We start from the raw sequence: 57,671 nt of genomic DNA, 5'->3' as shown, positions 1-57,671 counted from the left end.
CCTCACCCATCGGATTGGATACGGGGGGGTGCTGGTGCAGAATCTTCAGGTTCAGCTGATTCGGCCACCATTCCCGGTTGGAGGTGCCGCCGCCCGCTGTCGGGCTGCCGCCCCGCCCCGTCACCGGACACTTCCCCGCGCCGTCCTTGTTCTGGTTGCTCATAACATCTCCTCTATTTCAAGCCATACTCCTGAGTCCGTTCTCACGTGCGGAGGGCCGCATCGCCCGCGGGCCCAAAAAAGGAATCACCCTCTCTTCCGCCGTCCCCGCAGGATCACCTGGCACTCGACGATCTCGAATTCCCTGAGTCGCTCCGTCCCTCTGACCTCGAGCTGTTCCCACGGGATGTCATAGATTTCCCCCGTGTCGTTGTCAACAAAGTGATGGTGCCGCTCCACGTTGGGGTCAAAAACAACCGCGCCTTCCCTGATCGTCTGCATGCCGAGAAGCCCCTTCTCGACCAGCAGGTGGAGCGTGTTGTAGACCGTCGCCCGCGAGACCGTCGGGCACTTCTTCCGCGCATAGCTCAGGACATCCTCCGCCGATGGGTGTGTTCTGCACTTCAGTACGTATTCCACCACGGCAATTCTCTGGGGGGTGGGTTGGATATCGCACTCCCGCAAAATGACGAGGGCGTCCTTCATGGAATTAGATTATGTATCGTTTTAGACAGTGTCAAGAACAAAGTGCGGGGCCCAGCCGAAATATGCCCGTTCCGAACCCAGGGACGAGAAGATCGCGACTCGAGCTCCGAAAAATCGGGGTGCCGTCCCGGCCCGGCTTGCGCGTTGGAATGGATTGGCGGCCAGCGACTTTCAGTCGATTGGACGCGGCCCGTGGGAACACTGCGAGAGGTAGGCAGCACCGGGTATGGGAGTGTGAAGTCCGGGCCGGGGTCGGCGCCGCCTCCCGACAAATGTTGCCATCGAGAGGCAGCCGGGAGTCGCGTCGTATTACACTGCAGATGACCGACGACTGTGGCCTCGCTCCCCGCCGACATCATCCCCCGCCGAGTGCCGGGCCTCGTGCGATTATCCAGGACTGCCGGAACGTGATCGGAGGCATTCCTCCGCCAGGGCCACCAGCTCCGCGCATCCCCACTCACCCTGGTCGTGCAGCAAGACGGCGAGGCGGCGCGGAAGGGCCTCGATTCCGAGGTAGGCCCCGCTGATCGCTCGCCTCCCCCGCGCACTCTGGCGCTCGTCCTCGCCCGCAGTCGCAGCTCTCAGCCAACAGCTCGTCGTCGCCGGCCGCAAGATCAAGCTTGCCGGAGCCCGGCGCTTTGGTCGTTATTTCCGAAGTGAGGAGGTCACAACATGTCCGAATTCCGACAGAACAAAGCCACCAAAGAGTGGGTGGTCGTCGCTCCGGGACGGGGACGGCGGCCCTCCGACTTCGCCAAAGAAACCGCCGCGCCGCGGCCGCTTCCGGAATATAGGGATGATTGCCCGTTCTGCCCCGGGCACGAGGATCAGACTCCGGCCACCGTTCTGCAATTGCCGCCGCATGGTCCATGGCGCGTACGGGTCGCCCCCAACAAGTTCGCCGCGCTCTCCCCGTCGCTGCCGGCCGCTCGGACGGCGGTGGGCTCGTTTCTTTCGGCCAACGGCTTCGGCATCGCGGAGGTGATCGTCGAGAGCCCCCGCCACAACCAGACGCTGGCCACGATGTCGGTGGCGGAGGTGACCGAAGTGCTCACCGCGTATCGCGAGCGCCAGCGCGCCGCCTCGCGCAATCCCCACGTCAACCTGGTGACCGTCTTCCGCAATCACGGCCGGCGGGCCGGCACTTCGCTGGAACATCCCCACTCCCAGCTCATCGCCACGCCCATTGTCCCCCCCCACGTCCGCGATCCTCTTCGCCAGGCTGTCCTCCACTACGACAGCTACGGCACGTGCGTCTACTGCGACATGGTTGCCGAAGAGATCCGGCAGGAAGAACGCCTCCTTGACCAGACCCCCGGCTTTGTCGCCTTCTGCCCCTTCGCCGCCCGCTCCCCCTTTGAGGCGCGCATTTACCCGAAGGGCCACGCCGCCAGCTTCACGGCCATCGGCGACGACGCCATCGCGGAGCTTGCCGCTGTGCTGCGGTCCACCCTCCGCCGGCTCTACTTCCTGCTCGGAAACCCCGACTACAATTACATCATCCGCTCCTCCCCGGTCGGCGATGAGGACACCCGCCACCTGCACTGGTACATTGTCATTATCCCGAAAATCTCCACGCCGGCGGGATTCGAGATCGGCTCCGGCATCTACATCAATTCGGTCGCCCCCGAGAGCGCCGCCCGGGCGCTGCGCGAGGTAGACATCGACGGCGCGCGGGAGGAGCCGGCGTGAGCGCCGCCCCCGCCGGGCCGCCCGAGAGCGCCGCGCCCTACCGCCGGACAGCCGAAGAGGTGCTGGCCGAGCTCGGTGTGGACGCGCGGAGCGGACTGGCCGAGAGCGAGGCGGGCGCGCGATTGGCGCGCTGGGGCCGCAACGAACTGGCCGCCGAAGGACCCGTGCCCGGGTGGCGGAAGTTCTTCGCCCAGTTCCAGGATCCCCTGGTCATCCTCCTGCTCATCGCCACCGCCGTCTCGGCCGCCCTGTGGCTCTCGGAGGGGGATACCGCGCTGCCGTACGAAGCGATTGCGATCTTCGCGGTCGTCCTGCTCAACGCCGTCATGGGCTACGTCCAGCAGGCGCGCGCGGAAAACGCCGTCGCCGCCCTCCGCCGGATGGCGGCGGCCCGGGCGACCGTGGTGCGCGGCGGCGAACGCCGCATCATCCCGGTCGAGGAACTCGTCCCGGGCGACATCATCATCCTCGAGGAGGGGGACACGGTGCCCGCCGACGCCCGGCTGATCCAGGAGGCCGCGCTGCAGACGGCCGAGGCAGCGCTCACCGGCGAGAGCCTCCCGGTCGCCAAAGACGTCCTCCCTCTCGCGCAGGACGTCGGTCTCGGCGATCGCACGAACATGGTCTTCAGCGGCACCGCCGTCGCCTCCGGGCACGGTCGGGCGGTCGTCGTCGCCACCGGCATGCAGACGCAGATGGGCCGTATCGCCGGCCTCCTCCGAGCCGCTCCCGCCGAGACCACCCCCTTCCAGCGCGAGCTCGACCGCATCGGGCGGCTGCTCGGTCTGATCGTCCTCGCCATTGCCGTCATCATGGTCGCCACCATTGTCATCGTCGAGGACGTGCGCAGACTCTCCGCCCTGTTTGACGTCCTCATCCTGGGCGTCGCGCTCGCCGTGGCCGCGGTGCCGGAAGGCCTGCCCGCCGTCATGACCGCCGTTCTTTCGCTCGGCGTCCAGCGCATGGCGGCGCGCAATGCCGTCGTCCGCCGTCTCGCCGCCGTCGAAACACTCGGCTCGGCCGATGTCATCGCGTCCGACAAGACCGGCACGCTCACCCGGAACGAAATGACCGTGCGGGTCGTGGTGACCGCCAGCGGCCGGGCGCACTTCGACGGCACCGGGTACGCGCCCGAGGGCGAACTGCGGCTGGAACCAACCGCGCCGTCCGACTCCGGGGCGCCCGCGGCCGCTTTGCGCTCCGAACTGGTGCGCGCACTCGCTGCCGCCGACCGCGCCAACAACGCCGTGCTGCTCGAGCGCGCGGGGCGCTGGACTGTGCAGGGCGACCCAACCGAGGGCGCCCTCATCGTCGCCGCCCGCAAGGCCGGCCTCGAAGACGAGGTTCTCGATGCCCGGCTGGAGCGCATCGGCGAAGTCCCGTTCTCCTCCGAACGCAAACTGATGTCCACCATCCACACCGACGCTGAACAGCGGGACTTCCTGCTCGTCTTCACCAAGGGTGCGCCGGATGTGCTCCTCGCCCGCTGTCTGAGCGAACTGGCCGGCGACATGCCCCGGCCCCTCACCCCCGAGCGGCGCGCCGGAATCACCGCCGCCAACGAGGAACTCGCGGGCGGCGCGCTCCGCACTCTCGGGGTGGCCGTGCGGACGCTGCCCAAGGACGCCCTCCTGCAGGACGAGCCCGATGAGCGCCTGGAGCGGGAACTCATTTTCCTCGGCCTCATCGGGATGATCGACCCGCCGCGCGCGGAGGCGCAGGAGGCGGTCGCGCGGGCCGTGGGCGCCGGCATCCGCCCCATCATGATCACCGGCGACCACCCCAGAACCGCCGCCGTGATCGCCCGCGAGCTCGGCATCGCGTGCGACGGCCGCGCCGTCACGGGCGCCGAAATCGAGAGCACCGAGGACGCGGCTTTCGACCGCCTCGTTCAGGAAGTCTCCGTCTATGCCCGCGTCAACCCCGAACACAAGCTGCGCATTGTCCGGGCCCTCCAGCGCGGCGGCGCCACCGTGGCCATGACCGGCGACGGCGTCAACGATGCCCCCGCTCTCAAAACCGCCGACATCGGCGTCGCCATGGGCATTACCGGCACCGACGTCTCGAAAGAAGCCGCCGACATGGTGCTGGCCGACGACAACTTCGCCACCATCGTCGCCGCGGTCGAGGAGGGCCGCGCCATCTTCTCCAACATCCGCAAATTCCTCCGCTACCTCCTGTCGTCGAATATCGGCGAAGTCATGACCATGTTCCTCGGCGTGGTGGGCGCCGACCTCCTCGGCCTCAGGTCGGACGGCGGCGGCGCGATCGTGCTGCCCCTGCTGGCCACGCAGATCCTGTGGGTCAACCTGGTTACCGACGGCGCGCCCGCTCTCGCCCTCGGCGTCGATCCGGCGAGCCGCGGCCTCATGAACCGTCCGCCCCGCCCCCGCCGCGAGCGGGTCATCACCCGCCGCATGTGGTCAGGGATCCTCTTCGTTGGCGCCGTCATCGCCGTCGGCACGCTCTTCGCCGTCGACGCCTGCCTCCCCGGCGGGCTGGTCGAAGGCGCCGGCAGTCTCCGCTACGCTCAGACCATGGCCTTCACCACCCTCGTCCTCTTCTCGCTGTTCAACGTCTTCAACGCCCGGTCGGACGAGCGCAGCGCCTTCCGCGGGCTGTTTGCCAACCGCTGGCTCTGGGGGTCGGTCCTGCTGTCGCTCGCCCTGCAGGCAGCCGTTATCTACCTGCCTTTTCTGCAGCAGACCTTCTCGACCGTGCCGTTGTCGCTGGGCGACTGGCTCTTCTGCGCCGCGGTCGCCAGTTCCGTGCTGTGGCTGCGCGAACTGACCAAGGCTGCCGTGCGCGGCCGCCGGCGGCCTGCGAATCGCCCTTGACACCGCGTCCGCCCGGCCCTACTCTGGACGGAGACAAATCACTCTTTGTTCGGACACCGGAACCATGCTGATGGACACCCTTCGCTTAACCGCCCGCTGGGCGTTGCCGGCGCTCGCCGTGATCGTCGCCGGCTGCAGCAAATCTGTCGACGTTGAAGACGAGGAAACAGACGGCACGCCGCCGCTCGCCGTGGCCAATTTGGCCGTGATGGCGTCGACCTCCCAGAGCGCCGTGCTCCGCTGGACGACGCCGGCGGACCGCCGCGACGATCAGTCGCCCGGCGCTATCGCCGCGTACGATCTCCGCTTCTCTTTCGACAGCATCACCGACGAGAACTTCGCGGCCGCGGTTCCGGTCGAGCCGGTGCCGGCGCCGCTCCCGGCCGGACACGTTCAGCAGTGGACTGTCTTCGGCCTGACCCCCGACAGCGGCCATTATTTCGCCCTGAAGTCGCGCGACCGCCGCGGCAACTGGAGCGCCGTGTCCAACTGCCCGTGGGTGCACTGCGCCGCTGTCCGCCCGGCGGCCTTCGCCGATGGCGCGCTCGAGCAGGCGGTCCGCTCCCACATCCACAAACCTTCCGGCGATATCCTGACGTCCGACATCGATACCATCGGCCAGCTCGTCGTCCGGGACGCCGGCATCGCCTCGCTCGCGGGTCTGGAGGACTGCCGGTCTCTGGCGGCCGTGGACTTCGCCCGCAATGATATCACCAGCCTGGCGCCGCTCTCCGGCCTTCCTCTGCTGAGCGGCCTCTATCTCGCCGAAAACAACGTCAGCGATCTCAACCCCCTGGCGGGTATGGCAAGCCTCCGCCAGATTCAGCTTCAGGATAACCCCGTCAGCGACCTGGGCCCGCTGGCGACCATTGACTCCCTCCAGCAGCTCATCCTCTGGGGGACCCCGGTGACTGATTTCTCCGCTCTCTACGAACTCCGTTTTCTCAGCGACGTCGGCTTCGACCGCATGAACCTTGCCGACATCAGCTTCATGAGCCACCTGAAGCGGCCGCAGATCTGCGGGCTCGCTTTCAACAACATCACCTCCCTCGAACCGCTCCGCCCGCTGTACATGCTCGAGTCGCTGAACCTCATGCAGAATCACATCACCGATCTCGCCGGGTTGACGCCCCTGACCGGCCTGCGGGAACTCAATCTCGCCAATAACCAGATCGTTGATCTGTTGCCCCTGATCTACAACACCGGCCTTGATTCGGGCGACGTCATCCGGCTGGAGGGAAACCCGCTCTCCGACTATGCGCGAGCGATCCAGATACCGACCCTCCGGTTGCGGAAAGTGACTGTCATTTTCTGAATCGTGCGGTCGGCCTTTCGGAGCGGATCGCGGCCGGCAAACACTCCAAAAAAATACCGGCCGGGCTGCAGCCCGGCCGGCATCATTGTCATACCGACCGCCCTTGCGGCCAAGGTCACGCCCGCGGCATGCCGAGCTTCACCTGCGCATCGTGCAGCTTGATCCGCCGCGCGACAATGTCTTTCTGGCGGGAAGCCAGCTTCTGCGTCACGCCCGCCTGTTCCTGCTGCAGCTTCAGCAGCTTCACTTCAATTTCTCCGAGCACCTGTTGCGCCGCCGTCTGCGAAAGCGGGCTGGCGCCTGCCGTGCTCAGCGAATCGTACTCGATCCGTTTCCGCTGGAGCTCGGCCTCCAGTTGGAGGACGCCGATACGGCGCTCCGCCAACTCCCCCTCCACCTGCGCCTGCTCGATCTCCGCCTTCCGCAAATCCTTCAGCCGCTTGAGCAGGTCGATCGCCTGCTGTTCGACTTTTTTCTCGATATCGAGGGCAATCACCTCGGACTGCCGCTGCCCCTTCTTGGCCTCTCCCTTGCGCCGGTCGACGTCCTTGAGCGCCGTCTGTTTCTGCTCGATCGTGAGCTCGATCTCTTTCAGACGCCCTTCGGCCTGCGCCTTCTGGGCGGCCGCCATTTCCTTCACCATCGTGGCGTTGTCGATGTCGGCCGTCACTTCCGCCACACTGCGCATGGGAATGACGACCATGCGCGAATCCACTGCGCCCGACCGAGCCGGCTCCTGCGCGGAGCCGGTGGCCGCCGCCAGGATCACCACACCCAGTGCGAGAAGTCCCTTCTTCAGCTTCATGTAAACAACCTCCGGCCGGCCTCGACCGGCCCGTTTGAGAACATACCTCCGGGGCCGCCGTAACATAAGGCCCGCGCCGCCGGTGTCAACGGCCTTTATACCGAATTCCTGTCTTCGCGGACGGCCTGGTCCGACGGCGGCTGTCAGCGGGGGATTTTTCTTTGTCGATCCCCGGCAGCATTGTATACTGCCGTGCGAGGCGAAGGAGGTACGCATGGATGCTCTTTTGATTGCGAAAGCCGGCCGCGATCTGCACCTGTTGCCGCGCATGGCGAATCGCCACGGCATGATCGCGGGCGCCACCGGGACCGGCAAGACCGTCACCCTCCAAGTCATGGCCGAGCAGTTCAGCCGCCTCGGCGTGCCCGTTTTTCTCGCCGATGTCAAGGGGGACCTCGCCGGTCTCAGTCAGCCCGGCGGAGGCAACGCCCGGGTCGACGAACGCCTGAAGGCGCTCGGCGTCAACGACTGGATCTGGCAGGGTTGCCCGGTGCGATTCTGGGATGTCTACGGCGAGCAGGGCCATCCCGTCCGCACTACCGTCTCCGACATGGGCCCTCTGTTGCTGAGCCGCCTCCTCGACCTCAACGACACCCAGGCCGGGGTGCTCAGCCTCGTGTTTCGCCTCGCCGACGACAACGGCCTGCTGCTCGTGGACATGAAGGATCTCCGCGCCATGCTCCAGTACGCCGCCGACAATAGCCGGCGCATTCAGACTGCGTACGGCAACATCTCCCCCGCCTCGGTCGGCGCCATTCAGCGCGCTCTGCTCGCGCTGGAGGAGCAGGGAGGCGACCGGCTTCTGGGCGAACCGGCGCTCGACATCGATGATCTCCGGCAGACCGACGGCGACGGCCGCGGGGTGGTCAACATCCTCGCCGCCGACCGGCTCCTGCAGACCCCCCGCGTCTATACCACCTTTCTCCTTTGGCTGCTCTCCGAGTTGTTCGAGCAGCTCCCCGAGGCCGGCGACCTGGACAAGCCGAAACTGGTCTTCTTCTTCGACGAGGCGCACTTGCTCTTCGACGAAGCGCCCAAAGTGCTGGTGGAGAAAATCGAGCAGGTCGTGCGGCTCATCCGCTCCCGGGGGGTGGGCGTCTACTTCATCAGCCAGAACCCGCTGGATGTGCCGGACGACGTCCTCGGACAGCTCGGCAACCGGGTCCAGCACGCGCTGCGCGCCTTCACCCCCAAAGACCAGAAAGCGGTGCGCTCGGCCGCCGAGACTTTCCGCGCCAACCCGGCCCTGGATGTAGAGCGAGCGATCACCGAACTGGCCACGGGCGAGGCGCTCGTGTCGCTGCTGGACGCCCAGGGCAGCCCATCGCCGGTCGAGCGGGCGCTGATCTATCCGCCCCACAGCCGCATCGGCGCCATCGCGCCGGAGACCCGCCGCGACCTCATCGGGCAATCGCCGCTGCGGGGCCGCTACGAGACCCTCCTCGACCGCGAGTCTGCTTACGAAATGCTCAGAGCGCGCGCCGATCGGGCGGCCGCGGACGGCGCCTCTCCCTCCCCGCGGCCGGGCCGGCCGTCGTCCGGGGCGTCGGGCAACGCCGCCAAAATCGCCACTTCCATCGCGCGCTCGGCCGGCAGCCAGCTCGGTCGCGAATTGGTGCGCGGGGTGCTCGGGTCGCTCTTCGGCCGCCGCCGACGCTAGTAGAGCGCGGGTGGACTCCGCCCTCCGTAGCCGGGGCGCGCCCTCCTCGCCGCCCGCTCAGCCGGAGAACCGCACTTCGCGGTACGCGTCCAATCTTTTAACTTGCCCCATCATCGACAGGTGGGTTCATTATTCAGTAGGGGCGACTTTCATTTACCGCGTCTGTGCCGGAGTGGAGCACAGATGCACTCACTGCCCGAGCCCCAACTGTGGTCGAAGTGAAAGGAGCAACGACATGGGAAACCTCTTATCAATCATTATCCAGCTCATCTGCGGCGCCGTCGGCGGCAACGTCGCCGGGTCGCTGATGAAAAAATCTTCGTTGGGCACGATCGGAAATTCCATCGCCGGCATTCTGGGCGGCGGCATCGGCGGCCAGATTCTCGGCGCGCTCGGCGTCGGCGCGGCAGGGGGCGGGACGGATGTCGGGAGCATTGTCGGCAGCATCCTCGGCGGCGGTGTCGGCGGCGGCCTGCTCATGGCCATCGTCGGTGTGATCAAGAAAGCGATGTCGGGCCAGAAATCCTAAACACGCGCCCGCCGGCCGGGCCCTGACGCTCGGAGACTTCCTGCACCACGGCAGCCCCGCTAACGGCTGCCGTTGTGCGTATTGAAGACTGGCAGCCGGGGGCGCCTCTCCTCCGCTCTGCGCTCGATCGCATTCCTGCAAGCTGCCCCTCGTGACCCATGCATTCCACCCCGCACCCGGTGTACGCCTGACCCTGCCTGCGTGCGCCGCCGTTGCCGTTGGCACGATCTCTTCAACTCTCCGTCTTCAGCTAAAGAAACGCCGCGCTCCGACTGCCCCCTCCCCCTTAACCCTATGTTGCGCCTTAAGATAGACTGTTTGCGCCTTCGGCTGACTTGACTGCTTGCCGTTCAGCCAGGATTCAATAATACTATCACCAGCGGCAAAAACCTGCGAACGAAGGTGATAACCCCGATGAGCGAGCTGATCGACAACGCCAAGGCCCGTCAGGCGGTCCTCAAACACCTGATCCTCCAACTCCACGAGGGAAAAGCCCCGCAGGAGGTCAAACCTCAATTGCTCCGGCTCCTCGGCCGGGTCCCTTACCACGAAGTCGTCGCCGTCGAACAGGAACTCATCAAGGACGGCGTCCCGGTGGAGGACATCCTGCGGCTGTGCGACCTGCACTCGGCCGCCATGAAGGGAGCGCTCGATTCATCGGGACCGCCCGAGCTTCCGCCCGGCCATCCGGTCGACACTTTCCGGAAGGAGAACCAGGCCCTCATCGGCGAGCTGGAACTCGCGGACAGGCTCTTCGCCGAAATCGAGGCGCTCCCCGAGGAGGCCGATGCGGAGGAACCTCTCGGGCACCTCCGGGTCCGTTTCAGCCGTCTGGCCGATGTCGGCAAGCACTATAGCCGCAAGGAAAACCTCGTCTTCCCCTATCTCGAACAGAAAGGCATCACCGGACCGCCGACCGTGATGTGGGGGAAGGACGACGAGGTCCGCGCCGCCGTGAAGGGCGCTCTCGAAGCGCTCGCCTACTCCGGCCGGGTGTCCGTCGGCGACGCGAAAGGGGTGATCGATCTGGTCCTCCGTCCGGCGGTCGAGGCGATCAGGGAGATGATCTTCAAGGAAGAGGAGATCCTCTTTCCCATGTGCCTGGAGAAACTCACCGATGCCGAGTGGTACGCCATCGCCCGCCAGAGCCCCGCGATCGGCTTCTGCATCTATGATCCGGTCGAGGACTGGCAGCCGGAGGGTCCGGCCGCGGAAACCGAGACGGCGTCTCCGGCCGCGCCCGACCGCCTCCAGTTCCCCAGCGGCAGCCTGAGCCCGGTCGAGATCCAAACCATCCTCAACACCATCCCCTTCGATCTCACCTTCGTCGGCGCCGATGACACGGTCAGGTATTTCACCCAAGGTCGGGAACGCATCTTCGAGCGCAACCGCGCGATCATCGGCCGGAAAGTGCAGATGTGCCACCCGCCGGGCAGCGTGCATATCGTGCAGAGGATCATCGACGACTTCAAAGCCGGCCGCGCCGATCGCGCGCCCTTCTGGATCGAGCTCCACGGCAAGTTCATTCACATTGAATACTTCGCCGTCCGCGACGAGCACGGAACCTACCTCGGCACGCTCGAGGTGAGCCAGGACCTGACCGGCAAGCGCGCCCTGACCGGCCAGAAACGGCTCCTCTCCTACGAGTAGGCGGGCGCCATGGCCGAGACGCCCCGACCGCTCATCACGCCGCAGACCAAAGTCGGCGATTTGCTCGATGCTTACCCGGAGCTGGAACCGCTGCTGATCGAAATCGCGCTACCTTTCCGGAAGCTCCGCAACCCGGTCCTGCGCCGCACGGTCGCGCGGGTGACCAGCCTCGCGCAGGCCGCCCGCGTCGGTAACGTCTCTGTCGTCGAATTGGTGCGCCGCCTGCGCCGGGCCGCCGGCCAACCCGATTTCGTCGCCGACGTCTCCACCGCTCCGGCGGCTTCTCCCGGCTCCGCGCCGCCGTTCTGGATGGATCCGTCGGCGGTCATCGAGACGCTCGATGCGCGGCCGATGATTGACGCCGGCGAGCAGCCGCTGGGCGCGGTGATGCGGGCCCTCGCCCGGCTCCAAGCCGGACAGATCTGCGAGGTGATCACCCCCTTCGAACCGGCGCCGCTGATCGACAAAGCTGCCGCCCGCGGCTACCGGGTGTGGACCGCCGCGCCCGCCGCCGGCGAATTCCGCACCTATTTCACCCCCGAATGACCGCACCGAGGCCGCGGCCGGTCAGTGCGCCGCCCGGCTCCCGTCGGCCCGGCCGAGCGCGGCCGGCGTCTCCGCGGTTTCCCTGGGCCGCGCGCCGCGCCGCAGATGGATCGCCAGTCCCGCCAGCGAGACGATGAGGACCGCCCCGCCCGCGGCCGCGATCAGGTGCGCCGGCTGCGTCCCGCGGGCGTACTCGTGAAACGCCCGCGGCGCCCCCTGCGCTCCGACGACGGCCAGCGGGAGGAAAGTCAGGAGCAGCCCCGCTGTCATGCCGTAGATCCACCGCGCCGCCGCCCGCCCGGCGCACCGCGGGTCGCCGCTCCGGCTGCGCGCGTGAATCGTCCCGGCGACAAACGCCATCACCCCGATCCCCAGCGCGCCGAAATGGAGGTGCCCCACGGTCGCATATGTGTCCTGCAGATGCACGCCGAGTCCCGGCGCCGCCAGCGCGCTCCCGCTCGCCGCCAGCGCCGCAAAAGCGGCCGCCTGTCCGAACAGCGCGGCGTTGAGCGCCGGTTCCGCGAGCCTCGCCCTCAGCCACGCCCGCAGGAGGAGCCCGAATATCACCGTGGCCGGCACGATCGCCAGAAGGCCGTAGAGACTCCCGGCCGCCGCCATCCGCGAACCCTCGGCCGCCGTGAGCAGGTGCTGCCCCCACGAGACGAGACTGAGCAGCGCCACCGCCATGCCGGCCGTGATCAGGGTGCGCCGGGGCAGACGCACCGGCCGGCCGGCGCCGCCGAGTAGATCGAGAGCAATCCCGGCCGCCGGCAGCACCACCGCGAGGATCGCCGGGTTCGCGTACATCCAGAACAGCGTCTGCTGAAACGACACCGGGTCCGCCGCCCCGAACCACGCGGCGGCCGATTCCGCCAGTCCGGCGCTGCTTTGAAGGAGAAGAAAGAACAGCCGAATCGGAACCACCGCCGTCTGGACCAGCGACCCCAACAGAAAGAACCAGGCCAAAAGCGGCATCTCCGCCATTGGCACGGTCCGGTGCCGCCGGCTGAGAATCGTCCACGCCAGCGCCACATTCACCAGCGTGGTCGCTATCGCCGCCGCGGCCAGCCCGGCCGCCAGCACACCGTAAGCTCGCTCGGTCCCCACTTCCGGCGGCAGGATCATTCTCCATCCCCCCTGGTACCCGCTCAGTTCCGCTCCCGCAATCACTCCCGCCGCCCCCAGCACATATGCACCCCACCCGGCCAGAGTCAGGCGGGGCAGCGCCGTCTGCGCCGCTCCCACGGCCTGCGGCACGAGCAGATTGCCGATCACGGCGGGCAGCATCGGGATCAGCACGAGAAACACCATCACCGTCCCGTGCAGCGTGAGGACCGCTCCGAACCGCGTGTTGTCGAGCAGATCGGGCCGCGGCGTGGCCAGCTCCGCCAGCAGCGCCGCCGCCGCCGCCAGCCCGATCGCAAACGCGATGCCGATGCCGGCGGCGTAGAGGCGGGCAATCCCCGCCGCCCGCGCCGCCGCGTAGACCCGGCGCGGGCGCAGGCGATCGATTCTCCCGCGAAAGACCTCACGCATGCTCAAAAATCCTTCCGGGCGAAGCGGCGGATTCCATACCACACGGGCGCCGCCGCCCAGAGCGTCAGCACCGCCGCCGCCAGCCCCAGCCCGCTCGCGCGGTCGAAAAAGCGCATGAACACCGCCCCCGTGTACCCCATCAGCGCCGCCATATCCGAATGAATGAGCAGCAGCACGCGGGCGAGATCGACCGGGTTGCCCAGCGCGGCCGCCAAAAGAGGCGTCTCCAGCGGATAGGCCGCGAAAGCAGTCGCCGCCGCCAGCACCGCTCCGTCGTAGCCGATCGCCGCCGTCAGCCAGATTCCCAGGACCACCGCCAGCCCCTTGCCGCGGTCGTCGAAGCGCACGGCCGCCACCAGCGCCAGCCCCGTGAAGATCGCGCCGAGCGCCGTGCCGACCAACAGCACCGCCGCCAGCGCTGTCATCCCCGCCGCGTTCACACCCCCCAGGACGAGGTAGGGCACGCCGATCCCCAGGGCGAACCCGAGCCAGAGCGAGGCGAATATCCCGGCGAACAGCCCGAGATACACCGCGCGCCGGCCCACCGGCTGGGTGAGGATCAGCTCCACGAACTCCCGCGCGCTGTAGTAGTACATCGCCGGGTAGAGCAGACTGATCAGCGGCACAAACACCAGACAGAGACTGCTCAGACTTACGGCCGCTTTCCCGGCGTCCGCCTGGAGATAGAACAGCCCCGCCGTGGCCGCGGCGAAAAAGAGCGTGTTCACAAGGCTCCAGCGGCTCCGGACAATATCTTTCACCACGAACCAGGTGACGTTCCGCAGCGCCGTCATGCCGCCCCCCGCGCCAGCATCTGCGCCACCGCCGCCTCCAGGTACGGACTCCCCGTGGCCAGCTTCAACTCCCGCACCGATCCGGCAAACTGCACCGCGCCGTCGAGCAGCAGCACCACGTCGTCCGCAAGTTCCTCGAGGTCGCCGATGATGTGGGTCGTCAGCAGCACCGCCCGGCCCTCCCCTTTTCGCTCGAGGACATGCTCCTTGAGCACCCGGCTGGCTCCCGGATCGAGACCGGCCGTCGGTTCATCCAGAATGAGCACCGCCGGATCATACAGGGCGGCCACCGCCGCGCTCAGCTTCTGCCGGGTCCCGCCCGAGAGCGTCCGCACCCGCTTGTCGAGGTGGGCGTGCAGGCCGAACCGCTCGAGGAGCGCGCCGCCGGATGCCGGCCGCTCCCCGCGGAGGCGCACCACCAGGTCAATCACCTCGCGCCCCGTCAGATCCTGGGGAAAGGTCGCCGCCTGCGGCATGTACCCGATCCGCCTCCGGTACTGCCCGGCCGCGTCCGGCAGCCGTCCGTCGTAGAGAATCACTCCCTCGCTCGGCCGCGCCAGTCCGACCAGGCACTTGATCAGCGTCGACTTCCCCGACCCGTTCGGCCCGATCACCCCCGTGATCCGGCCGGGAGTTACGTCGAACGACACGTCGCGCAGCGCGACAAAGCGGCGGAATCGTTTGGTCAACCCGCGCGTTTCAATCATAGGTTCGGCCTCATTCGCGGGCGGCGGTCCACGAGCGTTTCCGGCGTCAGCGTCGGCATCGCCCGCTCCGCCAGGTCGAGGACTTCCACCAGCAGACTGCGCAGGAGCACCAACGTCGGCGGATGCGACTCCACCAGGAGCGAAAACAGGCTCACCGGACGAAAGGGCAGATCGCCGTAACCGTCGCGATCCAAATCCACCCCCCGGTAGCCGCTCCAGTAGTTCCCCTCGAAACGGCTGTTGTTCTGACGGCTGTTGGTGGCTACGGCGAACGAATTGTCGACAAAGTCATTCGCGCTCACCGTATTGTCGAGGCAGTTCGCCATCAGCTTGAGCGCCCAGCCGTTGCCGGCAAAGAGATTCCCCGCGACATACACGCGGTCCGATCCCTCCATGTGTACGCCGGTCGAGTTGTCGCAGAACCGGTTCCCCGTCACCCGGCTGTCGCGGATATCCTTTAGCAGCACGCCGTAGGACGCCCCGCCCCAGCTTTGCTCGAACGTATTGTTCTCCATCAAAACATTGCTCGTGTACATCACCGCCACCCCGGCGCCGTTCCGGCGAAACAGGTTGTCGGCGTACTGACAGCTGTCGGAGAACATGAAATGCAGCCCGTAGCGGAGGTTCTCCTCGCAGCGGTTGCGGTCGACCGTGCCGGCGCGCACGAACTCCATGTAGATCCCGTCCCGATGCCCCGCGATCGTGTTCTCCAGAATCGTGATATCGCGGCAGTACCAGAGGTGGATGCCGTTCCCCGATGAGGTCAGGCGCGTCTGCGCTCCCCGGATGATGTTGCCCTGCAGCCGGCAGGTGTGGGAGTTCGCCGCGTAAATGCCGAAAAAGCACGCCTCGATCGAGTTGTTCTCGATCGTCGCCCGTACCGCCCCTTCCAGCTGGATCGCCGCGTGCTCGGCCGTGAAACTCGTCGGCACCCCGCGCAGCCGGAGATTCCGGATCTCCACGTCCGGCGCGGTGACCGTGAATATGCCCCCCGCCCCGTCCGCATCGACCACCGCGCCCTCCCCGCCGGCCAGCGTGAGCGGACGATCGATCGTGATCCCGTGCTCGCGGTAGACCCCTGCTTTCACCGCCACCGTATCGTGCGCGCGTGCCGCGGCCACGCCCGCAGCGACCGTGGCGTGCTCGCCGCCGGGCTGCACCGTGACCACCCGCGCCGACGCCAGGCCCGTCACAGTCAGCGCGGCGCCCAGCGCCGCCGCGAGCTTTCGGCCGAATCTCCGCCCGCCCGCGGGCCACCCGCGCCGCCGCTTACTTGATATCCCACGCATCCGCCACATACGCCCGCACCTCTTCCCAGGTGACTGTCCGTCCGCCACTCTCGGCGGCGAGCCGTTGGCCGGCCTCCTCCGACGCGGTGGCCGCCAGTCCCAGTCCCATCGGACTGCGCAGCCGCTCCCCCGCCACCACGACCGCTTTCGCCCCGGCCAGAAAAGTCCCCGGATCGTTGACGTCGGCCAGCCAGCGCGCCGAGGCGTCGATGTCCGCCTGGTGGGCCAACTCGTAGGCCGCCAGGCATTCGATCGAATCGAACCGGAACACCTTTCCTTTCCCGGAGATGAGCTGGGTCCCGAACGCGGGATCGGCGATGTTCATCCGGCAGTAGTCGCACCGGTCCTCGCCGTAGTGCATGGCGGCGGGACCCTTTCCGCCGCATCCGGCCAGCGCCACCGCGGCGGCTACCGCTGCCGCCGGAATCAGCCTAACCCGCATCGCCCGCCTCCCCGGAGATTCCCTTTCGACGCGCGCGAATCACCTCCGCGCCGTAGACCGCGGTGCCGACCGCGAACACACCGAGCGCCACCCACCCGGCCGGTCCCGGCCACGAGTGCGCCTCGAAATTGAGCAGCCGCTTCGACCCGATCAGCGGCGGCTGGTAGGTCATCCCCGGCACCTTGATAATCGCCTGCTCGGTATCGAGGTTGTGTCCGTAGTCGTACCCCCACCGGTAGAAATCGATCATCCCCCCCGCCGCGACGGCGGCGAACAGCACCAACCATACGAGCACCCAGGTCCGCCGTCCGACCGCCGCGGCGGCCAGCCCGAGCAGCATCAGGCCGCGCATCACCCAGGGCATAATCCGCAGCTCCTTGATCGACTCCGGGTGAATGGCCTTCATACCGATATAATGGTTGAGGGTGTTGATCTTCTCGATGTCCCCCGCGTTCTGCCCCTCCATCCGGTTGATCCAGATCTCCAGCCCCAGCCCCTCCGGGTACTGCGGCGCCTCCAGGGCGATTTCCCACAGCGGGAGGAAATAGGTCAGGGCCAACAGCAGGGCCGCGGCCGCCAGCGCGATCCGTCCGGCCGGGTGCATCCGGCCTCGCTTCCCCGTCGCCTCGGACCGCCAGGCGGCCCGGTCGTCCGCCTCGCGGAGAATCGCGGGACTCATCGCCGGGCCCGCCCTGTGGTTTCAGATCGGGTCATTTCGACACCCGGATGTACCCTTGCATCTCCTGGTGCAGAGCCGAGCAGAAATCCGTGCAGTAGAACGGATACACGCCCGGCGCCTGCGGTTTCCACGCCAGCGTCCGCGTCTCCCCCGGCATAATCAGCAATTCGGCGTTGTTCGCCCCCATCACCGCGAAGCCGTGCGGGGCGTCCCAGTCCTGCTCGAGGTTGGTCACATGGAACAGCACCGAGTCCCCCGCCTTGATCCCCTCGATATTGTCCGGCGCGAAATGCGTCCGGATTGTCGACATGTACACACGCACGAGCTTCCCGCTCCGCTCGATGCGCGCCTGGTTCTCCGCCGTGATCGCGTGCGGATTCCGGTTCTCGGCGATCGGGAAGTACTTCACCGATTTGTCCTTGATCAGCGCGGCCGGCAGCGCCTGCGCGTAGTGCGGCTCCCCGATCGTCGGGAAATCCAGCAGGAGCTTCATCTTGTCGCCGGTGATGTCGTAGAGCTGGGCTGACTGCGAGAGCTCCGGACCGGTCGGTAGGTACCGGTCCTTGGTGATCTTGTTCAGCGCCACCACGTACTTGCCGAAAGGCGCCCGGCTGTCCCCGCCCGGTATCATCAGGTGCCCGATTGAGTAGTACGCCGGCGCCCGGTCAACCACCTCCCACGTCCCGAGCTTCCACTTCACGATCTCCGAGGAAATGAACATCGAGGTGTAGGCGTACCCCTGGCCGTCGAACTCCGTATGGAGCGGGCCGAGACCCGGGTTCTGCACCTCCCCCGCGAGCACCGCCTCGTACTTGAGCACCGGGATGCCGTCGACCTCCCCCTCGAACTCCCGGTTCTCGATCGCTTTGATCATCCGGGAGAACGAGTGCACCGGGATCACCGTCGCCAGCTTCCCCCCGCCGACAATGTACTCCCCGGTCGGGTCGACGTCCGCCCCGTGCGGCGACTTCGGCGTCGGAATGTAGTAGATCATCCCCGGACAATCCCGGGGGTCCAGGATTTTGACCGAGCCGACCACCTCGCTCTGCGCCACGCGGGCCTCGTCGAGAAAATTGTGCCGGTACGAGGCGGGCACGTCTTTAGCCTTCCCCTCCGCGGCGTACCGCTCGGCCAGCTTCCAGTTGACGGCCGCCATGTAGTCCTTGTCGTTGCGGGAGGCATTCACCTCCAGCAGCGTGTTCGCCTGCTCCGTGTTGTACGTGGAGAAGAACGCCCAGCCGTGCGATGGTCCTTTTCCGGCGTGCGAGAGGTCGTAGTCGAACCCGGGCACGAGAATCTGGAACGCCAGCGACATCCGCCCCGTCGCCGAGTCCACCTTGATGAACGACAGCGTCCCCTTGAAATTCTCCTTGTAGGTGCTCACCGGCACGTCCTGCTGCGGGATTGGCACGCTGAACCGCGTCCCCGCCATGACATATTCGGTGTTGGGCGTGAGAAAGGGGGAGGCATGGTTGCCGCCGGAATGCGGCAATTCGATGATCTCCGTCGTCTCGAACGTGGTCAGATCCAGCCGCGCCACCCGCGGCGTGTTGTTCCCGTTGATGAACAGCCACCGCCCGTCTGGAACCCCGTCCGTCTGGGAGAGTTGCGGATGGTGCGCGTCATCCCACGGCACAAACCCGAACGACGTCATCAGCATGTTCTTCGTCTCTTCGCTGTAGCCGTAGCCATTCTCGGCGTACTGCGAAAACACCGGCACGTGCCGCAGCAGACGCCCCGAGGGCAGTCCGTAGACGCTCACTTGCCCCGAAAATCCCCCCGACATGAACGCGTAGAACTCATCGTACGTCCCGGGCGCCACATAAACCCGCGCCGCGGCATCGCCGGTACCGGCGACACCTTCGTTGCCGCCGGTACCGCATCCGCCAAGTAGGACTAACGCAACCAGCCCGGCCAGGCCGGAAAGGATTTTCCCAGATAACCTCCGAACCATACTTCTCTCTCCTCTCACCACATCACGAAACGTGCTCGGTTTCTTCGCTCCACTCAGTTGGCCGGCGGCGGCGGCGGGACATTCGCCCCCGGCTGCTGCTCAAGCGGCACCGGCGGCTTGTCGGCCTCCGACCGAAGGAAATCCAGGAGCGCCCGCGCGTCATCCGGCGTAATCCCCTGGATCGTCATGAATTGTGCGTACTGCGCCACCAGCTTCTTCCCTTCCGGATGAAGCTTCCCCATCTGCTCCGGGTTGAGTACTTGGTTCAGCACATACTCCGGACTACGGCGCTTGGTTACATCGCGCAGTCCCGGACCGGTTTTCCGGTCATCCAGATAGTGGCAAGTCGCGCACTTGGCGATAAAGAGCTCCCGCCCCTGCGCCGCTCGCGCTGCATCGACCGGACCGATCTCGAGTGCGTCCGTGATCGGGCCGATCCCGTGTTCGAGCTCCCAGCCGGTCAGCTTCCCCTGCTGCCAGCGGGTCTGGCGCTCCGCCTCCGTTTCCGGCCCCGAGGAACATCCCATCAACCACAGAGTTAGAGCAAACCCCGCGACCCCGATCAACTTCCTGAACTCTACCGTCATGACAAACTACCTCTTCTGTCGGTTACCGGCTGGACCCCGATTCACACCCGGAGTCTGACCGCCTATAACAAGATTTCGGAGTATGAAATCCGTAATATTGCCGTGCTCAGACCGCTCGCGCGGCCTGCGCGATTATCTCCTTTTTCCCTCCGCCGATCCTTTCGGCACAAGGTCGGCCAGCGTCGTCCGGGTCAGCATGGCCCGCAGATCCTCCCGCCGCTTCCGCCAGGCCTCGTGCAGCGGGCAGGGCGTCTTGTCGCTGCACTGCGGGAGTCCCAGTGCGCACCCCTCGAACAACCCCATCCCGTCGATTGCAGCGATCACCTCGATCACCCGAATTTGCCTGGCCGGCCGCACCAAGCCCACCCCTCCGTTCGGTCCGCGAAAGGACTCCATGATCTCGACCTCCGTCAACTTGCGGAGGATCTTGGTGAGAAAGTGGAACGAGACGCCGACCTCATCGGCCAGCTCGCGGATCGGGATAAACGCCCGCCGCCCGTCGGGATCTTTGGCCGCGGCGAGCACGGCGGCGCGGATCGCGTAGCTGCACGCTTTGGAAAACAGCATCTTTTCGGTTCACATTCCAGTTTTAGGACTCTTTTATCTGAAATATTATATCGCCGTTCATTTCTGTCAAGCCCATTTTGCTGTTTCACGGCACAAAATTCGCCCGGTGGACGCCTCTGTCGTTTGCGTCCCTGCCCGGCATCCTTGTGCGCAGGATGTTCTCGGCAGCCAACAACTCTTACATCAATGACTTATGGTGTACTTGCAGGAGTAGCCGATAGTCCCCTCAAATCTGCCTGCCTCTTTCCCAGCCTCGCCGCGCGCTTCATTATATGTCGTCAGCTTCCGCCACCCGCCGAGTCAAACCCCTCCTTCGGTCGTTCCAGGCCGGGCGCCGCTACGGTACCGCACGTCAATCGGGCGGCGAGCCGGCCACCACCGACCCGTCGTTCATATCGATAATCCACGCCGTCCACCGCCGGTAACCCGCTGATGCTTTGACCTGGTAGAGATGTCCGGCCTGCGCCTCAAACGACAGCGTCATGGGCTCATCGGAGGTCCCCTTCCACGAGGAGTAGTTCAGGACCAGCGTGTGTTCTCCCGGAAGTACCTCGATGTGCTCTTCCGAGAGCGCTCGGTAGCGGTGGACCAGCGTGTCGATCCCCATCACGTACAGCGACTTGTGACTGACATCGAGAACCGCGACCTGCTCCGCCGGCCGACGCTCGCCCTCGTAGAGCACCAGCGTCCGGCTCCCTCCGCACGAGAGGAGAGCGAGTGCGGTCAGCGCCAAAGTTAAAAGCAGTCCCGTTCGCTTGTTCATGGCCGATTTCCTCATGCCTCATGGTCGTCGCTGTTCGGGTGGGAAGCAAGCGGAAGTTTTGCCAGACACGGTTGATTCTGACCGTGCACAATGTGACACTCACCGGCCGATTGGTGATTTACTTTCTCCGCCGATTGACCGTATTCATTGGGGCGGGACACAATCGGGAGGAAAGCGCGAGGGCCGGCGCCCCCCTTTCGTGGCGACCGACTCGGGGGATAACCGGGATCTCGTGAAGATTGATCAAACGAACGAACCGCTCCGTCCTACCGGGCGGGTCACAAGAGGCGTGTCGCTTCTTGCCGATGGCGGCGAGACAGCGCCGGTGCCGCCGCTCACACCGTGCGGCCGTCCTCAGGCAGGCGTACTTCCGGGCACCGCCTGTCCCTCGGGCTCGCGGTCGCTGGTGGCGACCAGTTCGGCCAGTTGCGCGGCCGGCGCCGCCGCCAACTGCTGCGCCGTCAACCGCCAGGTCCAGTTGCCGTTTCGGGTCGAGGGCGTGTTCATGCGCGCGGACCCCGGCAAGCCGAGCACATCTTGCATCGGGATCACCGCCAGCCGCGCCCGCGACTGCAGGGCCAGTTCGATCATGGCCCAGTGCACCCGGTCTCTCGGCACGGCCCGGCTCAAGTGCGCGAACAACCGTTTCTTCTCGGCCGGCTTCGCCTCCTCCTCGAACCACCCCTGCACCGTGTTGTTGTCGTGCGTCCCGGTATACACCACCGCGTTCTCATCGTAGTTGCGCGGCAGGTACGGATGGGTTGGATCATCCGCTCCGAAAGCGAACAGGAGCACCTTCATGCCGGGGAATCCGTACCGCTTCATCGTGGCTGTCACATCGTCGGTGATCAGTCCGAGATCCTCCGCCACCACGGGCAGGCGCCCGAAGTGCCGTTGCAGCGTCTGCAGGAAATCATCGGTCGGTACTTCGCGCCATTTCCCCTTCTGCGCGGTCTTGTGTCCCGCCGGCACCTCCCAGTAGGCGACGAGGCCACGGAAATGGTCGATGCGCACGATGTCGTAGAGACGGAAAACGTGAGCCAGCCGGTCGATCCACCACCGGTACCCTTCCCTTTTGAGCGCCTCCCAGTCGTACACCGGGTTTCCCCAGAGCTGTCCGATCGTGCTGAAGTAGTCCGGCGGGACGCCCGCCACCACTTCCGGCCGCTTGCCGCCGTTCAGTTTGAACAGGTGGGTGTCGCGCCAGGTGTCGGCGCTGTCGTAGTTGACGTAAATGGGGATGTCGCCGAACATCCGTATCCCGCGGGCATTGGCCTCCCGCTTGAGGGCGAGCCACTGGCGGAAGAACAGCCACTGGGCGAACTGCTCGCGCCCGAGCTCATCGGCATGAACCTTCCGTACCTCGTCCAGCGCGCGGGGGTTGCGGTCGCGCAGCCCGACCGGCCACCGGCTCCAGTCCGCCCCCTGCTGGGCCCGTTTGATCACGACGAAGAGCGCGTAGTCTTCCAGCCAGCCCGCTTCTTCCCGGCAGAACTCCCGGAACTCCTCCTGGTGCGGGCGGTCCCGGAAGGCCTGCCAGGCCCGGTCCAAAAGCCGCGTCTTGTACGCGGTCGCTTGTTCATAATCCGCGCGGTCATCCGGCGCCGCCGGGATCGGCTGCAGCTCCTCCGCCCCCAGAAAACCGTCCTCCACCATCCGGTCCGGGCTGATCAGGAGAGGGTTGCCCGCGAAGGATGAACTGCTGCTGTAGGGGGAATTGGCATGCGCCGGATCGGTTGGATTCAGCGGCAGCACCTGCCATACACCCTGCCGGGCGCGGGCGAGAAAATCGAGGAACCGGGAAGCTCCCGGCCCGAAATCGCCGATCCCGTACACTGAGGGCAGCGCCGTGATGGGCAGCAGGATACCGCTCGTCCGTCTATACTCGGTCATCATCTCTCCTCGCGCGGCGGCGAACCGCCGCTGTCCCGCACCTCGTAGACGCGGCCCGGAAAGCGCCGTGGCGCGCTCGATAGTCCGCCTTGCGCATCATTGACTCCGACCAGCCTCGGCGCCGCACCATGCGAACGCAATTATAGTATCGGCGCGCCGGGCGCGAATCCCAAGGGGAGAAAAGACCCATACCCGCGCAGCCGACCGCACCCTGTCGGTCGGAGGTCGCACCCCGTTGTACAGCCGAACCCGGCCGTTCGCCATCAACGGAACCGGCTTACCCCGCGCGACCGCCCACACTTCGGGGCGAGCGACAACCGGTTGTCCTGTCAAGCTCTGTCTGGGTAATTGCGCTGCCGGCCGGCCGAATCCACAGATTCGGCCGGCCGGGACACATGCTTGTCGCGAGTGCAGAGAGGAGATGGGTGGCGGAACGTGCTGCAGAGAAGCGGCCGGTGTCGCTGCTCAGGCCCGGCGCTCGGTGGGAGCGAGCGTCACGTACGTCGTCTTCCCTTCCACCTGGAACTCGATCTTGTTTTCGCGGGCCAGCCAGCCCACCGCCTGAAAGGCGAGCGACTCTTTTTCCTTGACCGCCCTCGGGACCTGCGACAGGGCCAGCTTATCCTTCTTCTGAAGCACCTGCCAAATCGCCCCCGCGGTCGCTCCGATCTGCTCCTTCATACTCCGTAACCCTAACCTTTCCTATTCTGAGGACGCGCTATCATTTTGAAAGTACGCTGCTCGCGAATCGAGGAGCAACTAATATTCGTACCGGCTGCGCCGAAAACTCGCTAATCCAAGTCCTGTTTCTCCAATACAACCACCGCAAGGGGCGGAAGGTTCAGGGCGAGCGACTGGGGGAAACCGTGCATGGGTACCGGCCGGGTGTCGCATCCGCCGGCATTTCCCTGGCCGCCGCCGCCGTACTCCTGTGCGTCGCTGTTGAGAACCTCTTGCCAGTAGCCGGGATAGGGCGCTCCGATGAGATAGCCGGAGCGCACCACCGGCGTGAAATTGCACACTACCAGAATACTCGCCCGCCCCTGGCGGTCTCTCCGCAGGAAACTGATGACGCTGTTGGCGTAGTCGCTGCCGTCCACCCACTGGAAACCCTCCCAGTTGAAGTCAACTTCGTAGAGGGCGGGCGTCCCCCGGTAGAACCGGTTCAGGTCTTCCACCCACCGCTGGATTCCGCGGTGCTTGGGAAACTCGGTGAGATGCCAGCTGAGGCTCTCCTCGTGGTGCCACTCGTCCCACTGCCCGAACTCCCCCCCCATGAAGAGGAGTTTCTTGCCGGGGTGCATCCACATGTAGCCGAGCATGAGGCGGAGGTTGGCCTGCTTCTGCCAGGTGTCCCCGCTCATCTTGCCCAGCAGCGACCCCTTGCCGTGAACCACCTCGTCGTGCGACAGCGGGAGTTGGAAGTTTTCGTGGAAAGCGTAGAGCAGGCTGAATGTCAGCGTGTCGTGATGGTACTTCCGGTGGATGGGATCTTTGGACATGTACAGGAGGGTATCGTGCATCCAGCCCATGTTCCATTTGAGGCCGAAGCCCAGGCCGCCGAGCCAAGTCGGCCGCGTGACCATCGGCCAGGCCGTCGACTCCTCGGCCACCATCTGCACGTCCGGATACCGCTCGTACACCACCTCGTTCATCCGTTTGAGAAAACTGATGGCCTCGAGATTTTCCCGGCCGCCGTACTGATTGGGGATCCACTCCCCTTCGTTCCGGGAGTAGTCGAGGTAGAGCATGGAGGCCACCGCATCGACCCGCAGACCGTCGACGTGGTACTTATCGAGCCAGAAGAGCGAGCTGGAGATGAGGAAATTGCGCACCTCGTTGCGGCCGTAGTTGAAGATGTAGCTCTTCCAGTCCGGGTGAAATCCCTTCCGCGGGTCCTCGTGCTCGTACAGGTGCGTGCCGTCGAAATACACCAACCCGTGTTCGTCGGAGGGGAAGTGCGAGGGGACGATGTCGAGGATGACGCCGATGTCGTTCTGGTGGAGGTAGTCCACGAGGTACATGAAGTCCTGCGGCGAGCCGTAGCGGCTGGTCGGCGCGAAATAGCCGACTGTCTGGTAACCCCACGAACCGTAAAACGGGTGCTCCATCACGGGCAGGAGCTCGACGTGGGTGAAGCCCATCCGCGCGACGTACTCCGCCAGAAGCGGCGCCAGCTCGCGATAGGTGAGGAACCGGTTTCCCTCTTCGGGGACGCGCCGCCACGAGCCGAGATGCACCTCGTACACCGCGATCGGCGCCTCGAGGGCGTTCCGGCGCCGCCGCCCGTGCATCCAGGCGCGGTCGTTCCAGGTGTACGCCAGGTTCCGCACCACCGAGGCCGTGCGGGGGGCAAGCTCGCATTCGAACGCGAACGGGTCGCCCTTCTCGACCGTGTAGCCGTTGTGCCGCGAATGAATGAAATACTTGTAGATGGCGCCGTCGCCGAGCCGGGGAATGAACCCCTCCCAGATCCCGGAACCGTCCCACCGCACGCCCAGCGGATGCGCGGTGCGGTTCCAGCCGTTGAAATCCCCGATCACGCTGATCGCCTCGGCGTTGGGCGCCCAGACCGCGAAATACGTCCCCTTGATCCCGTCCACCTCCATCGGGTGCGCCCCCAGCTTGTCGTACAGCTGGTAGTGGCTTCCTTCTTTAAAAAGGTAGACGTCGTGTTCCGTGAGCCGGGTCGGCCCGTGTATGACGGAGGTCTCGCGGGCGGTCATCGCTGCATTCGCCGTTGTCCGATTCCGGGAGTGTTGTTCGGTCACAAAGACTGTCTCCTGTGTCTATTATCGATCACGCGGGGGAAATGTTTATCCCCTCGCACGCCTTTCGGCCGCCGGCCGGGCGCCGGTCGACTTCATAACCGCACTTGGCCGCGCCTTTGTCAAGAAGAAAGGCCCCCCCGTCGGCCAAGGGCGGCGCGGCCGGGAGCGCGCATCCCGCGGAGCCGTCTCAGGTCCCGGCCAGGAAGCCATCGACATCGGAACGCAGCGAGTAGGCCAGAAGTTCATGTCCCGGCGGGAATTGCAGCACGCCGATCTCCCGCGCCAGGCAGTAGACCGGCAGCCGCGTCTGCTGGCAGATTTCCATGGCCCGCGGCACCACCTCACACCCGATCCCGTCGGCGAGCGTGCAGTGGGGAACCCAGTGCCCGGGGCGATAGTAGGTGCGGATACCCTCCCCGAATTCGGCGAACGAGCGTGTGAAATCGTCGTGCACCCGGAGCAGTTGCGGCGAGGGCGTCACGCCAAAAAACACCGCCCCCTTCGTGTCCAGCGGAAACACGCCGAGGCTCGACAGGATGATCGGGAACACCATGTGCGTGCCTGCGAATCCGGCCAGGAAGCGGCGGAAGGGTTCGACCCGAAGGTCCTCGCAGATGCCGAGCGTGATGTGGGGACGGAAGTTGGCCTTGATCATGCTCTCGGAGACCTCCATGTCGGCCAGCCGCCGCCAGACGTCGGTGACGATCGCGGAGGCTTCTTTGTCCAGAAACAGACTTACCGCAAAGGGCATGGCACAGCTCCCCTCACAGGTTCTTGCCGAAAAACTCTTTCAGGATGAATCGGGCGGCCGGCACCCGCCGCCGGGCATACTCGGCTCTGAGGACGCTATCGTCGTACGGCGCCGCCTTGTAGGTGACCCCTAATCCCCCCGGGCGAAACTCCAGCACGCAGTAGCGCGCAAGCGGACGGCAGAAACAGCCGAGAGCGCCGGGGTTGATGTACCGGGCCCGGCCCTGGACATCCGAGAAGGGATGGCTGTGGCCGTAGAACAGCAGATCGGTGTCAAAAGCGCCGAAGATGCGGTCGAGGTCGGCCGGGGTCGGATCGGCGATTGCGGCCGGGACGAAACCGTCCAAGGTCGCCGACAAACCGTAGTGGACGAAGGTCACCCGCAGGCCGTTGAACTCGTGCGGGATTACGTACGGCCAGTGACGCAGGCGCTCGCGGAAGTCCTCGCCCAGCTGGCGGGCGGTCCAGGCGCAGTGTTCCGCCTCGTTGCCGTCGATCACGCCCGCGAGCGGGTCGGGAATGCCGTGGACAAACATCGCATCGTGGTTGCCCATGACGCATTCCACCCGCGGGATGCTCAGCAGTTCGGCCAGACTCTCGGCCGGGTACGGGCCGATATCCACCGCGTCGCCGGTGTGCACGGCCAGATCGTAGCCCTCTCTCTCGATCGCCCGGCGGAAGGCCCGCAGCGCCGGCAGGTTGGCGTGGGTATCAGTGAACACGATGATCTTCATGGCCGCTCCACCGACATTCTACGGCAGCCCGGCCCGCCGGACAAGCAATTCATCGGCCCTCCCTCTTGTCCCCCGCCCGTTTTCCTCGTACCTTGCAGCAACACCCGGCACAGTGCGCCGTCCTGTGGAGAAATGAGCCGCCTATGGAAGCCTTCAAGTACCACGTCTACATCTGCAATCAGGAGAAGCCCGAGGGCGTGCCGTGCTGCCGCGCCCGCGGGGGCGAAAAACTGATCGACGCTCTTCGCCGCGAGGTGGCGGCGCAAGGGCTGGGCGACGATGTGCACATTACGACCTGCGGCTCGCTCGGCCTGTGCGCCTGGGGCCCCAACATGATCGTCTATCCCGAGGGGGTCTGGTACACCGGCGTAGGGGCCGAGGACGTTCCCGAGATTGTCCGCGAGCACTTCGGGCGCGGCCGTCCGGTCGAGCGACTGGCGCGGCGCGACGCCGCCGCCGTGCGCGCCGAAATCGAAACCAACCGGGCGAAAATGCTCGCCGGGCTTAAGGCCCGCGACGCGGCCGGCGTCCTCCCGGACGAGCTGATGGCCGATTTCCGGGGCTTTCAGACCAGCCGTATGCTCCTGACCGCCGTCGAGCTCGACCTCTTCACGGCCGTGGGCGGCTCCGCCTCGGCCGGCGAGATCGCCGCCCGGCTCGAGGTCGATGAGCGGGGGGCGGAGCAGTTGCTCGACGCTCTCACCGCCTACGGCCTCCTGGAGAAGCACGGGCGCCGCTACGCCAACTCCGCCGCCGCGCGCCGCTACCTGGCGGCGGGCGGGCCCGATGATTCCCGGTTGAGCCTCCTGCACCTCGTCGGGCTGTGGAACCGGTGGCACACGCTGACCGAGTGCATCCGCAAGGGAACGTCGGTGACCTACACGGAGGCGAAAGATCGCGACCCCGGCTGGACCGAGGCTTTCATCGCCGCCATGCACAAGAATGCGGCGCTGCGCGCCGACCAGGTGGTGGGCGCGCTGGGGGTGGCGGGGTTCGAGCGGATGCTCGATGTCGGCGGCGGCTCGGGGGCCTACGCGATTTCATTCGCCAAGGCCAATCCGCGCCTGCGCGCCGAGGTGTTCGACCTCGAACCGGTCACCGCAATCGCCCGGCGGCACATCGACCGGGCCGGCCTCGCCGAGCGCGTCACCACGCGCGTCGGCGACCTGCACACCACCGAGTTCGGCTCCCCCTTCGATCTCGTGTTCATCTCGGCCATCTGCCACATGAACAGCCCGGAGGAGAACCGGCAGTTGTGCCACAAGGCTTTCGCCGCCCTCCGCCCCGGCGGCACCGTCGCCATCCAGGATTTCATTCTCAACGCCGACAAGACCGGCCCGTTCACGGCGGCGCTCTTTTCGCTCAACATGCTCGTCGGCACACCCGCGGGAGCTTCCTACAGCATCAGCGAGTATACCGAGTGGCTGACCGGCGCCGGTTTTGCCGACCTGCGCGTCGTGGCCCTGCCGGGTCCGACCGGGCTCGTGGTCGCCTGCCGTCCGGAGGTCGGTCCTCATGGATGACGCCGAATTCCGCCGCCGCGCCCACGAACTGGTCGACTGGATGGCCGACTACCTCGCCAACGTGCGCGCCTATCCGGTCAAGTCCCCCGCCGCCCCGGGCGACATCCGGCGGCAGCTGCCCGACCTTCCTCCCGAGACCCCGGAGGCGTTCGACGATATCATGGCCGATTTCCGACGGATCATCATGCCGGGCATCACGCACTGGCAGCACCCCCGGTTCATGGGGTATTTTCCCGCCAACAGCAGCCCGGCCTCGGTGCTGGCCGAGATGCTCACCGCCACTCTCGGCGTGCAGGGGATGCTCTGGCAGACTTCGCCGGCCGCCGCCGAACTCGAGGAACAGATGATGCTATGGCTGGGCGCCATGATCGGCATCCCGGCCGGCTGGGATGGCGTCATCCAGGATACCGCCTCCACCGCCACCCTCACCTCGATCCTCACCGCCCGCGAACAGGCGTCCGACTACGGTGTCAACCAGACCGGCCTCCAGGACCGGCCGCGCTATGCCGTGTACGGCTCGTCGGAAACGCACTCGTCGATCGAGAAGGCGGTCAAGATCGCGGGGCTCGGCAGGGAGAACCTCCGCAAAGTGGCGGTCGATGCGGGGTTTGCGCTGCGGCCGGAGGTCCTCGAAGAGGCGGTCTGCCGCGATGAGGACAGCGGAATTCGCCCGCTCTGCGCGGTGGCCACGCTCGGCACGACCGGCTCCACGGCGGTCGATCCCCTCCGCCGGATCGGTGAGATCTGCCGCCGCCACCGCCTCTGGCTCCATGTCGACGCCGCCTATGCCGGGACGGCCCTCGTGCTCCCGGAGATGCGGTGGATGATCGACGGGATTGAGGAGGCCGACACGTTCGTGTTCAACCCGCACAAGTGGATGTTCACCAACTTCGACTGCTCCGCGTACTTCGTGAAAGACCGGGGCGCTCTCATCCGGACGTTCGAGATCCTCCCGGAGTATCTGAAGACGCGCGAGACGGCGGCGGTCAACAACTACCGCGACTGGGGGATCCCGCTGGGCCGGCGCTTCCGCGCGCTGAAGTTGTGGTTCGTCATCCGCACCTATGGCCTGTCCGGGATACGGGAAAAACTCCGCCTCCAGATCGGGCTCGCCCGCGGTGTGGCGGACCGCATCATGGAATCGGACGATTTCGAACTGCTCGCCCCGGCGCCGCTCAACGTCCTCTGTTTCCGCTACCGGCCGACCGGGGCGGCCGACAGCGAGGCGCTCAACCGACTGAACGAGCGCCTGCTGGAGGAGGTCAACCGCACGGGCCGGGTGTTCATCACCCACACGAAACTCAACGGGGCCTTCACGCTCCGCATGGTGATCGGCCAGACGCAGGTGACCGCCGATGATGTCGACCTCGCCTGGGAGACGATCGCCGGCACGGCGCGGGCCCTCGGCCGCGGTTAGGTGAGACGCCTGACCCGGCGAAGGAGATGAGCATGGCTGACCAGTCCTTCCCCGAGAACGCCCCCGAGGCCCCGGCTGTGTCGGCCATTCCGCTGCCGCTGGCGCCGGTGGCCGATGCGGAACGTGTGCCCTCGCTGGATGTGCTCCGCGGGTTCGCCGTACTCGGCATTCTCGCGATCAACATCCAGCAGATGGGCCTCCCGCAGGCGGCGCTCCTGAACCCGCACCTTCAGGGAGAGGCCGGCCTGCTGCACACTATCGCCTGGGGAGGGGTGATAGTTCTTTTCCTGCAGAAGTTCATGACGATTTTCAGCCTGCTCTTCGGCGCGGGCCTGGTGGTCATGACCCAGCGGGCCCAGGCCGCCGGAGGCGACGCCGCCTCCCTCCACTACCGCCGGATGGGCTGGTTGCTGGTGATCGGCCTGCTCCACGCCTACCTGCTCTGGTGGGGAGACATCCTCTTCTCCTACGCCCTGTGCGGCATGCTCGTCTACCTCCTGCGGCGGTTGTCGCCGCGCCGGCTGCTGATTATCGGCGCTCTCGTCTTCCTGGCGCCAGCGCCGTTTGCGGCCGGCTTCTCCGGGCTCATCGGCCACCTGCAGTCGAAAGGTGAGGCGGCGTCGCTGAAACTTGAAGCCGGGGAGACGCTTTCCAGCGATGAACGAGCGTCTCTGGACGCCTGGACGAACGTTGCTGTGGCGCTGAGCCCGGCTCCAGACCAGATTTCAAAGGAAGTCGATGCCCACCTGGGCAGCTACGGCGGCCTGTTCGCGCAGCGCGCTCTGACGGCGCTGCTGTTTCAAACGCTCATCCTGGTGCTCTTCGCCGGGTGGCGCATCTGCGGGCTCATGCTGATCGGCATGGCGCTCATGAAGTGGCGCGTCTTCGCCGCCGAACGGTCCAAGGCGTTCTACCTGCGCCTGGCGCTCTTCGGACTGGGGATCGGGCTGCCGCTCGATCTGTTCGGCGCATCGCTCTTGGTCAGCCGCGACTTCGGCGCTGCCGTCCAGATGCTTGTCTCGGGGACGGTCAACTACACGGCGAGCGCGGGCAGCGCGCTCGGCTACATCGGCATCGTCATGCTCCTCTGCCGGTCCGGGGCCGCGCGGCGGCTCAGAACCGGGCTCGAGGCGGTCGGACGGACGGCCCTGTCGAACTACCTGCTGCACACCGTGGTCTTCACGACCGTGTTCTACGGCTACGGCCTGGGGTTGTTCGGGAAACTCGGTCTCATCCCGCTCTTGGCTCTCATGACTCTCATGTGGCTGGTCCAGTTGTCCGTCAGTCCGCGGTGGCTGCGGCATTTCCGGTTCGGCCCGATCGAGTGGCTGTGGCGGTCCCTTGCCTACCGGAAGAGGCAGCCGTTCCGGCGCGTGCCGATTGTGACGGCGCGGGCCGCCGGGTGACGGGCGACGGCCGGTCGTCGGAGGGGCTTTCCGTCCCGCCGCACGGTCAGCCGCACAGGACCGCCCCGCCGTTCACGTTGAGAATCTCGCCGGTGATGAAAGTCGCGAGGTCGGACGCCATGAAAAGGATCGGCCCGGCCACCTCCTCGGGTTGCGCCACCCGCCGCATCGGAATGGCCGCCAACACCTTCTCCCCCTCCGCTCCGCCCAGCGAGGGGATCGACATATCGGTGTACACCCACCCCGGAGCCACGCAGTTGACCCGGATGTTGTACTCGACCAGCTCGGGCGCGAGCGACTTGGTCAGGCTGATAACCGCCCCCTTGGTCGCCGCATAAGGGGAGTGGAACGCCTCGCCCCGCTGCCCGGCGGTGGAGGCGATGTTGATGATGACGCCGGAGCGCTGCCGCTTCATGTGCGGCGTGACCGCCATGCACACGTGGAACGTCCCGAGGAGGTTGATGTCGACCGTTTCGCGCAGTTGCGCCTCGGTCATTTCGTCGATCGGGTGATGGAGCCACACGCCGGCATTGTTGACCGCCGCGTCGATCCGCCCGAACCGGTCGATGGTCTCCGCCACCATGCGGTCGACCGCCGCTTTGTCGGCCACGTCGGCCTGGATTGCGGCCGCCTTGACGCCGTGCCGCGCGCAGGCCGCCTGCACCTCCAGAGCCGCCGCCCGGTCGCGGCGGTAGTTGATGATGACATGGCTGCCGGCCCGGGCAAACAACTCGGCCGCCGCCCGGCCGATCCCCCGCGACCCCCCCGTTATGAGCGTCACGCGGTCCTTCATTTCAATCATCTGGGTCTCCATCGGTTGGACGGTTCTTTCCTTTTGCTCCCGGAAACTACCGGGGGAGGGGGGTTCTGCCAAGAGGATTCCGCGGGCGGGCCGGAGACGGGCGCCGGCTCCGAGGAACCTCGGCCCGAAAAAAAGGTGGACAAAAACGTGCCATTTCTGGTATATTGGGGTCAACCGTATCGGATTTCCGCGCCGGTCTTCGACCCGGCGCATCGCCATCGAAAGAGGAAAAGTGGATTCTCTGTCGATTGAGTGCGAAAGGAGGTTCTGGGCGTCCTCCTGTCCGGGCTGACCCCCCGCCGATCGGAAAGCATCGCACGAAACTCTTACGAGGAGCAAGATTCATGAAGAGGCTGTTATTACTGCTCGGCCTGTGCGGTTCCCTGATGCTGCTCTTCGGGTGCAGTCAGGATACTTCGGTCACCGGACCGTCGGGTGATCAAAGTCAGCTCGGACAACTGGTGCAGCGCCCGGAGTTCGTCGACCACCGCACTGATGCACAAATCGCCCTCACGCTCAAGAACGCCCCCACCAACTGGAGCGCCTACAAGCCGCCGAAACCGCCGCCCGACACAGGCGGGGACCCGAACCCGAACCCGGCCCACAAGTATGCCTATGTCGTCGGCATCTCCGACTATGAGGGGACGGCGAACGACCTGAACTACTGCGACGATGACGCCCGGAGCATGGCGCAGTACTTCCAGAGCCAGGGCTTCACCGTGCACAGCGACATCGATCGGAGCGCCACGGCGGCCGCGATCGAGGCCAATCTGACCTGGTTGATGAACGCCGCGGTGGCGGGCGACGAGATCGCGTTCTACTACTCAGGCCACGGCACCACCTACCAGGGGTATGGATCCTGCCTCATCTCCACCGACTTGTACTACCTGACCTGGGGATGGGTGATGCAGTTCATCAACGGCGCCAACTGCACGAAGAAGATGATCCCGATGGATGCCTGCAAACTCGGCAGCTTCCACACCGGCGTCCCGAGCGGGATGATCATGGCCACGGCGTCGACCAGCGGCTATTCCTATGACGCCCCCGACCTGGGCCACGGCGCCTGGACGTACTACTTCCTGGAAGCCACGGAAACGATGGTCTACGGCGAGGAGATCTGCACGTATGCCAACAGCGGCATGAAGGCCTGGGCGGCCCTCTACCGTCTGAAGGTAGCGCCGAAGATGACCGATGCGTACAGCGGCAAGCTCGACATCTAGAGTTTCAAGTCTCTGACCGCCAACACAAAGCCCATCTCGCAGGAGATGGGCTTTCTCATATCAGCTTGGGCGGGCAGGGTCAACCGCGTCCCGGCTGGACCAGCCGCGCCCGGGCCTGCACCGCGATCTCCGACACTGCCTCGATCGCCCGGTCGATGTGGGCCTCGGTGTTGAACGGCCCAATGGCGAACCGGACACTCCCGTGGCGCGCCATCGTCCCGAGTTGCTTGTGGACGAGCGGCGCGCAGTGGAGGCCCGTCCGCGTGGCGATGCCGAAATCGACGTCGAGCATGATCCCCACGTCCCCCGCCTCGAACCCCTCCACGTTCATCGACACGGTCGACAGGTGGTTCTCCAGGCTCGCGCCGCAGTAGACGGTCACGCCCTCGATCTCGCGGAAGCCGTCGACCAATTTCTGCGCCAGCTTCATCTCGCGGGCATGGATGGCCTCGACGCCCCCCTGCTCGGCGATCCAGTCCTGCCCCGCCCAGAGCGAAGCCACGCCGACCATGTTCGGCGTGCCGTACTCCATGCGGTAGGGGTATTCGTCCAAATGGTAGGGGTACGCCGACCGCACGCCGGTCCCGCCGCTCCGGGTGTGGCGGATGTCGACGTGGCTGCGCACGCACATACCGCCGATGCCGGTTGACCCCATGAGACCCTTGTGGCCGGTGAACGCGAGGACATCGACATTCATGCGCCGCATGTCGATCGGCACCACGCCGGCGGTCTGGGAGACGTCGATCGCCAACAGCACGCCGGCGTCCTTGCACACGCGCCCGATCTCGGCGACCGGCTGGATCGTGCCGATGACGTTCGATCCGTGGTTGACTATCACCAGCCGGGTGTTGGCGCGGATCGCCTCCCGGATCGCATCCGGCTCCACGAACCCCTCCGCGTTGAACTCGACGAAGGTAGCCTCGACCCCGTGATCCCGCACCAAGTGGTTGACCGGCCGGATGACCGAATTGTGCTCGAGATTGGTCGTGACCACGTGGTCGCCCGGCGCGAGCAGCCCCTGGATGATGAGGTTGAGGGCGTCGGTCGCGTTGTAGCCGAAGCACAGCCGCTGCGGCGTCTCGGGGTCGCCGCCGAAGAATGCAGTCAGGCGCTTGCGAAGATCCTCGAGAATGTTCCCCGCTTCGATCGCCTTGTCGAAACCGGACCGTCCCGGGTTGACTCCGCAACTGCGGTAGAAATCGACCATGAATTTGTACACATTGTCCGGTTTGGGCCACGAGGTTGCCGCATTATCGAGGTAAATCAAGTCGTCCACTGGGGGCCTCTTACATCACGGGTTTCTGGCGGGCCTCTCCACGGCCGGCCAATTTGTACAAAAGACTCCGATTTGTCCTCTCCAGTATACTACATTGCCCGTCTTTGTCAACCGCGAGCTTCCCCCCGCCCGTCCGGCTGTCCGGTCACCCGCTGCACGAGCGCCGCACCGCTTCCTCCAGCCGGTCAAGCTGTGCGTCGCGCGCCTCCGGGGTAACTGTCCAGACCCGCACCGCGGGATGAGCTTTGACCCCAGCGATGAACGCCGACCCGGCCAGAGCGACCGTCGCCACCAGCGGGCGCGAGGAGTCAAGGAGCGTGGTCACCAGAGAGCGGAACGCGGGCGAGAGACACTCCATCTTGCCGATTTCATCGATCAAGACCGGGGTGTGCAGGTCGTGCGGAAATTCCATGGCGGCCAGGAAACGCTCCAGTGCGGCAATGTCAACTCCATATTTCCCAACGCGATATGGTGACGAAACATCGACCGTGGCCAGCCGGCTCCGCTGCCGTCCATCGAGCGTCGCCAGCGCGAAGCCGACCCGCACCCCGCGCTCGCGGATCTCCTCCGTGACAAACCCCGCCGGGTGAAGATCCGCCAGCCGCTCCGCCAGGCGCATGATGAGGGTCGTCTTGCCGACTCCCGGCCGGCCGGTAACGAGAATCTTGCCACTTGCTTCGTGAGTATCCATATCCGTATGGTACGTGGACGGTTGTGACGACGGAACAACTCTGGCGCCGCCGCCCCGGCGGTAGTCTACGACCCCCCGCCGGCTCCGGCAATCGAATTGTGCGAGAAAAGGACTCATCGACCGTGCACAAGAGGTTTCTTCAAGAGTGCCGAAAAGCCGTTCACAGTCTCGAGGCGGTTCTGCCGGAACATCTTTCGCCCGAAACCAGGACCCGCGTGGCGCTCGATCTGGTGCTCCGCATGCTGTTTCTCCGCTTGGCCGAAACCGCCGGCCACCGGACTGAACGGCCGGACCGCTTCACGGAGGTCCTCTACGGATCCGCCGAGGTCCGGGGTCCGCTGTCCGTGGTGCGACGGCTTCTTCCTCTTCCAACTCAGGTAGCCTGTCCGGGCGCGCCACCGGTATCGGATGAGGCTCTGCGGCCGCTGCTGGGGGAAACCGGCTTTCTGGACCGCTATGCGTTCTCGGCCCAGGAGGACCCCGGCCACGACTCGGTGATACTCGGCCCGGCGGTGTTGGCCGAGCTGATCGAGACCCTTGCCCCCGGCCGGCGCGATCGGGGAGCGTTTTTCACGCCGCCCGAGGTTGTCGACTTCGTCGTCCGAGCGGCGCTCATGGAGTGGCTTGGGGACCATCCCGAGCTGATCATCGACAGCGACGGATCCCGCATCCCTCCCGCGCGGCGAGCGGAGATCATCGGGCGCCTCGCCGATTTGACCGTGCTTGATCCGGCCTGTGGGGGCGGAGCCTTTCTCCTTGGGACGCAGCGTATCCTTCGCAGCCTGGGTTCCGCTCTGGATGCCCCCGAGCTGCCCACTGCGCGCAGGCTGTACGGCGCCGACATTGACCCCCAGGCAGTCGGGGTCGCGCGACTCCGTCTCTGGCTCTCCTCTCCCCGGCCCACGCCCGGCCCGGACGTTGACCTTCTGATCTCGCAGGCAGTGGTGGCCGACACGCTCTCCGCTGATCCTCCTTACCGAGATCGTCGCTGCTGGCACTTGGTGCTGACCAACCCGCCGTACGGGGTGAAAGTACCTCCGGCGACCCGCGACCGGATCATCGATCCGCGACGAGAGGGGGCGCAGTCCCGCGATGCGTACGGGTTGTTCCTCGCGAACGCTCCGCGCTTGCTGACCGAGGGCGGGGTGGCGGGCTTGGTGGTCGCCGACACCTGGCGAACGATCGCCAGCCATCTGCCGCTCCGGCGGCGGTTACTGGCCCAGGTTCAGATTCGCCGCATAGTCGACCTCCCGGCCGGCACCTTCAAAGCGACCGTGGGAGCCGAGATCGTGATTTTGCGGAACGCGCCGCCGGATCCCCGCACGCCGCTGCAGGCAGTCGACCTTCGCGCCGGGGCCGAGACCGGACTGGCGGAGAGGTTGCGGGATCTCTTGCGAGCGCCCCATCCTTCCGGCGCCCCCGCAGCGACCGGCCGGTATGTCTACCCGCAGTCCCGGTGCCGTGCGCACCGTCGCCATCCGGTGTTTATCGCGTCTCCCGCTCTCTTTCGATTCCTGATGGATCCGTCGATGATGCGGATCGGGGAGATCGCCGACGTACGCCACGGCCTCACCACCGGCGACACGCGCCGCTTCATTTACCGGCGGCCGGGCGCCCCCGGCCGGTACCCGATCGCCGACCCGGAGCGGATTGTCGAAGGCGAGGACTTGGCGGAATGGCTGACCGAGGACGAACGGCAGAACGGATTCAATCCCGACCGGCTGGACGGGCGCTACCTGGTCCCCTGCGACAAGGGGGGGGCGAGCCGGACCGCCGATGGTTGGCTTCCCTGCTACCAGGTGCCCACGGATTACTACATTGACTGGCGGGCCGAGAGTGTCGCCGCGATGAAACGGTTGCCGGGATTTCGGCATGACGGACGGGAGTACTATTTTCGGCGCGGCGTCACTTTCTCCCACACCGGCCAGTATGCGCCCACCTTTCGGTTCGGCGCGGGCGGCGTCTTCGACACAGCCGGGTCCACTCTCTTCCCCCGCGGGCACGACCTCCGCCTCCTGTTGGCCCTCCTGAATTCCAGTATGGTGCGTTACCTGTTCAAGAACTATCTCAACCACTCGGTCAACGCGGCCGAGAACCCGCTCAAAGAGATTCCCCTCCCGCGCCCCGATGCGGGCGCCGAGCGGGATTTGATCCTGCTGGTCGACCGGATCGCCGCCCGGCAACGGACCGACCGCTACTACCCTTTCCACCGACACGAGCAGCGGGAGATCGACGCCCTCGTTTTCGGGCTATACGGTTTGGCGGAGGAGGAGATCGAAGAGGTCGAGCGCTGGTGTGTGCGCCGGTATCCGGCCCTGCAGGGACCCCGCCGCCGTGCGCGGTCCAGGCAGTAACCCCTTGACAGAAACACAATTCCGGTGCTAATTGGGGAAGAAGCAGGGATCCAGGTTTTGCGGGCGACCCCCGACCACTTCGCCGTCTGCTTCGCAGTCATTGAGGAACGACCACACGAATCGGAACTCCGGAGTGTGCGATCCCGCAACAGGCCTTTTCGTCACGACAGGCGTTCGCCGGAATCCCCCTCCGGTCGCGGGTGAATCAGCGCATGATTATCCAAGACAGCTATACACCAAGCAACGGAGTCGTCTCATGAACAAGCTTCATTTCGTCCTCCTTATGATCCTGGCGACGGCCGGGGTCACACCGGCCGCCGTTCCCACCCAGGTCAGCTTTCAGGGGGTCCTGACGAATGCCTCGGGCAATCCCGTGGCGGATGGATCCTACGGCGTCGTGTTCCGCATCTATGCGACGGATGTCACGCCGGTGGCGCTCTGGACCGAGGGGCAGACGGTCACGACATCGGGGGGCCGCTTTACGGCTCGGCTGGGATCGGTGACACCGCTCACGGCGAGCATATTCCAGTCTTCATCGCGGTATCTCGGGCTCACGGTCGGCGCCGACCCGGAGATTTCGCCGCGGACGAGGTTCCTGACCGTCCCGTACGCCTTCAGCGTCGCGACTGTCGACAGCGCCGCGGGCGGCCAGATCACATCCGGCGTCGGCATCGGCGTCGCTTCCGGCCCATACCGGCTGCACGTGAATTCCTCCGATTCGGTGGTCAGCCGCATAACCGGCGACTTTGACGGTCCATCGGGCGCGATTTTCAAGGCCGAATATCTCGGCCCCACTTCGTCGGACTATGACGCCTATGCGGTCCGCGGGCTTGCCCTGCAGAACACGTCGTCCGAGTACGGCGTGGGCGGGCGCTTTGAGGGTGGCTACAACGGTGTGGTCGGCGTCGGGTACAGCGCCGGCGTCATCGGCACCGGCGCCGATGCCAACGGTTCATGTATGGGGGTCTCCGGCAGCACCGTGTCCACCAACATCGGCGATGCCTACGGCGTCCGGGGCACAGCCAGCGTCACCGGCGACGCCAACGGCTACGGCGTGTACGGCATCGTCACCGGCACCACTACCGGCGTTCGCTATGCCGGGTACTTCGCGGGCAACGTTCACGTCAACGGCACGCTCTCCAAGGCAGCCGGCTCGTTCAAGATCGACCACCCGCTCGATCCGGCGAACAAGTACCTCTACCATTCGTTTGTCGAATCCCCCGACATGATGAACGTCTACAACGGCAATGTCGTGTTGGACGGCGCCGGGGAAGCCACGGTGAGTCTGCCGGACTATTTTGAGGTTCTCAACCGCGATTTCCGCTACCAGCTCACCGCCATCGGCGCCCCCGCGCCGAACCTCCATGTGGCCGAGAAAATCAACGGCGGCCGGTTCCGGATCGCCGGCGGCGCGCCGGGGATGGAGGTCTCGTGGATGGTGACCGGCATTCGACAGGATGCGTTCGCCAACGCCCACCGCATCCCGGTCGAGGAGAACAAGGGCGCGGAGGAACGCGGGCGGTATCTCTATCCGGAGGCGCTCGGCAAGACCGCGGCCGAGGGTATCGACTCCGCCCGCGAGCGCGCCGTGGACCAGCGCGGCGACCAGGCAGAAGACTAACTCGGCTCTCCCCCGGGTCCGGGCCGATCGGGAGACCATCGTTCTTCGAGGGGCATCCGTTTCCATCGGATGCCCTTCGCGCATTACGAAGGCGAGTCGGCCTCGTGCGCCCGCTGCCCCAGGGCGCGGGAACTCTGCGCCGGCCGACGCAGGGTCAGACGGAGGGCGGTGAACCCGAAGACCGCGCTGAGCGTCGACGCGATCAGAATCCCCGACTTCGCGTCGATCAGCAGTTGCCCCTCCAGGCTGAGCGAAGCCACAAAGAGCGACATCGTGAAGCCGATCCCGGCGAGACAGCCCGCCCCGATCAGCGCTCCCCAACCGACGCCGCTCGGCGGTTCGGCCACTCTGAGAAGCGTAACCAGTCCCAGGGCGGCCAGCACCCCGGCCGGTTTACCGAGCACCAGTCCGACCGCAATGGCCGAGGCAATCGGGCTGGTGAGCGATTCGATGGCGAAGGGGACGCCGGCATTCGCCAGCGCAAACACCGGCATGATCAAGAAGGCCGACCACGGGTGAACCGCCGTTTCGAGACGTTCCAGCGGCGAGACGGCCTCGCGCGAGGCAAAGGCCGCCTCTTCCAGCGCGTCGTGCAATTCGGGGCCTTCCGGCGATCCCCTCAGCCGGTTGCGGATGCGGTCAAACATCGCCGCCAGCGATTCCGCCGACAGCAGCGGCCGGGCCGGCGTGAGAAACCCGAGCGCGGCCCCGGAGACGGTGGGGTGGATTCCCGATTTGAGAGTGCACAGCCAGACGCCCACGCCTGCCAATCCATAGGCGGCCACGGCCCGCACGCCCGCCTGTTTCATGGCCGCCACGACGCCGAACCCGGCCAGCGCTCCCAGGAGCCAGCCGAATTTGATCGCCGATGAATAGAAGAGGGCGATCACCAGCACGGCGATGAGATCGTCGATAATCGCCAGCGTCAGGAGAAACACTTTCAGGCTGCGGGGAACCCGGTCGCCGAGGAGGGCGAGGAGGCCGACGACGAAGGCGATGTCGGTGGCCATTGGGATCGCCCATCCGGACTGGCCCGGCTGGCCGTGCTGCAGGGCGAAGAACAAAATGGCCGGGGCTGCCGCTCCCCCCACCGCCGCGGCCGTCGGCGCGATCACCCGCCGCGCCTCGCGCAACTCGCCGCTCACCAGCTCCCGCTTGATCTCCAGCCCCACGAGGAAAAAGAAGACCGTCATCAGCCCGTCGTTAACCCAGTACCAGAGCGGATAGGAGAGAGAGAAGCGGCCGGCGCCGACCGTGAGGACGGTGTTCCAGAAGCGCATCCACGAATCGGCCAGGGGCGAGTTGGCGGCGGCCACGGCTGCCGCCGTGCACACCAGGAGCACGATCCCGCTTGAGGATTCGGTGTGGAGGAAGCGCGCCAGCGGGCGGGTGAGCCGCGACAGCGGCCGGTCGGTCGTCTCTCTCATGGATCCTCTCCTCTGAGGGTTCGTACCGATAATACCGCACGATCCCGGCGCGGGCAAGCCGGTTCGGCGCCCGGCCGGGAGAATCGTCACCGGCCCGGCGCGAACGGGAAGGGAGTTGACGAGCGGGCACAAAAAAACCGGGGCGGCTGGCCGCCCCGGCGCATAATCTCTGCCGACAACCCGCACCTAGAAGAACTTCAGGCCAAGGGTCACCGGGATGAACGACGACGACTCGCCATCGGTGTCTACCGTGACGTAGCGGACCTGCCCGAAGAAGCTGAACATCGGACCGGTTTTCAGCTCGACGCCGCCGCCGAGGTTCAGGTAGAGGTTTGTCTCGGCGTCGGGGTTGAGCTCGTTGAGGCCGGCGACCAGGTCACCCGTGCCTTCAAGATCGGAGGCTGAGATGCGGGCAAAACCGACGCCGCCCAGGAGGAACGGCTTGATCGGCGCCGCCGGCAGACCGAACGAGTACCGCGCATCGGCGCCGTACATCCACATATTATTGTGGCCGCCGGTCACCCCCATGTCCTCCATGTCCTGTGTCACATCGAGCCCGAACCGGTGGTACTCAACCTTGCCGACCACCTGCAAGCTCGGCATCACGGCCAGACCCAGACCGACCGAGCCGTGGAAACCGGTGTTGTAGGCCTCCGAGAACTCCTCCGGCGAATTCGGGATGGAGATGGCGCCGCCGACATACAGGCTGATCGGGTTCTCGACCTGAGCCGAGACGCCGGCCGACATAAGCAGGAGAGCCGCAACTGTAATCAACGCTTTCTTCATGTCCTACTCCTTACGCTTTGTTGCCTTTAGTGTGGTCATTGCATAGATCGGCCGATTCGTTCCGGAACTTGACTCCCGGCCGAGAAATTTCTCCCCCCGCAAGTCACTGCCGCAGAACATATTATCGGTAAGACGAGGGGCCGCCACTGACCGGGAAAGCGGGGGAAAGGGGATGCGCGCACCTTGGCTACGGGGAATCGGGTTGAGGTCTTGCGGACGGATCGGCGCCGCGGGCGCGCCTCACGGCAGGGTGGCGTAGGCGGTGGTGTCCATCCGGTTGGCGACGAACCGATAGCCCGCGGCCGAAAGTTTCCGGATTGCGGCGGCGTAGAATGCACCGGTCATGTGGAGATTCTCGAAGCGAATGATCCGCGGATGATGGCGCGCAAGATCGAGGCTGTCGAGGAGTTCGAAGTCGTAACCTTCCACGTCGATTTTCAGCACGTCGGGCGGGCCGTCGACAAGCGCCAGCACTTCGTCCAGGCTCACGCATTCCACGGCCAGCTCCTGAACCGCCTCCGGGCCGAGCCGGAGCTTGCGGGCGTGGTTGAGAACATGCCGGCGGCTGAAACTGGCCATGCCGTTCGTGGTCGCCCAGAGCGGCAGATCGCTTCTTTGGCGCAGCACGTCCGGGGCGAATCGGTAGAGCGTCATCGATTTCCGCTCGCGGTGCACGGCCTTGTTGAGCAGCGCCACCCCCGGATATGCGGCGAAATTGTGGGCCAGACTCGCGAAGACATCGGGCTGCGGTTCGACCACCACGCCTGCCGCCTGGAACTCCCGCACGTAGGCGATGAGGTCATCAGGGCGGCTGACGCCATCGTTGGCGCCGATTTGCACGAACCTGAAACTCCCGGCGCGGCCGTCGATTTGGGCGCGCACGAGGAAGTCGAAGTCGAGGGCGAGCCGCGTGTGCGAGGCAAGAACCGCCGGCATCGACCGCTCCACTACCAGTCCCCGCGAGGCGAGAAACCTGTTTGCTGCGCTGCGAAAACTCACATGGCCTCTTTGCGTCGAGAGCGATCAGAGAGTCACCCTGCGCTTTCCCGTATGGTACGTCGGCGCCGGCCGATTTTCAACTCAAATTCTCCCGGAAGGCCATCTCCGGCGGCCCGGAGCCTGCGGCCTGAACGGGGAGCGGCTAGGCCTGCGACGTGTACGGGAATATGAACGGCGCGCCGGCGAATGGGAGATCGCCCATGACGTGCGTCCCGTTACCCTCCACTTCCACCAAGTCGACATCCCCCAGATGCAGCTTGTCGGTCATGAAAAGAAACTCGACAGTCTCTCCGTCCGCCGCGCCGAGGTACCGGTAGATGTCCTCGAACGGGCGCATTGATGGCGCCACGATGTCGAACACAGTCAGGATGCCGCCGGCCCGCCGGGCCAGGACGGCCGCCCCCAGATCGGGGAGGTATAAGATGTAACGCCGGAGACCATACAGACAATGGTACATGAACAGGCGGGCGTTCAGGACGCCGAGTTCATCCGACACCGGCGTCCGGGCGGCGGCCAGACGGTACAGCAGCGCGAGGTGCTCGGGATCCTGCGGGTCCAGCGGGACAGCGCCGGGGCGCGCCCGCAGGCCTGGCAGAAAGACGCGCGCCTTGTATTCCGCCGCCGGCCGAAAACCGCAGGAGGCATAGAGCGGGAAAGCTTCGGCATCCGCAAACAGAAAGAAGAAGTCGTGGTCCCGGCGCGCCCACGCGACCGCCGTCTGCAGCAACTGCCGGCTCAGACCTCTCCGGCGAAACTCCGGGAGCGTCCCCACCGCGGAGATCTGCGCCACCCGGCGCCGTGTTCCCCGGACGATCATGTCCAGGGAGTAGACGCAGACGTTGGAGACCAGCGTGCCGCCGTGGAAATACGAAAACGGCCGGTACCGCGCATCCCAGAATCCCAACCGGTCCCAGAGGGACAAATCGAGGCCGAACAGCCCGGCCAAGAAGCGTCGGTACTCTTCCTTCAGTTCGGGGGCGTCCCAGTAATCCTCGCAGTACGACAGATCCATATTTGTCTCCGCGGTTTGCGCTGCCGACGGCAAAACATCCGGACCGATATAACTACATGCCCAGAAGCACAAACGCTCCCCACAGCGCCGGGTCGATGGCGGTCGCCGCGATTTCGGCCTGCGCCGTGCGGTAGGACGCAACCACGTCATCGGTCGCCCGCAGGCGGGCGTAGAACCGGCTCATGAACGCATGGCTCACCTGGTCGGACACCGGCCACAGGGTCGCCAGGACATAGCGGGCGCCCGCCTGGTAGAATGCTTTGGCGAGGCTGAAGCTGTTGCCGTAGTAGAGGCCGGTCGCGGCCGTCTGACAGCCGGAGAGGGCCACCAGGTCGGCGCGGATGCCGGCCGCGAACAGGTCAAACGGGAAGAACGGCCCGTCGGCCAGTACCACCCGCGAAAACAGCGGGTTCTCCGACGACCGCGCGGCGTGGGTGGCGATGTGGATGAACCCATCGCACACACCCAGCGCCTCCTTGAAAGCCGTCGAATCCGCCCGCTCGTCGACATAGAGACCGGCGGCCTCAAACTCCCGCCGCACGGCGCCGGCCTCGAGTTCCACCGCCGGCAGACGGTCGGAGAGGAGGGCGAAGACGGCATTGCGCCGAGCCGCGAAAGGAACCCTCCCCCGCCCCGCCCGCGCTCCCGGCGGTACGCCATCGCGGGCGAGATCGTCCGGGTTGACAATGAGCCGAAGGTCGCGCCGCCGACAGAGCGGCAGATGCGCCCGGTCCAGCAGCGCCCCGAAGGGTACCTGCGCAAAGATGCCGTCGGTCAAAATGATGACGCGGCTCTGGTCGTGGTCCCGCAGGAGAGGGGCGACCAGGGTTTCGTGGAGATCGGCGAGATAGAAATCGGCCGCCCCGGGGAACCGTCGTTCGCCGCGGCCGCTGATGACGGCCCGCTCGAGGACGAAATAGAGTTCCCAGACCTGGCGGCGGAGACGCTCGGCGTCGATCGCCAGGGGGATGAAGTCAACCGTCCCGCGCGTCGCGCGGAAGGCGCCCGGCGGACCGCCGGGAGGCGCGACGAAACTGACCAGGAGATCGTCGCCGCCCAGCCGTTCCTGCACGTCCTCGCGCGGGCCCGCGGCGCGGCCGCGGCCCCGGGCCGGGTAGAGATGGGCGCGGATGCGCTGTTCGGCCGACCACAGCCGCTGCTCTACGGCGGACTGCTGTGCGAGGCTGTCGGATCCCCGGTGCGTCTTCTCCGGGAAACGCCCGAACCGCTTGAGGGTCGCCCGGAGGCGCTCCCGTTCCGCCAGCAGCGCCGCGGGCACGCGGGCATGCACCTCGGCCGCCAGCGGATTGCGCCGGTTGAGCACCTCCAGAGCCCGCAGGTTGGCCCGAAAGGATTCATCGGGGCGGTCCATCTGCAGGAGGCACTCCACCGCCCCGGCGTAGGCCGTGAGCTTGTCGGCGACAAAGAAGAACCGGATCTCGTCCGGGTACAGCCCGGCCAGCATCGTCTCGACCATGTCGATGGCCCGGCGGTAGGCGTCGAGAGCGCCGGCGGCGTCGCCGCCGGCGCGGCGGAGGCGGCCGACGGCCGTCTGCACGAGGTAGGACTGGTAGCTCACGAGCGGGCGGCGCAGCAGGCGGCGGGCCAGCGCCGCCGCCTCTTTTCGGCGGCCGGCCGCGCAAAGGGCCTCGAGGTGGACGATCTCGGCGTCGGTCCCCCGGCGCCGGTCGCCGCTGCGCGTGAAGAGGCGGCGCGATTCCGCCGCGGCTCTCAGCGCCGCGCCCGAACGGCCCAGTTGCGAACTCAGCTTGCTGCGCGCCAACAGCACCATCCCCAGCCAGAGATCGTTCCGCTCCCGGCGGAACAGCCGGGCCGCCTCGTTCAGCGCCTCGGCGGCGAGACGGAAATCGCCGAGGCTGAGCCGCGAGAGCGCCACGAAGTAGTTCGCCTTCGCCTGCTCATAGCGGAGACCGAGGCGGCGAAACTGGGCGATCACCTCCTCCCCCGCGGCGATCGCGGTCCCGAACTGATTGAGGTGGATGTTGAGTTCCACCAGATCGAGGCGTGTGACCGCCATGGAGCGCGTGTCCCCGAGGCGCTCGAACGCGACGTACACGTTTTCGAATTCGCGGAGCGCCTCGGTGAACCGGTCGCCCAGAAAGAGCAGGTAGGCGAGCGAGTATTGGGCTTTGCGGTAGAGGACCTCCAGACCGGAGGCGCGATAGATCTCCGCGGCCCGCCGATAGAGCGGCGCCGCGAGGTGCGGTTCATTCCGGTTGGCGTAGATGTTGGCCCGGTTGTACTCGACGGTGGCGAGCGGCGCGCCGCCGCGGGTCTCGAAGATGGCGCGGGCCTTATCGTAGTAGACCAGCGCGAGGCGGTTCTGATCGAGACGGTGGTAGACGTTGCCCATGTTGACCAGAACGCCCGCGGCCGCCGCCGCCATCCCGCGGCGCCGGAAATATCCGAGCGAGCGCCGCCCCGCCGCCAGGGCCGAGCGGTAACGCCCGAGGTACATCAGCACTTCCGTCATCCCCTGCCCCAGGCGGGCGGAGGCCAGGTAGTTGCGCTCCCGGCGATAGCGGCGGTCAGCCTCGCGGTACCGGGCCAGCGCCGCCCGGTACCGGCCGCGATGGTGCGACAGGCGCGCGTCGAGGGCCACAATGTGCGGACGGTGCTTCGCCGGCATGTGCTCGTACAGCGGCTCGATTCGCCGGAGGAACTCCTCGGCCGCGCGGAGGTCGGTCCCGAGGAGCGTATTCAGTTGTCGGCTGAGGGCGGCCAGGAGTTTCTCATAGTCGGCCTCAAACTCCCCCTCCACGAGCCGGCGGAGATCCTCGGCCGACCTGACGGCCGGCAATGTGGAATCATCGTACATAGCAGCGTCGCCCAAGAGACCGTTGCCCTAAGTTAACGCCTGGAAGTGGCGGGGCAAGGAGTTTGTCGGCCGGTCGGGCGCGGCCGCGCGGCCCCCCGGCACAAGAGTGCTTGACAAAAGGCGTCTCCGTGGGTCTTTTTGCAGCATGATGCGGCGGGGACAACATGGCGGATGGTAAGCGGGCCTCTGTCGAAGAACTCGTCGGCGCCTGCCGGGAGGGAGCGGAGTGGGCATGGCGGGAGCTGCTCGGCCGGGTGTCTCCGCTGGTGCTCGCCCTGTGCCGGGACAGCCGCCTCTCCGCGGAGGAGTCCTTGGACATTTTCGGCCAGGTCTGCTATCTTCTGGTGCGCAACATCGACCGCATCCGCAACCCCCGCAGGACGTACGCGTTCGTCGCCACGATCACCCGCCGCCAGATCTACAACCGGTTCCACGAGGACCGCGGACTGGAGTTTGTCGACACCGATCGGCTGGGGGAGACAGTCGAGGACCCGGCCGGCGGCCCGGACCGGAAGTTCGAGGAGACGGAGCAGCGCCTGCTGCTGACAGAGGCCATTGCCATGCTGCCGCCGCGGGACTACGAATTGCTCACGGCGCTGTTCTTCGACGAGGACAAGCCGAGCTACGAGGAGATCGGGGCGCGCCTGGGGATGCCGGTCCCGTCGATCGGACCGACGCGGGCACGCGCGCTACAGCGGCTCGAGCGGCTGCTCGTCCGGATGGGGTATAAATTCGACGTATTTTAGGCGCGGAAAAGCGGGACTATGGGATGAGGAACTGGAACCATGTCATCGAAGCGCGATAAAGTCGAACGCCTGCAGCAGTATCTGGACGGACGCCTGGATCCGGAGGAGGCGGTGCGCCTGGAGGAACACCTCGCCGCCGATCCCCGGCTCCGCCGGATGCTCGATCTGCTTCGGGCGATGCGCCGGACACAGCCTGGTGACGGCGCTCTCGAATCCGCTGCCCGGGGACTCATCGACCGCGTGGTGACCGACCTGCACCGCCGGAAAGACAGCCCGCACCGCGGCCTCCTGACTTTTGACTCGGGGCTTCTCCCCCTGCCGGCCGGGATACGCCCGGCCACCCTCGACAGCCGCCGCCTCCGGTATGCGGCGGAAGGCCTCCGGCTCGAACTGTCGGTCTACCCGGCCTCTCCCGGGACATTTGAAGTCATCGGCCAGATCGAGGGGTCCCGTCGGGGTGCGGCGCTGGAGGTCTCTCTGCGCCAGGGCCGGCAGACCCTCAGGGAGCGGACCAACCCCGTTCACGTGTTCCACTTCGCCCGGGTTCCGGAAGGCGCCCACGACATGACCGTCGAAGATCCCGACGGCGGGCGGTTCGAGTTCCTTCTGGAGTTGTAGCCGGGCGGACAGGTTCTCGCCGCAACGAGATCTCTCCGCCGCGTAACCGGCCGGCTCACCGGCCCTGACATCCGCCGATCTCCCTGTACTGCAGCGGATCCTGTCAAGGAACCATGGAACGCTCACCGCCTCTGGACAACCCGCCTCTTTGCCTCCATGTGAGACACCGACACCGGTCGGGTACCGCCCGTACTCGCATGCGGATCCCGACTGTCCCTCGTGAAACGTGCAACAATGAAACAGGGGGTAGGTCCCGTGACAACTCGAAACCGTCTTCTCGCGTTCGTTCTCCTCTTGCTGGTCGGATCGGCCTGTCCGCGGGGCGCCGCCGTGGCCGAGGCGCTTCCCGGCCAGGCTCTCGTCCGCGTCGACCCGGACCAGAACCTCGGCTGCATTCTGACCGGGACAGGCATCGTCATCGCCGACAGCATTCCCGGCTCGCGGCTGTACCTGGTGCGGTTCTCACCGACCGTGTCCTTCGACACCAAGCGGCAGGATCTCGCGGGCCGGCCGGGAATCAGCGCCGTCTGGGCCAATGAGCCGATGCACCTGGTGGAGACCCACCAGATGAGCATCGGCGTTCCGGAAGACGAAGTTCCCGTTTTCGTGCGGGGGGTGGAACCGCAGAACTACTATGCCCAGCCGGCCGCCTATTCGATCGGGCTCGACTCGGCCCTCCTCGTCTCGCGGGGCGCGGGCGTGCGCATCGCGGTCATCGACGGCGGCGTGGACTGCAGCCATCCGCTTTTCGCCGACCTGAACGACTCTCTGGCCCGCGATTTTGTGGACAACGACGCCGACCCCAGCGAGGGTCCGGGGACGCTGCGCGGGCACGGCACGTTTGTGGCCGGTCTCATCCGGCTGGCCGCCCCGGAGGCCGAGTTAATGGTGGTGCGGGCGTTCACCGGCGATGGCGTGAGCACGACGTTCCAGGTGGCGCAGGCGCTGGATTGGGCCGTGAGCCATGGCGCGGGCGTCGTCAACATGAGTTTCGGCACCGCCGCCGACAACGGCGTCCTCGCCCAGGCCTGCGCGCGGGCGGTCCAGGCCGGCGCCGTCCTCGCCGCCTCGGTGGGCAACGACGGCATCGTGACCCCCATGTATCCCGCCTCGTACCCGTACGTCCTGGCGGTGACGGCGATTGATACGCTCGACCTCGCTGCCTCGTTTTCCAACGGCAGCCCCGAGGCCGACGTGTGCGCCCCGGGAGTCGACATCTACAGCGCCCTTCCGGCTCCCTATTACTGGGGGACCTGGAGCGGGACGTCGTTCTCGACGCCGCTGGTGACGGCGGTCGCCGGGTTGGTGCGCGCGGTCCGCCCGACCCTCACGCCCCAGGAAATGGAGACGCACATTCGGAGCACGGCGGCCCGCGAACTGGCCTGGGGGACGGTCGCGCCCCCCGACTTGTTCTACGGGTACGGCCGCCTCGATGCCTTCACGGCGGTGCTCCTGTTCCGGCTCGGCGACATGGATAACTCCGGGGTGGTGGACGTGGTGGACCTGAACACGGTGACCGCCATGGCGACCACCGGAGCCACGCCGCCGAACAGCATCCGGCGGCAGGGGGACATCAACAGCGACGGCACGGTCGACGCCGAGGACGTGGTGGAGCTCTCCGATGAGCTCTTCGGCGGCGACCAGTAGGCCATCCGCTTGCCGGCCCAAGGGGATCTCGAAACGGCGTCGTTCGCACGGCGCTGTTTTCGTGCGATAGACCGGGGGCGCCGCTTTTTTGATGTATTTTTCGTCCCCCTTGCGCGCTCTATCTATCAGCAGCAAGACATCGCCCGTTACGGCAGGTGGCTCCCTCTCTTTCGGCGGATGTATCCATAGCCACCTGTCGAGGGCGATAAAGCAATGCGGGGGAGGGGGGGTTTTTTTTGCGGGGAGGGCGCGCCGGCTCAGGAACAGACCAGCGGTCGGGGGGGCGACGGGCACCGCCCCCGGATCGGAACGCGACGCAGTTCCGGCCGTCGCGTGGCTGTCGCAGCCTTCGATGCCCTGCCCCCAGGGCTTCTATACCCTGTCAGTACCCGGTGCGGGCCGCTCGGTCCCACCGGGGATTTTTTGCCCCTTCGCGAAACCTTACCTACATAGATTCGTTTTATCTATATTCAGACAACGTGTGGCGCCGCCGGGGGCGCCGGGCCGCCCGGACGGAGGCTATTCGGACAAGGACATTCTATATCGGCCGCCGGGGTGGCGGTTAAACCAACAAGGGTGCGTAAGACTTTATGAAAAAACGGCTTATCGGGCGGGCGCTGGTGTCGACAGCGGTCCTCATGCTCCCCGTCCTGACATCGGCGCAGGGGGCGCCGCCGACTCTGGTCGTCACCGACTCGGTGCGGCAGATGGAGTTCCACGACCAAATCTCGCTTACCGGCCGGACCGAAGCGTGGGTCACCAGCCGGGTCGTCGCCGAGGTGAGCGGCCGGGTCGAGGCGATCGCGGCCGGCGAAGGGGCGGCGGTTCAGAAAGACCAGACGCTGGTCATGATCGATGGCGAGCGCATGGGGCTGGCGCTGCAGGCCAAGGCCGCGGAAGCGGAGCAGGCCCGCGTGCGGGCCGCGCTGGCGGCCGACAACCTGCGCCGCGCGGAGGATCTCTTCAGCCGCACTCTGATCTCCACGGCCGCTATTGACTCGGCCCGCGCCGGGGCCACCATGGCCGAGCAAAGCCACCGGCAACTCGAGGCGGAGCGACGGCGGCTCGAAGTCGAGCACGACAACTGCACGATCCGGGCGCCGTTCTCCGGCTATACGGGCCGCAAGCTGGTCGACGTCGGCGAGTGGGTGAGCCCGGGAACGCCGGTGTTCGAACTGGTCGACGTCTCAACCATCCGCGTTCGGGTCGATCTGCCCGAGCGTTACTTCGGCCTGCTCTCGGTCGGCAGTCCAGCGACCATCGGCCTGAGCGAGCGCGGCGGCGAGGCGGTGGCCGGGCGTGTGGTCGGGATTTCCCCGAATGCGTCGGAAGATACTCACACGTTCCCGGTTATCGTTGAGGTGCCCAACCGCGAGGGGCAGCTCGCCGGCGGCATGCTGGTGCGGGCCACCCTCTCGCTGGACAACAAGTTCACCGGACTGGCCGTCTCCAAAGACGCCATCATCCGCCAGGGGGCACAGACTCTCGTCTACACCGTGCACGAAGGGAAGGCGGCGCCGATCCCGGTCGTCACTACCTCGACCAATGGCAAGATGGTGGCGGTGCGGAGCGAGGCTCTCCGGGCGGGGACACCGGTGGTCGTGCGGGGGAACGAGCGCATTTACCCGGGCGCGGCGGTTATGATAGCGGACGGCAGCCGTCAGGCGAATCCGCCCAAAGCCGCGCCCCAAACCAACCAGTAAGCGCCGCCCGGCGGCAGGAGTCATACCCCCGTGAGCCTGATTACCTCCTCGATCCGATTCCCGGTCACCGTCATCGTCGGCGTGCTCATCGTTCTCATCGGCGGCATCGTGGCGCTGACCCGCGTCCCGGTGCAACTCACGCCCGAGGTGGAACGCCCCGTCGTAACCGTCACCACCACCTGGGTCGGTGCGTCGCCGGGCGAAATTGAAAAAGAGATCATCGAGAAGCAGGAGGAGTATCTCAAATCGGTCGAGGGGCTGCTCGAGATGAGTTCGGAATCGCAGGACAGCCGGGGGACGATCACGCTGGAGTTCCCGGCGGGCACCGACCTGACGGGCGCGGTCATCCGCGTGACCAACAAATTGAACGAGGTGCCGTCCTACCCGGCCACCGCCGATCGGCCGGTGGTGACCACCTCGGGGCAGTTGGAGGGGGCCATCGCCTGGTTCGCCGTCAAGCCCGATTCGGCCGGCGTCTATGTCCCGCATCAGCAGGCGGTGATCGAGGACATGGTCAAGCCGCGCCTGGAGCGCGTCGAAGGAGTGGCGTCGATCAACATCTTCGGCGGACTCGAGCGGGAACTGCACGTGACGTTCGACCCCGACCGCCTGGCCTCGACCGGAATTGCGATCGACCAGTTGGCCGAGGCGCTCCGCGCGGACAACCGGGACATCTCCGGCGGCGACTTCGCGGAGGGCAAGCGCCGCTACGTCGTCCGGACCATCTCGCGCTACGAGACCCCGGAGCAGGTGGAGCAGACGGTGGTGACGGTGCGCAACGGCGTGCCGATCCGCGTCGGCGACCTGGCGGGGGTGGAGCTGACGTATCAGAAGCCTGCCGCCATGGTGCGCCACCTGGGCGTGCCCTCGATCGCTTTCAACGCCCAGCGCCGTGTCGGCGCCAACGTGATGGAGGTGATGGACGGGCTCATGGCGCAGATCGACATCATCAACCGCGAGATTCTGCACCCGCGCGGCATGCACATCGAAAACGTCTACCGCGAAACCGTCTACATCGACTCGGCCATCGACCTCGTCCTCTCGAACATCTACGTCGGCGGGTTGCTCGCCATACTCACGCTGTTCATCTTCCTGCGCTCCGCCTCGGCCGTGCTGGTGATTGCGCTGTCCATTCCCATTTCGATCATCTCGACCTTCCTCGCCATGGCGCTCTTCGGCCGGACCATGAACGTGATTTCGCTCGCGGGCATGGCGTTCGCGGTCGGGATGGTGGTCGACAGCGCCATTGTCGTGCTCGAGAATATCTACCGCCACATGCAGCTCGGCAAGTCGCGGTGGCGGGCCGCCTCCGATGCCGCCCGCGAGGTCTGGGGCGCCCTGCTCGCCTCGACCGTCACGACCGTCGCCGTCTTCATCCCCATCATGTTCGTCAAGGAGCAGGCCGGCCAGTTGTTCCAGGATATCGCGATCGCCATTTCCACGGCTATCATCGTGTCGCTCGCGGTCTCGGTCACCGTCATCCCCTCGCTGTCGGCTCGGATGCTGAGGGTGTCGACCAAACTGACCGCGGGGGATGAGACGCAAGGGTGGCTGGCGCGCCTGGCCGCGAGAGTCGCGAGTTTCGTGGACTACGTCAACGCCCGGGGCCGCCGCCGGCTGGTGACCATCGGCGCCATCCTGACGGTGGCCATGGGGCTCACGGTGGCGCTCATACCGCCGAGCGAATACCTCCCCACGGGAAACCAGAATCTCGTCTTCGGCGTCATGCTCCCCCCGCCCGGCTACAACCTCGACGAGATGGTCCAGGCCGGCCAGACCATCGAGGCGCAGATTCGTCCCCTCTGGGAGGCCGACGCGGAGACGGCCGACACTCTGCCGGGCGGCGGCATCGACAACTTCTTCTTCGTGGCGCTGCCGAACCAGGCGTTCATGGGCATGCGCGGGCGGGCGCCGCAGCGCGGAGCGGAACTGGTCCCGGTGGCCAACCAGGCCCTGTGGTCCATCCCCGGCGCGATCGGCTTCGCCGCCCAGGCCTCGCTCTTCGGCGGTGGGTTCGCGGGCACCCGGTCGGTGCGCATCGACGTGACCGGTCCGGACCTCCCCAAAGTCCTCCAGATCGCCCAGCAGGTTTTTGTCCAGGTCCCGCAGGTGCTGCCGGGAGCGAACGCCCGCCCCATCCCGGGGCTCGACCTCGGCAACCCGGAGGTCCGCATCTACCCCGACCGCGTCCGGGCCGCCGACGTCGGCTTTGACGCCTCCGCGATCGGCCGCTCCGTCAATGCCCTCGTCGACGGAGCCATTGTCAGCGAGTATTTCCTCGACGGACGCGAGATCGACCTGCTCGTGAAGGGACGCGACGATTGGAGCCGCCACACGCAGGACATCGCCTTGCTGCCGCTCGCCACTCCCACCGGGCGGGTGGTGACGGTCGGCGACGTCGCCGAGGTGCGTCAGGAACAGGGTCCGGTCCAGATCAACCATGTCGAGCGACAGCGGACCGTGTCGATCGAAACGGTGCTCCCCGACGGCATCGCTCTGGAGGACGCCGTGCGCCGGCTGGAGGAACAGGTGGTGCAGCCGATGCGCGCGCAGGGGCAGATCGGCGGCCTGTTCGACATCAATCTCTCCGGGACGGCCGATGATCTGAGCCGGCTGCGCGACGAAATGATGACCGACTTCCACATCGCCATCATCCTCACCTACCTCCTCTTGGTGGCCCTCTTCCAGTCGTTCACGTACCCGTTCGTAGTCATGCTGACGGTGCCCCTGGCGACCTTCGGCGGCGTGCTGGGCCTCGACATCGTGCAGATGGTCGATCCCTCCCAGCAGCTTGACATCCTGACCATGCTCGGCTTCGTGATTCTCGTGGGCACGGTCGTGAACAACTCGATCCTCATCGTGCACCAGGGCCTCAACTTCATGCGCGAAGGGTGGGATCAGCGGGCCGCGATCAAGGAGTCGGTGCGCGTGCGCGTGCGGCCGATCTTCATGACCACCGGCACGACCGTGCTCGGCATGATGCCGCTCATCATCATGCCCGGCGCCGGATCGGAACTGTACCGGGGGATCGGCGCCGTGGTCGTCGGCGGCCTCGCCGTCTCCACCCTGGTGACGCTCGTGCTGACGCCGCTCGTATTCTCGTACGCCATCGAGCTCGTGGTGAAGGTGCGGAGCCTGCTCGGGTTGTCGGAGCGGGCGGTCGGCGCGGTTCCGAGCCTTGAGGGCGAGTGAGGCGGTGGGCGCGGCGCCCGGCTGCGCGCTCGGTCAGGTGAGCAGTTGTTTGCGGGCCAGCTCGCCGTAGAGCGGCGAACTCTCCAGCAGCGCCTCGTGCGTCCCCTCGCCGACAATCCGGCCGTTGTCGAGCACGATGATGCGGTCGGCGTGGCGGACCGTCGCGAGACGGTGGGCGATGATGATCGAGGTTTTCCCCTGCAGCGCTTTCTCGAGCGCCTGCTGAATCAACTCTTCGCTGCGCGTGTCGAGCGCCGAGGTGGCCTCGTCGAGGAGCATGATCGGCGGGTTGAGGAGGATCGCGCGGGCGAGGCAGACGCGCTGGCGCTCGCCCCCCGAGAGTGTCACCCCCCGCTCCCCGACTTCCGTCTCGTACCCGAGCGGGAGTTTTTCGATGAAGTCGTGAATGTTGGCCACCCGGGCGGCCTCGATGACCCGGTCCATCGACGCCTCCGCCCGCCCGTACGCGATGTTGTCGCGCAGGCTCGCTTTGAACAGCACCGGGTCCTGGTCGACCAGGCCCATGTGGGAGCGGAGCTCTTTGAGCGCGAGGCGGCGCAGGTCGACCCTGTCGAGCAGGATGCGCCCGCCCTCGGGATCGTAAAAGCGCAGGAGCAGATTGATGAGGGTGGTCTTCCCCGCCCCCGAGGGTCCGACGATCGCCACCTTCTCGCCCGGCTCGATCGTAAGCGAGAGCGCGCGGATGGCGAAACCGTTGTCGCCGCCGTAGTGGAAATCGACGTCCTCGAACGCCAGCCGGCCGCGCACCTCGGCGAGACGGACCGGCTGGGGATCCTCGGCCACCGCCTGCGGGAGATCGAAGTACTCGAAAATCCGGTACACGGAAGCCATCGCCGACTGCACCTCGACATTCACCTGGGACAGCTCCTGGATGGGCGAGTAGAGGTAGCCGAGGTAGATGTAGAACATGAAGAGCGCCCCCAGCGGGAAGGATCCGGCGGCCACCAGGTATGCCCCCCAGGAGAGCACGATCACCGGGACGAGCGAGGCCACGAGCTGGACGAGGTTCACCGCCAGCGACGTCATGACGCTGTTCCTGATGTAGAGGCCGGTCATGGCCGACAGCACGCCCACCACCCGGGTCTTCTCGCGCCGTTCCTGGGCGAAGGCCCGGACCGTGCGGATCGTCGAAAACACCTCCTGAAGGCGGCCGGACAGCTGGGCGATCGACTCCTGCAGCCGGTAGTTGATGGCGTGGAGCGAAATCCCGTAGCGGTGGGACAGCCAGACGATGATCGGCACCGGGATGAGCGCCAGCGCCGCCCAGATCCAGTTGAAGACGAAGAGGGTGACGAGGATGCCGAGGAGCATGAGAATGTTGGTCAGAAACATCAGCAGCGTCGTCGTCAGCAGGCTCTGCACCCGCTGGACGTCGGCCAAAAGCCGCGACATGATCTCCCCGACGTTGTTCGTCTGGTAGAAGCGGAGCGGCACCTGGGCGAGGTGGTCGAAGAGCGCGGCGCGCAGGTCGGCGATGATCGAGGCCCCCACTTTGCCGGCCAGGTAGTCGCGCCCGATGGAGAAGACGAAGCTGCTGAGGTACAGCCCGATGAGCGCGAGGCCGAACCAGACCGCCGGGGCCATGTCCACCGACCCGTCCGTATCCGCCCGGAGCGACGGTATCAGGTCGTCGATCATGTATCGGATCGCCTGCGGCAGCATCAGCGCGAGCGCCGTCATCACCAGCATGATGACGAACATGAGGGCCTCGAGCCGCCAGTACGGGCGAAGCCAGGACCAGAGACGCCGGCGGGTGCGGGGATCGGGGATCATCCGGGCACCCCTGACCACGCCCGTGCGCCGCGGGATTCCCGGCCCGCGGCGGGCCGGCGCACCGGGCGGGCTTTTCGCGCAGCCGCCGGCCGGTCACACCCGCCGCCGGCGACGCACCCGAGGCCGAAGCCGCGGTCCTGCGGTGTCCGGCCCAGGACGGCCGACCCCTCCCCCGGCGCCCGGGGGGCCGCGGGACAGGACCGCACGGCCTTTTGAGCGCCGCTGCCGACACCGAACTGCATCTCCACCGTCGCCTCCGAATCCAAGGTTACCTCGTCGCCGTCAAGATACTCCGGGCGCGCCCCCGCAACAACCCGGAATTACAGCTTCCCGGCGGCCGGCCTGCGGCGGCTTCACCTCTCCGTCCTTCCGGCGGGCCGAGGGACAATCGTGCAGGACCAAGGGGCGGGCGCGGGAGATCGTGCGGGGAGTGCAGACGCCGAAGGTCCGGCCTGAACAGACCTGTCCTCCGGTCGTCCCGCTCCATCCCCGTCGGGCGGCTGCAGCGGGACGGGCGGACCGGCGGTTTGCGCGGCGCAGAAGTGCGGCCCAACGCGCTTACTTCTTCTCAGCCGGCTGCGGCTCCTGGAACCGGGAGAGCAACTCCACGATCAGGTCGTTCTCGATCGGCTGGACGCCGCGTTTCTGCTCGACCTGCCAGATGCAGAACGGGTTGTTGGCCCGCTCGCCGGAGGCCGACACCGAGGTGGTCGTACAGCCGCCGCGGCACAGCGGTAGGTAGCGGCAGTCGTGACAGGCGCCGGTCGCGGTCGCCTTCGTGAACTCCCGGTTGTAGAGAAACTTGGTCGGGTCGTTCCAGATCTCGGTGAAGGAGCGCTCACGGATGTTGCCTTCGACAAACTCCGGCTGCTGCGACAGGCAGCCCTTGACGTCGCCGTTGGAGCAGATGCCGGCCACCCGGACGCCCGCGTAGCAGCCCAGGTAGGGCATGCCGTCGAGGAGCTGCGTCCCCTTGCAGCCGTAGTAGCCGATGTTCTCGCCGACGTCGACCATCATGCGGGTGTCTTTCTTGAACTCGAGAATCTTGTCGATCAACTGCTCGTACTCGGCCAGGCCCATGACCATCTCTTTCTCCATGCGGCCGGTGACGGTGGTCATCTGAATACGCCACTCGGGGCATCCGATGGAGACGAGGTCCTTGTGGATGCTGTCCATGTCCTTCAAATTGACCTTGGAGATCTGGCTGACGGCCTCGAAGCGCATCTTTCTTTCGGCCATGAGGCGCATGGCGTGGAGCGCTTTGTCGTAGCTGGTTTTGCGCTGGCGGATGTAGTTGTGCACCTCTTTGGAGCCGTCGAACGACACGCCGACGTTGCGCAGGCCGACCTCTTGGAACAGATCGACGGCCTGTTCGTCGACGGCGAAACCGTTGGTGATGAGGTAGGCGCCCGCGCCGTTGGCGACGATACGCTTGCCGAGCACCGGCCAGTCT

General features: G+C 66.4%; 46 protein-coding genes (2 of these 46 cut by a window edge). 18 read left to right on the top strand and 28 right to left on the bottom strand.

Annotation, left to right across the window (positions count from 1 at the left end; all coding sequences use genetic code 11):
* On the bottom strand, window positions 1–163 hold the 5' end (the start) of the coding sequence (gene katG, locus KA261_07815; protein ID MBP7697705.1) for a catalase/peroxidase HPI. The gene continues 2,048 nt to the left of window position 1, outside the view; 163 of the gene's 2,211 nt are visible here — the first part of the coding sequence; its start codon is at window positions 161–163; its stop codon lies beyond the left edge, outside the window.
* A gap of 83 nt (window positions 164–246) precedes the next feature.
* Window positions 247–645, bottom strand: a complete 399-nt coding sequence (locus KA261_07810) for a transcriptional repressor (protein ID MBP7697704.1) — start codon at window positions 643–645, stop codon at window positions 247–249.
* A 672-nt stretch (window positions 646–1,317) separates the two neighbouring features.
* On the opposite strand from KA261_07810, the gene galT reads away from it, so the two are divergent.
* The 3 genes from galT (at window position 1,318) to KA261_07795 (ending at window position 6,489) form a co-directional block, all read left to right on the top strand.
* The gene (galT, locus tag KA261_07805) at window positions 1,318–2,337 is read left to right on the top strand and encodes a galactose-1-phosphate uridylyltransferase (GenBank protein ID MBP7697703.1); all 1,020 of its coding nucleotides are present in this window, start codon (window positions 1,318–1,320) and stop codon (window positions 2,335–2,337) included.
* Complete coding sequence (locus KA261_07800; protein MBP7697702.1) at window positions 2,334–5,174, top strand: cation-translocating P-type ATPase; 2,841 nt, start codon at window positions 2,334–2,336, stop codon at window positions 5,172–5,174. Before galT ends, KA261_07800 begins: the two co-directional genes overlap by 4 nt.
* Window positions 5,175–5,244: 70 nt before the next feature.
* Window positions 5,245–6,489: a leucine-rich repeat domain-containing protein gene (locus tag KA261_07795; protein ID MBP7697701.1), complete on the top strand. Its 1,245-nt coding sequence runs from the start codon at window positions 5,245–5,247 to the stop codon at window positions 6,487–6,489.
* A 115-nt stretch (window positions 6,490–6,604) separates the two neighbouring features.
* On the opposite strand, the gene KA261_07790 is transcribed toward KA261_07795, so the two are convergent.
* Complete coding sequence (locus KA261_07790) at window positions 6,605–7,294, bottom strand: hypothetical protein (protein ID MBP7697700.1); 690 nt, start codon at window positions 7,292–7,294, stop codon at window positions 6,605–6,607.
* Between the two features lie 214 nt (window positions 7,295–7,508).
* Between KA261_07790 and KA261_07785 the strand changes: the two genes are divergently transcribed.
* The 4 genes from KA261_07785 (at window position 7,509) to KA261_07770 (ending at window position 11,679) form a co-directional block, all read left to right on the top strand.
* Window positions 7,509–8,954, top strand: a complete 1,446-nt coding sequence (locus tag KA261_07785; protein ID MBP7697699.1) for a DUF853 family protein — start codon at window positions 7,509–7,511, stop codon at window positions 8,952–8,954.
* Between the two features lie 235 nt (window positions 8,955–9,189).
* A complete protein-coding gene (locus KA261_07780) occupies window positions 9,190–9,483 on the top strand; it encodes a hypothetical protein (GenBank protein MBP7697698.1) in 294 nt (97 codons plus the stop codon).
* A gap of 414 nt (window positions 9,484–9,897) precedes the next feature.
* On the top strand, window positions 9,898–11,133 hold the full coding sequence (locus KA261_07775; GenBank protein ID MBP7697697.1) for a DUF438 domain-containing protein: 1,236 nt from the start codon (window positions 9,898–9,900) through the stop codon (window positions 11,131–11,133).
* A gap of 9 nt (window positions 11,134–11,142) precedes the next feature.
* The gene (locus KA261_07770; protein ID MBP7697696.1) at window positions 11,143–11,679 is read left to right on the top strand and encodes a DUF1858 domain-containing protein; all 537 of its coding nucleotides are present in this window, start codon (window positions 11,143–11,145) and stop codon (window positions 11,677–11,679) included.
* Window positions 11,680–11,700: 21 nt separating this feature from the next.
* On the opposite strand, the gene KA261_07765 is transcribed toward KA261_07770, so the two are convergent.
* The 15 genes from KA261_07765 to KA261_07695 form a co-directional block, all read right to left on the bottom strand.
* Window positions 11,701–13,215 carry a cbb3-type cytochrome c oxidase subunit I gene (locus tag KA261_07765; protein ID MBP7697695.1) on the bottom strand — a complete coding sequence of 505 codons (1,515 nt, stop codon included), beginning with the start codon at window positions 13,213–13,215 and terminating at the stop codon, window positions 11,701–11,703.
* 2 nt (window positions 13,216–13,217) lie between these two features.
* Window positions 13,218–14,009, bottom strand: coding sequence for an ABC transporter permease subunit (locus KA261_07760; GenBank protein MBP7697694.1), 792 nt, complete (start codon window positions 14,007–14,009; stop codon window positions 13,218–13,220).
* A complete protein-coding gene (locus KA261_07755) occupies window positions 14,006–14,716 on the bottom strand; it encodes an ABC transporter ATP-binding protein (protein MBP7697693.1) in 711 nt (236 codons plus the stop codon). The genes KA261_07760 and KA261_07755 overlap by 4 nt, the downstream gene beginning before the upstream one ends.
* The gene (nosD, locus tag KA261_07750) at window positions 14,713–16,014 is read right to left on the bottom strand and encodes a nitrous oxide reductase family maturation protein NosD (protein ID MBP7697692.1); all 1,302 of its coding nucleotides are present in this window, start codon (window positions 16,012–16,014) and stop codon (window positions 14,713–14,715) included. The genes KA261_07755 and nosD overlap by 4 nt, the downstream gene beginning before the upstream one ends.
* On the bottom strand, window positions 15,986–16,447 hold the full coding sequence (locus KA261_07745; GenBank protein MBP7697691.1) for a nitrous oxide reductase accessory protein NosL: 462 nt from the start codon (window positions 16,445–16,447) through the stop codon (window positions 15,986–15,988). Before KA261_07745 ends, nosD begins: the two co-directional genes overlap by 29 nt.
* A complete protein-coding gene (locus tag KA261_07740; protein ID MBP7697690.1) occupies window positions 16,437–17,051 on the bottom strand; it encodes a hypothetical protein in 615 nt (204 codons plus the stop codon). Before KA261_07740 ends, KA261_07745 begins: the two co-directional genes overlap by 11 nt.
* 106 nt (window positions 17,052–17,157) lie before the next feature.
* Window positions 17,158–19,080, bottom strand: coding sequence for a Sec-dependent nitrous-oxide reductase (gene nosZ / locus KA261_07735; GenBank protein ID MBP7697689.1), 1,923 nt, complete (start codon window positions 19,078–19,080; stop codon window positions 17,158–17,160).
* A gap of 53 nt (window positions 19,081–19,133) precedes the next feature.
* The gene (locus KA261_07730) at window positions 19,134–19,607 is read right to left on the bottom strand and encodes a cytochrome c (GenBank protein ID MBP7697688.1); all 474 of its coding nucleotides are present in this window, start codon (window positions 19,605–19,607) and stop codon (window positions 19,134–19,136) included.
* A gap of 192 nt (window positions 19,608–19,799) precedes the next feature.
* On the bottom strand, window positions 19,800–20,234 hold the full coding sequence (locus tag KA261_07725; GenBank protein MBP7697687.1) for an Rrf2 family transcriptional regulator: 435 nt from the start codon (window positions 20,232–20,234) through the stop codon (window positions 19,800–19,802).
* A 352-nt stretch (window positions 20,235–20,586) separates the two neighbouring features.
* The gene (locus KA261_07720) at window positions 20,587–20,997 is read right to left on the bottom strand and encodes a hypothetical protein (protein MBP7697686.1); all 411 of its coding nucleotides are present in this window, start codon (window positions 20,995–20,997) and stop codon (window positions 20,587–20,589) included.
* Between the two features lie 354 nt (window positions 20,998–21,351).
* Entirely contained in the window at window positions 21,352–22,890 is a 1,539-nt protein-coding gene (malQ, locus tag KA261_07715) for a 4-alpha-glucanotransferase (GenBank protein ID MBP7697685.1), read from the bottom strand.
* A gap of 465 nt (window positions 22,891–23,355) precedes the next feature.
* Window positions 23,356–23,571, bottom strand: a complete 216-nt coding sequence (locus KA261_07710) for a winged helix-turn-helix domain-containing protein (protein MBP7697684.1) — start codon at window positions 23,569–23,571, stop codon at window positions 23,356–23,358.
* Window positions 23,572–23,681: 110 nt separating this feature from the next.
* Window positions 23,682–25,616: a 1,4-alpha-glucan branching protein GlgB gene (gene glgB, locus KA261_07705; protein ID MBP7697683.1), complete on the bottom strand. Its 1,935-nt coding sequence runs from the start codon at window positions 25,614–25,616 to the stop codon at window positions 23,682–23,684.
* Window positions 25,617–25,848: 232 nt separating this feature from the next.
* Complete coding sequence (locus tag KA261_07700; GenBank protein ID MBP7697682.1) at window positions 25,849–26,412, bottom strand: 2'-5' RNA ligase family protein; 564 nt, start codon at window positions 26,410–26,412, stop codon at window positions 25,849–25,851.
* A gap of 13 nt (window positions 26,413–26,425) precedes the next feature.
* Complete coding sequence (locus tag KA261_07695; protein ID MBP7697681.1) at window positions 26,426–27,145, bottom strand: metallophosphoesterase family protein; 720 nt, start codon at window positions 27,143–27,145, stop codon at window positions 26,426–26,428.
* A 143-nt stretch (window positions 27,146–27,288) separates the two neighbouring features.
* Here KA261_07695 and KA261_07690 point away from each other — a divergent pair, with 143 nt between their 5' ends.
* From KA261_07690 to KA261_07680, 3 genes are read left to right on the top strand one after another with little or no spacing between them, the layout of a single operon-like run.
* A complete protein-coding gene (locus tag KA261_07690; GenBank protein MBP7697680.1) occupies window positions 27,289–28,668 on the top strand; it encodes a methyltransferase domain-containing protein in 1,380 nt (459 codons plus the stop codon).
* A complete protein-coding gene (locus KA261_07685; protein MBP7697679.1) occupies window positions 28,661–30,085 on the top strand; it encodes an aspartate aminotransferase family protein in 1,425 nt (474 codons plus the stop codon). Before KA261_07690 ends, KA261_07685 begins: the two co-directional genes overlap by 8 nt.
* 32 nt (window positions 30,086–30,117) lie before the next feature.
* A complete protein-coding gene (locus tag KA261_07680; protein MBP7697678.1) occupies window positions 30,118–31,491 on the top strand; it encodes a DUF418 domain-containing protein in 1,374 nt (457 codons plus the stop codon).
* 46 nt (window positions 31,492–31,537) lie between these two features.
* On the opposite strand, the gene KA261_07675 is transcribed toward KA261_07680, so the two are convergent.
* The gene (locus KA261_07675) at window positions 31,538–32,293 is read right to left on the bottom strand and encodes an SDR family oxidoreductase (protein MBP7697677.1); all 756 of its coding nucleotides are present in this window, start codon (window positions 32,291–32,293) and stop codon (window positions 31,538–31,540) included.
* Window positions 32,294–32,637: 344 nt separating this feature from the next.
* Here KA261_07675 and KA261_07670 point away from each other — a divergent pair, with 344 nt between their 5' ends.
* Complete coding sequence (locus KA261_07670) at window positions 32,638–33,513, top strand: caspase family protein (protein MBP7697676.1); 876 nt, start codon at window positions 32,638–32,640, stop codon at window positions 33,511–33,513.
* A gap of 79 nt (window positions 33,514–33,592) precedes the next feature.
* Here KA261_07670 and KA261_07665 read toward each other — a convergent pair whose 3' ends face one another.
* Together KA261_07665 and KA261_07660 are read right to left on the bottom strand one after the other, a co-directional pair.
* Window positions 33,593–34,789 carry an aminotransferase class V-fold PLP-dependent enzyme gene (locus KA261_07665; GenBank protein ID MBP7697675.1) on the bottom strand — a complete coding sequence of 399 codons (1,197 nt, stop codon included), beginning with the start codon at window positions 34,787–34,789 and terminating at the stop codon, window positions 33,593–33,595.
* Window positions 34,790–34,934: 145 nt separating this feature from the next.
* A complete protein-coding gene (locus KA261_07660; protein MBP7697674.1) occupies window positions 34,935–35,480 on the bottom strand; it encodes a 50S ribosome-binding GTPase in 546 nt (181 codons plus the stop codon).
* 215 nt (window positions 35,481–35,695) lie between these two features.
* On the opposite strand from KA261_07660, the gene KA261_07655 reads away from it, so the two are divergent.
* Window positions 35,696–37,834, top strand: a complete 2,139-nt coding sequence (locus KA261_07655; GenBank protein MBP7697673.1) for an N-6 DNA methylase — start codon at window positions 35,696–35,698, stop codon at window positions 37,832–37,834.
* 256 nt (window positions 37,835–38,090) lie between these two features.
* Window positions 38,091–39,455 carry a hypothetical protein gene (locus KA261_07650; protein ID MBP7697672.1) on the top strand — a complete coding sequence of 455 codons (1,365 nt, stop codon included), beginning with the start codon at window positions 38,091–38,093 and terminating at the stop codon, window positions 39,453–39,455.
* 83 nt (window positions 39,456–39,538) lie between these two features.
* Here the strand turns inward: KA261_07650 and nhaA are convergent, their stop codons facing one another.
* The 5 genes from nhaA to KA261_07625 form a co-directional block, all read right to left on the bottom strand.
* A complete protein-coding gene (nhaA, locus tag KA261_07645) occupies window positions 39,539–40,882 on the bottom strand; it encodes a Na+/H+ antiporter NhaA (protein ID MBP7697671.1) in 1,344 nt (447 codons plus the stop codon).
* 186 nt (window positions 40,883–41,068) lie between these two features.
* On the bottom strand, window positions 41,069–41,668 hold the full coding sequence (locus KA261_07640; GenBank protein MBP7697670.1) for an outer membrane beta-barrel protein: 600 nt from the start codon (window positions 41,666–41,668) through the stop codon (window positions 41,069–41,071).
* 240 nt (window positions 41,669–41,908) lie between these two features.
* Window positions 41,909–42,667: an FkbM family methyltransferase gene (locus KA261_07635; GenBank protein ID MBP7697669.1), complete on the bottom strand. Its 759-nt coding sequence runs from the start codon at window positions 42,665–42,667 to the stop codon at window positions 41,909–41,911.
* A gap of 142 nt (window positions 42,668–42,809) precedes the next feature.
* The gene (locus KA261_07630; GenBank protein MBP7697668.1) at window positions 42,810–43,679 is read right to left on the bottom strand and encodes a GNAT family N-acetyltransferase; all 870 of its coding nucleotides are present in this window, start codon (window positions 43,677–43,679) and stop codon (window positions 42,810–42,812) included.
* A 52-nt stretch (window positions 43,680–43,731) separates the two neighbouring features.
* Window positions 43,732–46,518 carry a CHAT domain-containing protein gene (locus KA261_07625; protein MBP7697667.1) on the bottom strand — a complete coding sequence of 929 codons (2,787 nt, stop codon included), beginning with the start codon at window positions 46,516–46,518 and terminating at the stop codon, window positions 43,732–43,734.
* Window positions 46,519–46,682: 164 nt separating this feature from the next.
* On the opposite strand from KA261_07625, the gene KA261_07620 reads away from it, so the two are divergent.
* The 5 genes from KA261_07620 to KA261_07600 all read left to right on the top strand — a co-directional run bounded on the left by KA261_07620 (window position 46,683) and on the right by KA261_07600 (window position 54,424).
* Window positions 46,683–47,264: a sigma-70 family RNA polymerase sigma factor gene (locus tag KA261_07620; GenBank protein ID MBP7697666.1), complete on the top strand. Its 582-nt coding sequence runs from the start codon at window positions 46,683–46,685 to the stop codon at window positions 47,262–47,264.
* A 39-nt stretch (window positions 47,265–47,303) separates the two neighbouring features.
* Entirely contained in the window at window positions 47,304–47,882 is a 579-nt protein-coding gene (locus KA261_07615) for a zf-HC2 domain-containing protein (GenBank protein MBP7697665.1), read from the top strand.
* 255 nt (window positions 47,883–48,137) lie between these two features.
* Window positions 48,138–49,529, top strand: a complete 1,392-nt coding sequence (locus KA261_07610; protein MBP7697664.1) for a S8 family serine peptidase — start codon at window positions 48,138–48,140, stop codon at window positions 49,527–49,529.
* A gap of 590 nt (window positions 49,530–50,119) precedes the next feature.
* On the top strand, window positions 50,120–51,232 hold the full coding sequence (locus tag KA261_07605; protein MBP7697663.1) for an efflux RND transporter periplasmic adaptor subunit: 1,113 nt from the start codon (window positions 50,120–50,122) through the stop codon (window positions 51,230–51,232).
* Window positions 51,233–51,262: 30 nt separating this feature from the next.
* Window positions 51,263–54,424 carry an efflux RND transporter permease subunit gene (locus tag KA261_07600; protein MBP7697662.1) on the top strand — a complete coding sequence of 1,054 codons (3,162 nt, stop codon included), beginning with the start codon at window positions 51,263–51,265 and terminating at the stop codon, window positions 54,422–54,424.
* A gap of 33 nt (window positions 54,425–54,457) precedes the next feature.
* Here the strand turns inward: KA261_07600 and KA261_07595 are convergent, their stop codons facing one another.
* Entirely contained in the window at window positions 54,458–56,218 is a 1,761-nt protein-coding gene (locus KA261_07595; GenBank protein ID MBP7697661.1) for an ABC transporter ATP-binding protein, read from the bottom strand.
* A gap of 558 nt (window positions 56,219–56,776) precedes the next feature.
* A protein-coding gene (locus tag KA261_07590) for a radical SAM protein (GenBank protein MBP7697660.1) crosses the window boundary here: on the bottom strand, window positions 56,777–57,671 show its 3' portion. The gene runs 206 nt beyond the window's last position; the window shows 895 of its 1,101 coding nt (coding positions 207–1,101); the start codon falls outside the window, past its right edge; its stop codon occupies window positions 56,777–56,779.

This window comes from Candidatus Zixiibacteriota bacterium (genome assembly GCA_017999435.1).
In the GTDB taxonomy this organism is placed as follows: Bacteria; Zixibacteria; MSB-5A5; order GN15; family FEB-12; genus JAGNLV01.
This window is presented reverse-complemented; position numbering and strand designations above follow the sequence as displayed.

What these genes read in the sequence shown, in the direction of transcription:
- KA261_07810 (MBP7697704.1), bottom strand. Translation starts at nt 645, where the DNA reads ATGAAGGACGCCCTCGTCATTTTGCGGGAGTGCGATATCCAACCCACC.
- galT (MBP7697703.1), top strand. Translation starts at nt 1,318, where the DNA reads ATGTCCGAATTCCGACAGAACAAAGCCACCAAAGAGTGGGTGGTCGTC.
- KA261_07795 (MBP7697701.1), top strand. Translation starts at nt 5,245, where the DNA reads ATGGACACCCTTCGCTTAACCGCCCGCTGGGCGTTGCCGGCGCTCGCC.
- KA261_07790 (MBP7697700.1), bottom strand. Translation starts at nt 7,294, where the DNA reads ATGAAGCTGAAGAAGGGACTTCTCGCACTGGGTGTGGTGATCCTGGCG.
- KA261_07785 (MBP7697699.1), top strand. Translation starts at nt 7,509, where the DNA reads ATGGATGCTCTTTTGATTGCGAAAGCCGGCCGCGATCTGCACCTGTTG.
- KA261_07780 (MBP7697698.1), top strand. Translation starts at nt 9,190, where the DNA reads ATGGGAAACCTCTTATCAATCATTATCCAGCTCATCTGCGGCGCCGTC.
- KA261_07775 (MBP7697697.1), top strand. Translation starts at nt 9,898, where the DNA reads ATGAGCGAGCTGATCGACAACGCCAAGGCCCGTCAGGCGGTCCTCAAA.
- KA261_07770 (MBP7697696.1), top strand. Translation starts at nt 11,143, where the DNA reads ATGGCCGAGACGCCCCGACCGCTCATCACGCCGCAGACCAAAGTCGGC.
- KA261_07765 (MBP7697695.1), bottom strand. Translation starts at nt 13,215, where the DNA reads ATGCGTGAGGTCTTTCGCGGGAGAATCGATCGCCTGCGCCCGCGCCGG.
- KA261_07760 (MBP7697694.1), bottom strand. Translation starts at nt 14,009, where the DNA reads ATGACGGCGCTGCGGAACGTCACCTGGTTCGTGGTGAAAGATATTGTC.
- KA261_07755 (MBP7697693.1), bottom strand. Translation starts at nt 14,716, where the DNA reads ATGATTGAAACGCGCGGGTTGACCAAACGATTCCGCCGCTTTGTCGCG.
- nosD (MBP7697692.1), bottom strand. Translation starts at nt 16,014, where the DNA reads ATGTGGCGGATGCGTGGGATATCAAGTAAGCGGCGGCGCGGGTGGCCC.
- KA261_07745 (MBP7697691.1), bottom strand. Translation starts at nt 16,447, where the DNA reads ATGCGGGTTAGGCTGATTCCGGCGGCAGCGGTAGCCGCCGCGGTGGCG.
- KA261_07740 (MBP7697690.1), bottom strand. Translation starts at nt 17,051, where the DNA reads ATGCACCCGGCCGGACGGATCGCGCTGGCGGCCGCGGCCCTGCTGTTG.
- nosZ (MBP7697689.1), bottom strand. Translation starts at nt 19,080, where the DNA reads ATGGTTCGGAGGTTATCTGGGAAAATCCTTTCCGGCCTGGCCGGGCTG.
- KA261_07730 (MBP7697688.1), bottom strand. Translation starts at nt 19,607, where the DNA reads ATGGGATGTTCCTCGGGGCCGGAAACGGAGGCGGAGCGCCAGACCCGC.
- KA261_07725 (MBP7697687.1), bottom strand. Translation starts at nt 20,234, where the DNA reads ATGCTGTTTTCCAAAGCGTGCAGCTACGCGATCCGCGCCGCCGTGCTC.
- KA261_07720 (MBP7697686.1), bottom strand. Translation starts at nt 20,997, where the DNA reads ATGAACAAGCGAACGGGACTGCTTTTAACTTTGGCGCTGACCGCACTC.
- malQ (MBP7697685.1), bottom strand. Translation starts at nt 22,890, where the DNA reads ATGACCGAGTATAGACGGACGAGCGGTATCCTGCTGCCCATCACGGCG.
- KA261_07710 (MBP7697684.1), bottom strand. Translation starts at nt 23,571, where the DNA reads ATGAAGGAGCAGATCGGAGCGACCGCGGGGGCGATTTGGCAGGTGCTT.
- glgB (MBP7697683.1), bottom strand. Translation starts at nt 25,616, where the DNA reads ATGACCGCCCGCGAGACCTCCGTCATACACGGGCCGACCCGGCTCACG.
- KA261_07700 (MBP7697682.1), bottom strand. Translation starts at nt 26,412, where the DNA reads ATGCCCTTTGCGGTAAGTCTGTTTCTGGACAAAGAAGCCTCCGCGATC.
- KA261_07695 (MBP7697681.1), bottom strand. Translation starts at nt 27,145, where the DNA reads ATGAAGATCATCGTGTTCACTGATACCCACGCCAACCTGCCGGCGCTG.
- KA261_07690 (MBP7697680.1), top strand. Translation starts at nt 27,289, where the DNA reads ATGGAAGCCTTCAAGTACCACGTCTACATCTGCAATCAGGAGAAGCCC.
- KA261_07685 (MBP7697679.1), top strand. Translation starts at nt 28,661, where the DNA reads ATGGATGACGCCGAATTCCGCCGCCGCGCCCACGAACTGGTCGACTGG.
- KA261_07680 (MBP7697678.1), top strand. Translation starts at nt 30,118, where the DNA reads ATGGCTGACCAGTCCTTCCCCGAGAACGCCCCCGAGGCCCCGGCTGTG.
- KA261_07675 (MBP7697677.1), bottom strand. Translation starts at nt 32,293, where the DNA reads ATGATTGAAATGAAGGACCGCGTGACGCTCATAACGGGGGGGTCGCGG.
- KA261_07670 (MBP7697676.1), top strand. Translation starts at nt 32,638, where the DNA reads ATGAAGAGGCTGTTATTACTGCTCGGCCTGTGCGGTTCCCTGATGCTG.
- KA261_07660 (MBP7697674.1), bottom strand. Translation starts at nt 35,480, where the DNA reads ATGGATACTCACGAAGCAAGTGGCAAGATTCTCGTTACCGGCCGGCCG.
- KA261_07650 (MBP7697672.1), top strand. Translation starts at nt 38,091, where the DNA reads ATGAACAAGCTTCATTTCGTCCTCCTTATGATCCTGGCGACGGCCGGG.
- nhaA (MBP7697671.1), bottom strand. Translation starts at nt 40,882, where the DNA reads ATGAGAGAGACGACCGACCGGCCGCTGTCGCGGCTCACCCGCCCGCTG.
- KA261_07640 (MBP7697670.1), bottom strand. Translation starts at nt 41,668, where the DNA reads ATGAAGAAAGCGTTGATTACAGTTGCGGCTCTCCTGCTTATGTCGGCC.
- KA261_07630 (MBP7697668.1), bottom strand. Translation starts at nt 43,679, where the DNA reads ATGGATCTGTCGTACTGCGAGGATTACTGGGACGCCCCCGAACTGAAG.
- KA261_07625 (MBP7697667.1), bottom strand. Translation starts at nt 46,518, where the DNA reads ATGTACGATGATTCCACATTGCCGGCCGTCAGGTCGGCCGAGGATCTC.
- KA261_07620 (MBP7697666.1), top strand. Translation starts at nt 46,683, where the DNA reads ATGGCGGATGGTAAGCGGGCCTCTGTCGAAGAACTCGTCGGCGCCTGC.
- KA261_07615 (MBP7697665.1), top strand. Translation starts at nt 47,304, where the DNA reads ATGTCATCGAAGCGCGATAAAGTCGAACGCCTGCAGCAGTATCTGGAC.
- KA261_07605 (MBP7697663.1), top strand. Translation starts at nt 50,120, where the DNA reads ATGAAAAAACGGCTTATCGGGCGGGCGCTGGTGTCGACAGCGGTCCTC.
- KA261_07595 (MBP7697661.1), bottom strand. Translation starts at nt 56,218, where the DNA reads ATGATCCCCGATCCCCGCACCCGCCGGCGTCTCTGGTCCTGGCTTCGC.